The 56,959-nt window shown below is 60.3% G+C and carries 51 protein-coding genes, 1 tRNA gene and 1 pseudogene; 30 read left to right on the top strand and 23 right to left on the bottom strand.

The genetic code is table 11. From position 1 onward, the window contains the following. Positions 1 to 107: 107 nt before the first annotated feature. Complete coding sequence (gene typA, locus HMPREF3175_RS07020) at positions 108 to 2,006, top strand: translational GTPase TypA (protein ID WP_070491481.1); 1,899 nt, start codon at positions 108 to 110, stop codon at positions 2,004 to 2,006. 43 nt (positions 2,007 to 2,049) lie between these two features. After that, positions 2,050 to 2,505 (top strand): hypothetical protein, encoded by a 456-nt coding sequence (locus tag HMPREF3175_RS07015; protein ID WP_141739894.1) that lies wholly within the window; start codon positions 2,050 to 2,052, stop codon positions 2,503 to 2,505. Here the strand turns inward: HMPREF3175_RS07015 and HMPREF3175_RS10175 are convergent. Next, positions 2,450 to 2,797, bottom strand: a complete 348-nt coding sequence (locus HMPREF3175_RS10175; RefSeq protein ID WP_141739895.1) for a hypothetical protein — start codon at positions 2,795 to 2,797, stop codon at positions 2,450 to 2,452. The two genes, HMPREF3175_RS07015 and HMPREF3175_RS10175, sit on opposite strands and share 56 nt — an antisense overlap. 209 nt (positions 2,798 to 3,006) lie before the next feature. Between HMPREF3175_RS10175 and HMPREF3175_RS07005 the strand changes: the two genes are divergently transcribed. From HMPREF3175_RS07005 to HMPREF3175_RS06990, 4 genes are all read left to right on the top strand, one after another. Further along, complete coding sequence (locus HMPREF3175_RS07005; protein WP_070491502.1) at positions 3,007 to 4,080, top strand: DUF2332 domain-containing protein; 1,074 nt, start codon at positions 3,007 to 3,009, stop codon at positions 4,078 to 4,080. A 108-nt stretch (positions 4,081 to 4,188) separates the two neighbouring features. Next, complete coding sequence (gene fdxA, locus HMPREF3175_RS07000) at positions 4,189 to 4,512, top strand: ferredoxin (RefSeq protein ID WP_035755451.1); 324 nt, start codon at positions 4,189 to 4,191, stop codon at positions 4,510 to 4,512. A 21-nt stretch (positions 4,513 to 4,533) separates the two neighbouring features. Continuing rightward, complete coding sequence (gene dapC / locus HMPREF3175_RS06995; RefSeq protein WP_070491477.1) at positions 4,534 to 5,751, top strand: succinyldiaminopimelate transaminase; 1,218 nt, start codon at positions 4,534 to 4,536, stop codon at positions 5,749 to 5,751. Positions 5,752 to 5,993: 242 nt separating this feature from the next. Next, positions 5,994 to 7,271, top strand: a complete 1,278-nt coding sequence (locus HMPREF3175_RS06990; RefSeq protein ID WP_070491476.1) for a citrate synthase — start codon at positions 5,994 to 5,996, stop codon at positions 7,269 to 7,271. Positions 7,272 to 7,342: 71 nt separating this feature from the next. Here the strand turns inward: HMPREF3175_RS06990 and HMPREF3175_RS06985 are convergent, their stop codons facing one another. From HMPREF3175_RS06985 to HMPREF3175_RS06965, 5 genes are all read right to left on the bottom strand, one after another. Beyond that, on the bottom strand, positions 7,343 to 8,836 hold the full coding sequence (locus tag HMPREF3175_RS06985; RefSeq protein ID WP_370991845.1) for an MFS transporter: 1,494 nt from the start codon (positions 8,834 to 8,836) through the stop codon (positions 7,343 to 7,345). Between the two features lie 56 nt (positions 8,837 to 8,892). Further along, a complete protein-coding gene (locus HMPREF3175_RS06980) occupies positions 8,893 to 9,747 on the bottom strand; it encodes an amino acid ABC transporter permease (protein ID WP_052048345.1) in 855 nt (284 codons plus the stop codon). 2 nt (positions 9,748 to 9,749) lie between these two features. Then, on the bottom strand, positions 9,750 to 10,433 hold the full coding sequence (locus HMPREF3175_RS06975; protein WP_070491473.1) for an amino acid ABC transporter permease: 684 nt from the start codon (positions 10,431 to 10,433) through the stop codon (positions 9,750 to 9,752). A gap of 187 nt (positions 10,434 to 10,620) precedes the next feature. Beyond that, positions 10,621 to 11,526, bottom strand: a complete 906-nt coding sequence (locus HMPREF3175_RS06970) for a glutamate ABC transporter substrate-binding protein (protein ID WP_141742494.1) — start codon at positions 11,524 to 11,526, stop codon at positions 10,621 to 10,623. 33 nt (positions 11,527 to 11,559) lie between these two features. Continuing rightward, positions 11,560 to 12,321, bottom strand: coding sequence for an amino acid ABC transporter ATP-binding protein (locus HMPREF3175_RS06965; protein WP_035755444.1), 762 nt, complete (start codon positions 12,319 to 12,321; stop codon positions 11,560 to 11,562). Between the two features lie 103 nt (positions 12,322 to 12,424). On the opposite strand from HMPREF3175_RS06965, the gene HMPREF3175_RS06960 reads away from it, so the two are divergent. The 3 genes from HMPREF3175_RS06960 to HMPREF3175_RS06950 all read left to right on the top strand — a co-directional run bounded on the left by HMPREF3175_RS06960 (position 12,425) and on the right by HMPREF3175_RS06950 (position 14,060). Next, entirely contained in the window at positions 12,425 to 13,288 is an 864-nt protein-coding gene (locus tag HMPREF3175_RS06960) for an LOG family protein (protein WP_070491471.1), read from the top strand. Between the two features lie 107 nt (positions 13,289 to 13,395). Continuing rightward, positions 13,396 to 13,737 carry a hypothetical protein gene (locus tag HMPREF3175_RS06955; protein WP_052048344.1) on the top strand — a complete coding sequence of 114 codons (342 nt, stop codon included), beginning with the start codon at positions 13,396 to 13,398 and terminating at the stop codon, positions 13,735 to 13,737. Between the two features lie 155 nt (positions 13,738 to 13,892). Further along, positions 13,893 to 14,060, top strand: coding sequence for a DUF3117 domain-containing protein (locus HMPREF3175_RS06950; RefSeq protein ID WP_070491469.1), 168 nt, complete (start codon positions 13,893 to 13,895; stop codon positions 14,058 to 14,060). A 203-nt stretch (positions 14,061 to 14,263) separates the two neighbouring features. Here HMPREF3175_RS06950 and HMPREF3175_RS06945 read toward each other — a convergent pair whose 3' ends face one another. Beyond that, positions 14,264 to 14,899: an O-methyltransferase gene (locus HMPREF3175_RS06945; protein WP_035755433.1), complete on the bottom strand. Its 636-nt coding sequence runs from the start codon at positions 14,897 to 14,899 to the stop codon at positions 14,264 to 14,266. 236 nt (positions 14,900 to 15,135) lie between these two features. Here HMPREF3175_RS06945 and HMPREF3175_RS06940 point away from each other — a divergent pair, with 236 nt between their 5' ends. Beyond that, positions 15,136 to 15,828 carry a hypothetical protein gene (locus HMPREF3175_RS06940; protein ID WP_141742493.1) on the top strand — a complete coding sequence of 231 codons (693 nt, stop codon included), beginning with the start codon at positions 15,136 to 15,138 and terminating at the stop codon, positions 15,826 to 15,828. Positions 15,829 to 15,887: 59 nt separating this feature from the next. Beyond that, positions 15,888 to 16,286 (top strand): twin-arginine translocase TatA/TatE family subunit, encoded by a 399-nt coding sequence (locus HMPREF3175_RS06935; protein WP_070491465.1) that lies wholly within the window; start codon positions 15,888 to 15,890, stop codon positions 16,284 to 16,286. Positions 16,287 to 16,340: 54 nt separating this feature from the next. Here HMPREF3175_RS06935 and HMPREF3175_RS06930 read toward each other — a convergent pair whose 3' ends face one another. Then, a complete protein-coding gene (locus HMPREF3175_RS06930; RefSeq protein WP_070491463.1) occupies positions 16,341 to 17,495 on the bottom strand; it encodes a P-loop NTPase in 1,155 nt (384 codons plus the stop codon). Positions 17,496 to 17,549: 54 nt separating this feature from the next. Here HMPREF3175_RS06930 and HMPREF3175_RS06925 point away from each other — a divergent pair, with 54 nt between their 5' ends. Further along, a complete protein-coding gene (locus HMPREF3175_RS06925; protein WP_370991848.1) occupies positions 17,550 to 18,515 on the top strand; it encodes a YflT domain-containing protein in 966 nt (321 codons plus the stop codon). A gap of 109 nt (positions 18,516 to 18,624) precedes the next feature. Here HMPREF3175_RS06925 and HMPREF3175_RS06920 read toward each other — a convergent pair whose 3' ends face one another. Continuing rightward, the gene (locus tag HMPREF3175_RS06920; RefSeq protein WP_370991844.1) at positions 18,625 to 20,223 is read right to left on the bottom strand and encodes an aminopeptidase P family protein; all 1,599 of its coding nucleotides are present in this window, start codon (positions 20,221 to 20,223) and stop codon (positions 18,625 to 18,627) included. Between the two features lie 71 nt (positions 20,224 to 20,294). Here HMPREF3175_RS06920 and HMPREF3175_RS06915 point away from each other — a divergent pair, with 71 nt between their 5' ends. Further along, positions 20,295 to 21,176 carry a PHP domain-containing protein gene (locus HMPREF3175_RS06915; RefSeq protein ID WP_070491459.1) on the top strand — a complete coding sequence of 294 codons (882 nt, stop codon included), beginning with the start codon at positions 20,295 to 20,297 and terminating at the stop codon, positions 21,174 to 21,176. 22 nt (positions 21,177 to 21,198) lie between these two features. On the opposite strand, the gene HMPREF3175_RS06910 is transcribed toward HMPREF3175_RS06915, so the two are convergent. From HMPREF3175_RS06910 to HMPREF3175_RS06900, 3 genes are all read right to left on the bottom strand, one after another. Next, entirely contained in the window at positions 21,199 to 22,830 is a 1,632-nt protein-coding gene (locus HMPREF3175_RS06910) for a DEAD/DEAH box helicase (RefSeq protein WP_083289483.1), read from the bottom strand. A gap of 13 nt (positions 22,831 to 22,843) precedes the next feature. Beyond that, the gene (locus tag HMPREF3175_RS06905; protein WP_035755427.1) at positions 22,844 to 23,071 is read right to left on the bottom strand and encodes a DUF3107 domain-containing protein; all 228 of its coding nucleotides are present in this window, start codon (positions 23,069 to 23,071) and stop codon (positions 22,844 to 22,846) included. Between the two features lie 102 nt (positions 23,072 to 23,173). Further along, positions 23,174 to 23,791 (bottom strand): TetR/AcrR family transcriptional regulator, encoded by a 618-nt coding sequence (locus tag HMPREF3175_RS06900; protein ID WP_083289482.1) that lies wholly within the window; start codon positions 23,789 to 23,791, stop codon positions 23,174 to 23,176. A gap of 244 nt (positions 23,792 to 24,035) precedes the next feature. Between HMPREF3175_RS06900 and HMPREF3175_RS06895 the strand changes: the two genes are divergently transcribed. After that, the gene (locus tag HMPREF3175_RS06895) at positions 24,036 to 24,785 is read left to right on the top strand and encodes a hypothetical protein (RefSeq protein ID WP_070491457.1); all 750 of its coding nucleotides are present in this window, start codon (positions 24,036 to 24,038) and stop codon (positions 24,783 to 24,785) included. On the opposite strand, the gene HMPREF3175_RS06890 is transcribed toward HMPREF3175_RS06895, so the two are convergent. Beyond that, positions 24,743 to 25,489, bottom strand: a complete 747-nt coding sequence (locus HMPREF3175_RS06890; RefSeq protein WP_070491455.1) for a 3'-5' exonuclease — start codon at positions 25,487 to 25,489, stop codon at positions 24,743 to 24,745. The genes HMPREF3175_RS06895 and HMPREF3175_RS06890 overlap by 43 nt on opposite strands. Positions 25,490 to 25,642: 153 nt before the next feature. Between HMPREF3175_RS06890 and HMPREF3175_RS06885 the strand changes: the two genes are divergently transcribed. From HMPREF3175_RS06885 to HMPREF3175_RS06875, 3 genes are read left to right on the top strand one after another with little or no spacing between them, the layout of a single operon-like run. Further along, positions 25,643 to 26,155, top strand: a complete 513-nt coding sequence (locus tag HMPREF3175_RS06885) for an MGMT family protein (protein ID WP_070491454.1) — start codon at positions 25,643 to 25,645, stop codon at positions 26,153 to 26,155. Further along, positions 26,149 to 29,457: an ATP-dependent DNA helicase gene (locus HMPREF3175_RS06880; protein WP_070491452.1), complete on the top strand. Its 3,309-nt coding sequence runs from the start codon at positions 26,149 to 26,151 to the stop codon at positions 29,455 to 29,457. The genes HMPREF3175_RS06885 and HMPREF3175_RS06880 overlap by 7 nt, the downstream gene beginning before the upstream one ends. Then, the gene (locus HMPREF3175_RS06875) at positions 29,454 to 33,143 is read left to right on the top strand and encodes an ATP-dependent helicase (RefSeq protein WP_070491450.1); all 3,690 of its coding nucleotides are present in this window, start codon (positions 29,454 to 29,456) and stop codon (positions 33,141 to 33,143) included. The genes HMPREF3175_RS06880 and HMPREF3175_RS06875 overlap by 4 nt, the downstream gene beginning before the upstream one ends. A 37-nt stretch (positions 33,144 to 33,180) precedes the next feature. Here HMPREF3175_RS06875 and HMPREF3175_RS06870 read toward each other — a convergent pair whose 3' ends face one another. Further along, positions 33,181 to 34,374: a phosphotransferase gene (locus HMPREF3175_RS06870; RefSeq protein ID WP_176745144.1), complete on the bottom strand. Its 1,194-nt coding sequence runs from the start codon at positions 34,372 to 34,374 to the stop codon at positions 33,181 to 33,183. A 106-nt stretch (positions 34,375 to 34,480) separates the two neighbouring features. Between HMPREF3175_RS06870 and nudC the strand changes: the two genes are divergently transcribed. Further along, a complete protein-coding gene (nudC, locus tag HMPREF3175_RS06865; RefSeq protein ID WP_176745143.1) occupies positions 34,481 to 35,515 on the top strand; it encodes an NAD(+) diphosphatase in 1,035 nt (344 codons plus the stop codon). Continuing rightward, the gene (locus HMPREF3175_RS06860) at positions 35,508 to 37,616 is read left to right on the top strand and encodes an ATP-dependent DNA helicase UvrD2 (RefSeq protein ID WP_256276308.1); all 2,109 of its coding nucleotides are present in this window, start codon (positions 35,508 to 35,510) and stop codon (positions 37,614 to 37,616) included. The genes nudC and HMPREF3175_RS06860 overlap by 8 nt, the downstream gene beginning before the upstream one ends. A 29-nt stretch (positions 37,617 to 37,645) precedes the next feature. Here the strand turns inward: HMPREF3175_RS06860 and HMPREF3175_RS06855 are convergent, their stop codons facing one another. Continuing rightward, on the bottom strand, positions 37,646 to 38,647 hold the full coding sequence (locus tag HMPREF3175_RS06855; protein ID WP_035755415.1) for a hypothetical protein: 1,002 nt from the start codon (positions 38,645 to 38,647) through the stop codon (positions 37,646 to 37,648). A 163-nt stretch (positions 38,648 to 38,810) separates the two neighbouring features. Between HMPREF3175_RS06855 and HMPREF3175_RS06850 the strand changes: the two genes are divergently transcribed. Continuing rightward, positions 38,811 to 39,389 carry a M48 metallopeptidase family protein gene (locus HMPREF3175_RS06850; RefSeq protein WP_052048337.1) on the top strand — a complete coding sequence of 193 codons (579 nt, stop codon included), beginning with the start codon at positions 38,811 to 38,813 and terminating at the stop codon, positions 39,387 to 39,389. Between the two features lie 14 nt (positions 39,390 to 39,403). On the opposite strand, the gene HMPREF3175_RS06845 is transcribed toward HMPREF3175_RS06850, so the two are convergent. Beyond that, positions 39,404 to 41,068, bottom strand: coding sequence for a zinc-dependent metalloprotease (locus HMPREF3175_RS06845; RefSeq protein ID WP_141742491.1), 1,665 nt, complete (start codon positions 41,066 to 41,068; stop codon positions 39,404 to 39,406). Between the two features lie 136 nt (positions 41,069 to 41,204). Here HMPREF3175_RS06845 and HMPREF3175_RS06840 point away from each other — a divergent pair, with 136 nt between their 5' ends. From HMPREF3175_RS06840 to HMPREF3175_RS06830, 3 genes are all read left to right on the top strand, one after another. Further along, positions 41,205 to 42,440 (top strand): YlbL family protein, encoded by a 1,236-nt coding sequence (locus HMPREF3175_RS06840; protein WP_176745142.1) that lies wholly within the window; start codon positions 41,205 to 41,207, stop codon positions 42,438 to 42,440. A 127-nt stretch (positions 42,441 to 42,567) separates the two neighbouring features. Further along, positions 42,568 to 45,633 (top strand): UPF0182 family membrane protein, encoded by a 3,066-nt coding sequence (locus HMPREF3175_RS06835; RefSeq protein ID WP_083289476.1) that lies wholly within the window; start codon positions 42,568 to 42,570, stop codon positions 45,631 to 45,633. A gap of 209 nt (positions 45,634 to 45,842) precedes the next feature. After that, positions 45,843 to 45,916: transfer RNA gene (locus HMPREF3175_RS06830), tRNA-Met, on the top strand. A gap of 76 nt (positions 45,917 to 45,992) precedes the next feature. Here HMPREF3175_RS06830 and HMPREF3175_RS06825 read toward each other — a convergent pair. The 7 genes from HMPREF3175_RS06825 to HMPREF3175_RS06795 all read right to left on the bottom strand — a co-directional run bounded on the left by HMPREF3175_RS06825 (position 45,993) and on the right by HMPREF3175_RS06795 (position 51,729). Further along, positions 45,993 to 46,445 (bottom strand): trypsin-like serine peptidase, encoded by a 453-nt coding sequence (locus HMPREF3175_RS06825; RefSeq protein WP_141742490.1) that lies wholly within the window; start codon positions 46,443 to 46,445, stop codon positions 45,993 to 45,995. An 896-nt stretch (positions 46,446 to 47,341) separates the two neighbouring features. Further along, entirely contained in the window at positions 47,342 to 47,620 is a 279-nt protein-coding gene (locus HMPREF3175_RS06820) for a hypothetical protein (RefSeq protein WP_070491443.1), read from the bottom strand. Positions 47,621 to 47,690: 70 nt separating this feature from the next. Then, positions 47,691 to 48,044 carry a cupin domain-containing protein gene (locus HMPREF3175_RS06815; protein ID WP_070491441.1) on the bottom strand — a complete coding sequence of 118 codons (354 nt, stop codon included), beginning with the start codon at positions 48,042 to 48,044 and terminating at the stop codon, positions 47,691 to 47,693. Positions 48,045 to 48,101: 57 nt separating this feature from the next. After that, a complete protein-coding gene (locus tag HMPREF3175_RS06810) occupies positions 48,102 to 48,704 on the bottom strand; it encodes a response regulator transcription factor (protein ID WP_070491439.1) in 603 nt (200 codons plus the stop codon). A 128-nt stretch (positions 48,705 to 48,832) separates the two neighbouring features. Continuing rightward, a complete protein-coding gene (locus HMPREF3175_RS06805; protein WP_070491437.1) occupies positions 48,833 to 49,978 on the bottom strand; it encodes a sensor histidine kinase in 1,146 nt (381 codons plus the stop codon). Between the two features lie 15 nt (positions 49,979 to 49,993). Continuing rightward, positions 49,994 to 50,764, bottom strand: coding sequence for an ABC transporter permease (locus HMPREF3175_RS06800; RefSeq protein WP_070491435.1), 771 nt, complete (start codon positions 50,762 to 50,764; stop codon positions 49,994 to 49,996). A 17-nt stretch (positions 50,765 to 50,781) separates the two neighbouring features. Further along, on the bottom strand, positions 50,782 to 51,729 hold the full coding sequence (locus tag HMPREF3175_RS06795; RefSeq protein WP_070491433.1) for an ABC transporter ATP-binding protein: 948 nt from the start codon (positions 51,727 to 51,729) through the stop codon (positions 50,782 to 50,784). A gap of 231 nt (positions 51,730 to 51,960) precedes the next feature. On the opposite strand from HMPREF3175_RS06795, the gene HMPREF3175_RS10325 reads away from it, so the two are divergent. From HMPREF3175_RS10325 to HMPREF3175_RS06760, 7 genes and pseudogenes are all read left to right on the top strand, one after another. Next, positions 51,961 to 52,473 (top strand): type IIL restriction-modification enzyme MmeI, encoded by a 513-nt coding sequence (locus HMPREF3175_RS10325; protein ID WP_070491431.1) that lies wholly within the window; start codon positions 51,961 to 51,963, stop codon positions 52,471 to 52,473. 41 nt (positions 52,474 to 52,514) lie between these two features. Next, positions 52,515 to 52,742 (top strand): type IIL restriction-modification enzyme MmeI, encoded by a 228-nt coding sequence (locus HMPREF3175_RS10320; protein ID WP_070491429.1) that lies wholly within the window; start codon positions 52,515 to 52,517, stop codon positions 52,740 to 52,742. Between the two features lie 423 nt (positions 52,743 to 53,165). Further along, on the top strand, positions 53,166 to 53,351 hold the full coding sequence (locus HMPREF3175_RS06780) for a hypothetical protein (RefSeq protein WP_141739817.1): 186 nt from the start codon (positions 53,166 to 53,168) through the stop codon (positions 53,349 to 53,351). A gap of 65 nt (positions 53,352 to 53,416) precedes the next feature. Next, positions 53,417 to 53,983: pseudogene (locus HMPREF3175_RS06775) on the top strand (FAD-binding oxidoreductase); the annotation flags it as partial. A gap of 167 nt (positions 53,984 to 54,150) precedes the next feature. Then, positions 54,151 to 55,230, top strand: coding sequence for a 2,3-butanediol dehydrogenase (locus HMPREF3175_RS06770; RefSeq protein WP_070491423.1), 1,080 nt, complete (start codon positions 54,151 to 54,153; stop codon positions 55,228 to 55,230). A 271-nt stretch (positions 55,231 to 55,501) separates the two neighbouring features. After that, on the top strand, positions 55,502 to 55,930 hold the full coding sequence (locus HMPREF3175_RS06765) for an aminotransferase class III-fold pyridoxal phosphate-dependent enzyme (protein WP_070491421.1): 429 nt from the start codon (positions 55,502 to 55,504) through the stop codon (positions 55,928 to 55,930). Next, positions 55,899 to 56,948 (top strand): class I SAM-dependent DNA methyltransferase, encoded by a 1,050-nt coding sequence (locus HMPREF3175_RS06760; RefSeq protein WP_176745141.1) that lies wholly within the window; start codon positions 55,899 to 55,901, stop codon positions 56,946 to 56,948. The genes HMPREF3175_RS06765 and HMPREF3175_RS06760 overlap by 32 nt, the downstream gene beginning before the upstream one ends. Positions 56,949 to 56,959: the final 11 nt, after the last annotated feature.

Below are 56,959 nucleotides of genomic sequence, written 5' to 3'. Positions count from 1 at the left end.
GTATCCCGCACTTGATGCGCAACACCAGAGTAGACTTGCAAGCACGTTGACAATAGACGCTGGTTGCCGGAAGGCGGCCTCACTAACAAGCTGACAAGGAACCCCTTATGGCACGTGCCTCACGCGAGGACCTCCGCAACGTTGCGATCGTTGCACACGTTGATCACGGCAAAACCACCCTGGTTGATGCCATGCTCCGCACCACTGGAGCGTTCGCTTCACACGGCGAACAAGAAGACCGCGTGATGGACTCTGGTGAACTCGAACGTGAAAAGGGGATCACCATCCTCGCTAAGAACACCACGGTGTTCTATAACGGCCCGGCCTCGGATGGTCAGGACGTAACGATCAACGTGATCGATACCCCAGGCCACGCGGATTTTGGTGGGGAAGTGGAACGCGGCCTCTCAATGGTCGACGGCGTGGTTCTGCTCGTGGACTCCTCTGAAGGACCGCTTCCACAGACCCGCTTTGTGTTGCGCAAGACCCTTGAAGCTCGCAAACCAGTGATCCTGGTCGTCAACAAGACAGACCGCCCCGACGCCCGCATCGACGGCGTTGTTGCTGAAACGATGGACCTCTTGCTCGGCTTGGCCTCCGATATCTCCGAGGAGGTCCCTGACCTCGATATTGACGCGATCCTGGAGCTACCGGTCGTGTACGCGTCCGGTAAGGCCGGCCGCGCCTCGCTCGAACAGCCAGCAGACGGTGAACTTCCCAACAGCGAAGACCTCGAGCCGCTCTTCGAGACCATCATGAAGCACGTCCCGGCACCGTCCTATGAAGACGACGGCGTGCTCCAGGCGCACGTAACCAACCTTGACGCCTCCCCGTTCCTGGGACGTCTAGCACTTTTGCGCATTCACGGCGGAACCCTGAAGAAGGGGCAAAACGTCGCCTGGATCCATCAGGGCGAACAGCGTTCGGTCAAGATCACCGAACTGCTGGAGACCCGCGGGCTCGAACGCGTCCCAGCTCAAGAAGCCGGCCCGGGCGAGATCGTCGCTGTAGCCGGCATCGAGAACATCATGATCGGTGACACCATCACCGACCCCAACGATCCACGCCCGCTACCGGCGATCCACATCGACGATCCCGCGATCTCCATGACCATCGGTATCAACACCTCGCCGCTGGCAGGCCGCGTCAAGGGCGCGAAAGTCACAGCCCGCCAAGTCAAAGACCGCCTCGACCGTGAACTGATCGGTAACGTCTCGCTCAAGGTCCTACCCACCGAACGTCCGGATGCGTGGGAGGTCCAAGGCCGCGGCGAGCTCGCGCTTTCGATCCTCGTGGAGCAGATGCGCCGCGAAGGCTTCGAACTCACGGTCGGCAAGCCCCAGGTTCTGACCCGCGAGATCGACGGCAAGGTCCACGAACCGATGGAAGAAATCACGATCGACACCCCGGAGGACTACCTCGGTGGCGTAACACAGTTGCTTGCAGCCCGTAAGGGACGCATGCAGGAGATGACCAACCACGGCTCCGGCTGGGTCCGCATGGTTTTCACCGTGCCAGCCCGCGGGCTCATCGGCTTCCGCAGCACCTTCCTGACACTGACCCACGGCGCCGGCATCGCCAACACCATCTCCGCAGGCTACGAACCGTGGGCAGGGGACATCGAATACCGCAACACCGGCTCGATCATCTCCGACCGCGCAGGGGTCGCCACCCCGTATGCGATGATCAACCTTCAAGAACGCATGACGTTCTTCGTCCAACCAACCCAGGAAGTCTACGAAGGCATGGTTGTGGGGGAGAACTCCCGCAACGAAGACATGGAAGTCAACATCACTAAAGAGAAGAAGCAGACCAACATGCGCGCTGCTTCCGCTGACTCCTTCGAAGGCCTCACCCCGCCACGCATGCTCACGCTGGAAGAGTCCCTCGAATTCGCTGCCGAAGACGAATGTGTCGAGGTAACCCCGGAAGCGATCCGCATCCGCAAAGTGACCCTCAACTCCGCCGACCGTATGCGCGAGGCCCGCAGACGTGCAAAGAACTAACCACACGGACCGAGCGTCAACCCCAGCCGTGAAGGGCCCAACCGTGAAGGGACCGTCAACCATCGTGACTGTGGTCATGACGGTGCTGTTGGGGTTGATGTCCGGTATCTCCGCGGTACTGTGGCACACCCACTATTGGGCGGGCCTGGTGAACGAAACGCTCGTGGTGCTCCCATGGGGTTCCGTGCTCTCAGCGTTCGCAGTGTTCGCCGCGAGCCTGTGGTGGGGGAGCTTCGCCGGCCGCACCTGGGTACCCGGAGCTATCGGGGCAATATCGTTTGCGACCATCGGGGCGCTCTCGCTTTCGACAACCAACGTTGTGATCGCCCCGATCAACGAGTTCGCACGCCAAGCCGCACCCGGCGCCTACATCGCCGCACTGACACTCTTCATCGGCGTGATCTTGGCCACCGTGCTCGCCTCGCTTGCCGTGCTGAAAATCCTCAGCCGCCGTGCGCGCGAGGCCCGCGTCTTTGAGGTGGAGGCGGAACAGGCTTAGCGTGAGTGATGCGCGAGGTCGGCACCACCACATCGCCGCGCCGCGTACGCACCACAACAACCCTGCCCGCACCAGCGGGAGCGGACGCTTGTTTGCCAGTATCGAGGGCAGGCGCATCAGCGTGAGGGGTTTGTGCCTCTGCCGCGTCATGACGGTCGGCATCGGGCACATAGTCCTCGCCCGCCCCGATATAGACGATCTCACCCAGCGCATCCGTCAGCACGCCATCCGGCAAGCGATAGCGTGCAACAACACGCGCACCAACACCGAGGGCATCAAACAGATCAGCCATGCAGCGATCATCTCACAGCCGCGCTTTGCCTCATGCCGATGCTTCGGGGCGGTTCCGGTGCATCGCCGGTGCCGGTGAGTCAGGACGGTGTCGGTGCGTCGGCAGGGTGCGGCTGGTGGCGCACGATGCGCGGCGGGCAGATATTCCCAAAAGAACAAATATTGCACCCGGGTGGGTTCTAGACGGCTAGGGAACTTACCCTGGTGGGCATGCATGCCACAATTGCGGAAACCTACCGCCACTTTGCTGAGGCCGAGGCTCGGGGAATCTCCGCAACTTATGACCAATGGGCGCAGGGAGTAGCCCAGGACCCTGCTGTGTTGCAGTTGATCGCCCAGCTGCCAGGTTTGAAGACCCAACCGAACCTCGTCTTCGCATCCGCCCGGCTACTCGGTGCCCCGGTAGGGGACTACGAACAGTTCCGTACCTGGCTGTTGAAGAACTGGGAACAAGTCAAGCCTGAAGTTCTGCAGCGGGCAACGCAAACGAATGAGGCGAACCGATGCGCCGCGATGCTACCGATACTCTCGCGGCTCCACCGGCTGGATGCCCCAGCAACCGCGACCTCTGGAGCCAACACAGCCGCGGCCTCCGATGCGGGTTCCCGGCCCGCTGACGAGCAGGCGCCGCTCGCCCTGATCGAAGCCGGCGCGAGCGCCGGGTTGTGCCTCTACCCGGACCGCTACTCCTACGCCTACACGACCACTGCGGGGCAGACAGTCGAGCTCCACCCGGACGCTGGGCCATCCACTGTAACCCTGCCGTGCGCTATCGACGCGGACTGGGTTCCAGACCACATCCCGGAGGTTGCCTACCGCGCAGGGGCAGACCTCAACCCGCTCAACCTCGCACGCGAGGAGGAGCTCGCGTGGCTGGAAACCCTCATCTGGCCAGAACACCAGGAACGCAGGCGGCGTCTCCACGCCGCCGCCCAGATAGCGCTGGCCGAACCCGCCCGAATCATTGCCGGTGACCTCGTTGAAGCGATCCCGGATCTGATACGGCAAGCGCCACGCGAGGCCCGCATCGTGGTCTTCCACACCTGGGTTTTGTACTACCTCAGCCCAGACCGCCGGGAAGCCTTCCGCGCAGCACTGACCGAATTCCCAAACATCACCTGGATCTCGTCGGAACCCTACGGAGTTCTGCCGTGGGTTGATCAACGCCATAAAACCCCTTTCGACCACCGCATCACCCTGGCCGTCAACGGCAAGCCTGCGGCACTGGTCGGCACCCACGGGCAAAGTTTCCAAGCATTACGCCGGGTTGATCCTTTCCTCTGAGCGCACCTTAGCGCCGGGGAAACTTTAGGCATCAACGGCGCAGGCTACTAAACTGAGGCTCAACAGTTTCAACCGCTATCCCAGTCGTGGAAAGGTAAGGCGACCAGCGTGACCTACATCATTGCGCAGCCCTGTGTGGATTTGAAAGACAAGGCGTGCATTGACGAATGCCCAGTGGACTGCATCTATGAAGGCAACCGCATGCTCTACATCCACCCGGATGAGTGCGTTGACTGCGGCGCGTGCGAACCGGTCTGCCCCGTGGAAGCCATCTACTACGAAGACGATGTACCCGAAGAATGGGCGGAATACTACAAAGCCAACGTCGACTTCTTCGACGAGATCGGCTCCCCAGGCGGTGCGGCCCGTTCGGGTGCCTTCGATTTCGACCACCCGTTCATCGACGCGCTACCTCCGCAAAACCAAGACTGAACCGCTCAGGACAAGGAACACATGAGCACATCTGAGCGGTCAACAGCCCAGCCATCCGTATCGTTCGGGTTGCATCTTCCTGACTATCCGTGGGAGCTTCTAGCGCCGTATCGTGAGCGCGCGCACGCCCACCCCGACGGTGTGGTCGACGTTTCGATCGGCACCCCGGTGGACCCGACGCCCCAGATCCTGCAGGACGCGCTCGCCGAGGCCACGAATTCGCCGGGCTACCCAACAACGCAAGGCACGGCCGAGCTACGGGAGGCGATCGCGCAATGGTGGCGCCGCCGCCGCAACGCCACGGATGTGACCGCGGATATGGTGATGCCGGTGGTGGGCTCCAAGGAGTTCATCGCGTGGCTGCCCCTCATCTTGGGGTTGGGGTCTCACGGTCGCGAGGAAGCCGTCGCTGGCGCAGATGCCGCCGCTGGCGCAGATGCTGCCGCTGGTCATGGAAACACTGATGTGGTGGTGTGTCCCCGCGTTGCGTACCCGACGTACGCGGTGGGAGCCACGCTTGCTGGTGCTGAGGCGGTCTCAGCTGATTCTTTAGATGAGCTGGATGACGCGACACGTTCCCGCGTGAAGCTGATCTACCTGAATTCCCCGGGCAATCCGACCGGTTCGGTGCTCAGCCGTGGCGAGCTCGCCCGTTGGGTGCGTGATGCCCGCGAGATCGGCGCGGTCATCGCCTCGGATGAATGTTATGCCGAACTCGGCTGGGGCGAATGGGAAGACTCTGTTCCCTCGATCCTGGACACGGACGTCAATGGGGGAGACCTCACCGGGCTTCTGGGGATCTATTCGATGTCCAAGCAGTCCAACCTCGCCGGATATCGCGCTGCGTTCGTCACGGGTGCCCCGGAACTCATGTCCGATCTCATCAACACCCGCAAACACGCGGGCATGATGATCCCCGGCCCGGTCCAGCACGCGATGACGGTAGGTCTTGCCGACGATGCGCACGTTAAGCAGCAGAAGAACCTCTACCGTGCCCGCCGTGAGCTCTTGAAGAACGCGCTCGAGGCGGCCGGGTTCAGCATCGAGCATTCAGAAGCCGGCCTGTACTTATGGGCCACACGTGGTGAGGACTGTTGGGACACCATCGGCTGGCTCGCCGAGCGCGGGATCATCGCCGGCCCCGGCGCGTTCTATGGACCGCACGGAACCCAGCACGTTCGCATCGCGCTCACCGCACCAGATGAACGGATCCAAGCCGCGGTAGAGCGGCTAAAGTAACCTCGATGCAGGCGGGCAGTCTGAACCAACCTGGGCACCTCAAGAACTAACACGGGTACCTGCAGAATTGCGCTGGAGTGCTTAGCGTGCGGCAAAAGAGCGCTTAGCCTGTGGCAAAATTAGCGCGCTCAGCTCGCAGCCGTGGCGCGGACAGGATACGGTATAAGGGAGCCACCCGTGTGCCCGGAAGTGACCGGCGCTACACGCGGCACGTCAACTATCTCACTCAGGAGGCACTCCACATGACTGATGCGAATGCACAGTTGAGCTATGCCGGGAAGCAGCTTGACCTCGGCGTTGTGGAAGCGGCAGAAGGCAACGAAGGCCTGGCAATCGCTCCGCTGCGTAAAGAAACCGGCGCAGTCACGTATGACCCGGGGTACATGAACACGGCCTCGACGAAGTCGGCCATCACCTTTATCGACGGTGAGCAGGGGATCCTGCGTTACCGCGGCTACCCGATCGAGCAGCTCGCTGAGAAGTCGAACTTCCTGGAGACCTCCTACCTGTTGATCAAGGGCGAACTCCCGAACGCCGAGCAGTATAAAGAATGGGATCAGAGCATTCGCCGCCGCACCCTCCTGCACGAGGAGATGCGTAGCTTCTTCGACGGCTTCCCACGCGACGCCCACCCGATGCCGCTGCTGTCCTCGGCTGTTTCCGCGCTGTCTACGTGGTACCAGGATTCTCTGGACCCCTTCGATGAGGAACAGATCGAGCTGTCCACGATCCGCCTCATGGCTAAAGTCCCGGTCATCGCCGCATACGCTTTGAAGAAGTCGACCGGCCGAGCGTTGCTCTACCCGGATAACTCGCTGAGCCTTGTGGAGAACTTCATCCGCTTGTGCTTCGCTAACCCAGCTGAGCCATACGAGCTGGACCCGGAGACGGTGCGTGCACTCGACCAGTTGCTGATTCTGCACGCTGACCACGAACAGAACTGCTCGACCTCCACGGTCCGCATGGTTGGTTCCGCTGACGCGAACCTGTTCGCTTCCGTATCCGCTGGCATCAACGCTCTGTTCGGCCCGGCCCACGGTGGCGCGAACGAGGCGGTTCTGCACATGCTCAAGCAGATCCAGACCGAAGGCCTCGAACCGTCCGAGTTCATGGAGAAGGTCAAGAACAAGGAAGCCGGCATCCGCCTCATGGGCTTCGGTCACCGCGTCTACAAGTCGTATGATCCTCGCGCGAAGATCGTCAAGGAGACCGCACACCGCATCCTCAAGAAGCACGGCTCCAACGAGCTGCTCGACATCGCGATGACCCTGGAAGAGAAGGCGCTCAACGATGATTACTTCATCGAGCGTAAGCTCTACCCGAACGTGGACTTCTACACGGGCCTGATCTACAAGGCGATGGGCTTCCCAGAGAAGATGTTCACCGTCCTGTTCGCGATCGGCCGCTTGCCGGGCTGGATTGCTCAGTGGCGTGAAATGATGCAGGACCCAGAGCGTAAGATTGGCCGTCCGCGCCAGCTCTACACCGGCTACACACAGCGCGACTACCCGAACGCGTAAGCTAAAGCCTCAACGAGAGGGCGCCACCACGGTTTTCGTGGTGGCGCCTCTCTCGTTATGTGGAGAGCTAGTTATGCCCCGTAGCGGTTCCGGCGTTCTTTCCGGGACTGGTAGAGATCCAGCATGCTGAGCGCGGTAGCCAGTGAACCGATCACGAACACGGTTGCGAAACCGATCATTGTGGCGTGGTCCCAGTTGCCGGTTGCCGCCACACTCGCGAAAACGATACCCGTGACCAGCGCGAGCCCGATCGCGGTGCCGACGCGCTGGCCGGTCTGCATGACCCCGCCGGCGGAACCCGCGTACTGGACTGGCACATCGGCCAGTGTGAGGGTCTGGTTCGGGCTGATCACGGCACCTTGGGCGCCGCCGGTGAACGCGAGCGGCAGCATGAGCCACCACACTGAAATGTCCCAGGTTTCGATCATCCAGATCACCAGGATGCTCCCGAGCAGGCCACCGAGCACCACGAACTGCGCAGTCAGCACCAGGATGCGGCCTAAACGCACGATGTGCCGGCCAGCGATCGCGGACGTCACCGCGGAGATGATCGCAGCTGGCAAGCCGATTGAGCCGGCCGCGAGCGCGGATTCGCCGTGGCCGTTCTGCATATATACCGCAACCAACAACCAGATGGCCGGCATGCCGGTGAAATGTACGGAGATCAGCGCGGCGCCGTTGGCGAAAGAACGCGTTTTGAAGAGGTTGAGGTCCACCATGGGGGAGCGGCCGCGGCGTTCATAGGCGCGTTCCCAGAAAACCCAGACCACAAGCAACACGAGCCCTACAGGCAGCGCGGCCCAGAACCACGCGGAAGCGCGGGCCTCCATAAACGGCAACATGACCAGCAATACCGACAAACCGAACAGGGTGATACCCACCGGGTCGATGTCAGCTTTCGCGCGGCCACCTGAAACCTCCACGCCCTCACGCTGGATGCCTGCCGGTTGATCAGCTGCGGGAACAGGCTCCCAAGCGCCTGCCGGGAACCATTTCTTGGACATCAGGATCGCGAACGCCGCGATCGGGACGTTGATGAGGATCGAGGCGCGCCAACCCCATTCCGCGCCAAACACAGCAATCAGCACACCGCCCAGTACCGGGCCGATCGCCACGGAGACACCCACGACTGCGCCGAAGAGGCCGAACGCGCGCCCGCGTTTGCTTCCGCTAAAGAACTGTTGGATCAGCCCGATAATCTGCGGACCCAGTGCACCGGAGCCCAGTCCGGTTAGTGCGCGGGCAATGTTGAGCACCGCAGTGTTCGGGGCCAACCCCGCCAAGAGCGAACCCAGCCCGAACACGGCCAGGCCCGCCACGAACAGACGGCCGCGGCCGTACACATCGCCGGTCCGGCCAGCCGCAACCAGCAACACACCGAAGGCTAGCGCGTAACCGGAGACGACCCATTGAAGCTGGGAATCATCAGCTTCGAAGGTGTGCTTGATGGAAGGGAGAATGACGTTGACAATCGATACGCTCAGAAGCGTCATGAACATGGGGATTAACGTCACCACAAGCAAGTGGCGCTGAACGGTAGAGAATCCCTGATTGTCACTAGTCACGGACAAAGTATGTCACACAGCTCACATAAGAGCGCAGGCATAACGTCTGCATTCAGCTATGTGACTTGAACGTTCTCCATCTTCGCGCGAGCCTTCTTGGTGCCTGGCTGCTTGTTGATCCGGTATTCGGCGTAGCGGGCAACACCGGAGAGGATGAGGCACAAACCGATGTACATCACGGCGCCGACCATCGCCGCCGGGATCAACGGGTAGCCGAACGAGATCTGGTTGCCCACAAGCTTCACCTGATACAGCAGCTCCTGGTATGTGATCACGAAACCAAGTGCCGTGTCCTTGAGCGCCACCACGAGCTGGGAGATGATGACCGGCAGCATCGACTTCACGGCCTGCGGTAGCAAGATGAGCGTCATGACCTGATATTTACGCATACCGATCGCGTACGCGGCTTCCGCCTGACCCTTCGGTAGCGAAACAACGCCCGCGCGGATCGCCTCAGCCAGAACCGAGCCGTTGTAGGCGGTCAACGCGATCACGACAGCGGTGAACGGCGTCATCTTGATGTCCAACGTTGGTAGGCCGTAGTACAGCAACATCATGAGGATCAGCAGCGGGATGGCGCGGAACGTCTCAACGAGGAATGAGAAGATTGCGCGCACCCATGCGTGATCCGAGAGCCGCCCGACCGCAAGGATGAACCCGAGCGCGAGCGAAAGCACCGCCGCGAGCCCGAACGCGGTCAACGTATTCACAGCGCCTTGGATAAAGCCCTGCATGATGCGTGGTGACTGCAGGAACGCCCACTTTTGGGGCGCGAACTGCCCGGCCGCCGCGAACTGGCTGATGATGAACCACACGATCCCTGCAACCACAACGATGGTGGCCACCGCCAGGATGCGGTTGCGGACTTTGGCGCGCGGGCCAGGCTGATCGTAGAGAACTGAAGCCGCCATGGTTATGCCACCTTCCACTTACGTTCGAAGTACCGCTGCACTACGGAGAGAATCATCACGAGCGCCACGAAGATGATGGCAACCCAGATGAGGCCCTGCAGCTGCGGTTCGGAGCGTTCGGAGAGATACTGGCGGATCGTACCGGCCTCGACCACACCGAAAGCCGCTGCAACCGTCGTGTTCTTCAGCAATGCGATGAACACCGAGAACATCGGTGGAACGGTTGCCCGGAACGCTTGCGGCAAAATGATTTGGGTCATGGATTGGCCGAACGTGAGCCCGACGGCGCGGGCGGCTTCCGCTTGCCCCAACGGCACAGTGTTGATGCCGGAACGCAACGCTTCAGCAACATAGGTTGCGGTGTAGAGCGTCAAGCCGACGATCGCGAGCTGAACGAAATCCAACTTAGGCAGAATCGAGCTATCGCTGGATGCGAGCTTGGGGTAACCAAGCGCGAAAAACATGAGGATCAACGTCAACGGCGTGTTACGGACCGCGTTGACATAGAACGCACCCACCGCCCGCATCACAGGCACAGGGGAGACCCGCATCGCACCAACAATGGTGCCGAGGATGAGGGAACCGGCGCCCGAGACCACAAAAAGCCAGAGGGTCATCTGGAAGCCGCGGATATATATGTCGCTATTTTCGGTGAGTACTCGCCAGAACTCGGCTAGCGCATCCATCTAAGCGCTCCTTGTCTGCAAGGTAGGAGGGGTCTGCAAGGTGGGAAAGGTCTACAAGGTGGGGGAGAGTCCGTGTGAGCCCACGGCGTAGCGGTGTCCATAGGAAAGGCGGCTCGAGTTTTCAGCGCCCGAGCCGCCTTCCTTATGAGTCACGCACGACTAGCCGCAGGGAGTTAGTCGCACAGTGTTAGTCGCACTTGGCTGGGGTCGGCTGTTCAACCTTGGTGCCGGACTTGCCAAGCGTTGCGTCATAGACCTCGGTCCAGTGCTTCTTGCCGTCCTCGGAGGTCATCGCATCGGAGAGGGCCGTGCACAGCGCGGTGTCACCCTTAGGGATACCGACGCCGTAGAGCTCCTCAGTGAAAGGTTCGCCAACAACCTTGAGGTTGTCAGGATCGTTGGATGCGTAACCCAAAAGGATCGCCTGGTCGGTCGTGACAGCGTCAACGTTGCCGTCCATGAGGGCAGAGACACATGCCGAGTACTTGTCCATACCCACGGCCTTGGTGTCCTTGAAGTTCTCTTCGATGTTCTGCAGCGGGGTCGAGCCGGTTGCCGAGCAGACCTTCTTACCCTTCAAATCCTTCTCAGACTTGATGCTGTCATCGTCCTTCTTCACCAAGAGACCCTGGCCGGTCTCGAAGTACGGGCCAACGAAGCCGACCTGCTGCTTACGCTTATCGGTGATCGAGTAGGTGCCGACGTAGAGGTCAACGTCGCCGTTGGAGAGCGCCTGCTCGCGGTTTGCGGAGTCAACCACCTTGTATTCGATCTTGTCGGCCTCAACGCCGAGTTCAGCTGCCATCCAGCGCGCGATTTCGATGTCGAAGCCGGAGCGCTCGCCGGTTGCCGCATCGAGGTAGCCAAGACCTGGCTGGTCTTCCTTCACACCGATGACGACCTTGCCGTCCTTGGAGATCTTGTCGAAGGTCTTGGAGCCTTCGATCTTGACGTCCTTCTTAGCGTCGACGTCCACGTGCTCAGCCTGGCTGTCGCCGCCACCGCACGCGGTGAGGGCCAGCGATGCTGCAGCCAGGGTTGCGAAAACGGCGCTGGCACGCTTGGTGCTACGGCGTTTGAACATGAGAGCCATAATGGTTCCTTTCTGGGCCCCAGGGTGGGGTGGTTAATGGGTGATGAGCTTAGAGAGGAAGTCTTTAGCCCGGTCGGTTTGCGGGTTGGTAAAGAACTCTTCCGGTGTTGCTTCTTCAACGATCTCGCCATCTGCCATGAACACGATGCGGTCAGCGGCTTTGCGGGCAAACCCCATCTCGTGCGTCACCACGATCATGGTCATACCGGATTTAGCGAGCTGAACCATGATGTCGAGGACTTCGGTGATCATCTCCGGATCGAGAGCAGAGGTTGGTTCGTCGAAGAGCATGACCTCAGGTTTCATAGCGAGTGCGCGTGCGATAGCGACGCGCTGCTGCTGGCCACCTGAGAGCTGGGAGGGCATCTTGTTGGCCTGGTTGCCCACGCCCACTCGGTTGAGTAGTTCGAGGGCCTGCTTCTTAGCCTCTGCCGGCTTGACGCCACGAACCTTGATGGGACCAAGGGTCACGTTGTCCTGAATGGTTTTGTTGGCGAAGAGGTTGAAGGACTGGAAGACCATTCCGACGTCCGCACGTAGCTTGGCGAGTGCCTTGCCTTCCTCTGGCAGCTTCTTGCCGTTGATGAGGATCTCACCGTTGTCGATGGTTTCGAGGCGGTTGATAGTCCGGCACATGGTGGACTTACCGGAACCCGAGGGGCCAAGAACAACAACCACTTCGCCACGGTGAACGTCGAGGTTGATGTCACGCAGAACGTGCAGTGGGCCATAGTGCTTATTGACCCCTTTGAGGGAGACAACGGGTGTGGTGTCCGTCTCAACTGTTGATGTCATGAAAATAAAATAGCAGTTTTTGTGTGACCTATATCAACTCAGATGGAAGTTGAATTTTTTGTGTCAGCGTGCCAGTTGCGTGCGTACTGGATAGTGTTGAGACATGGACAGCTCTGACCGTTCGCCGCATCAACAGCCACAGCCTGGGGCTCAGCCGCAGCCCGGTACCCAGCCGCATCGCGAGTCTCAAGTGCACCGTGGGGCTCCATCCCACCGCGATGTTCCGTTGCCCGGCCGCAGGCAAGCCGACCACTTTGACCGAGATATGCTCAAGCGTTCTTCGCCGATCGATCGCGGCCGCGAAGCGTGGCGAGTTCTGCGGATGCAGTCCGAATTCGTGACCGCCTATGATTCGCTGAATGAGCTGGGCGGGGCGATCGCCGTGTTCGGTTCAGCTCGGCTCGGCGAAGGCACCCCGGAGTATGCGGCCGCCCGCGAGGTCGGGCGGCAGCTGGTCGAGGCAGGTTTCGCGGTGGTGACCGGCGGCGGTCCGGGAACCATGGAGGGCGTTAACCGTGGAGCTGCAGAGGCCGGTGGGCGTTCGGTGGGGCTGGGTATTAACCTGCCGTTCGAGACGGGCTTCAACGAGTGGGTGGACACCCCGGTTCTTTTCCATTATTTCTTTAGCCGCAAGGTCACGTTCGTGAAGTACACGGACGGCTGCATCGTGATGCCTGGTGGGGTAGGAACGCTTGATGAGCTCTTCGAGATCATGACCTTGTGCCAGACCCAGAAGATTAGCGGCTACCCGATCGCGTTGGTTGGTAAGGATTTCTGGAGCCCGCTACTTGAATGGATGCAACAGGTGCTTCTGGGACGAGGAACCATCAGTGAATCAGATATTCAGCGCCCGCTGATCACCGACGATGTTGCAGAAGCCGTTGAGTTCGTGACTGCGCACGCCCGCGGCCCAGCCGGGAAGCCACATGGCGATGCGGGTGGCAGCAACGACAACGCCGCATCGTAGCAACCGCATATCCTAGAGATAGCGGGCCCGACGCGAGCGGGCGCGGCAGACAAATGTTTTGAGTGTAAGTCGAGGCAGCGCACGCTGCGTTCTGTGAGGTTGATCTGATGCCGCTCTTTGTGGTGTTCATTGCGGTGGCGGCTGCGGCGGCGATCGCTATAGCCGTGTATCCGCGGCCGTCCCAGAAAACCGAACCGTTGGATGACACGCCTCCGATGTTTGGCCTGCCTGAACCTGACCCGGTGCTCCCGCCTGTTGTGCTTCCCGAAAGCCCGCAGGGTGCAGACGTTGAGGCTTTGCGTTTGCCGATCGGCTTCCGTGGATACCGCTGTGATGTGACCGATAAGGTGCTCGATGAGCTCGCGGCACGGATCGATGAGCTCGAGGTTGAGAACGCTCGCCTGCGTTCCCAGGCTTCTAAATCTGGCCGAAGCAGCTCAACGCACTAGAGGCTAAAAGTTACCAAGAGGTATCTAGGGCGTGGTCTGATTATCCTTCAATTGGTTGTGACACAGGTTATCTGGGATAATGAAGGTAACCCTTTAGGGGCTCGTACTTCGACGGGGTGAGCGATACCCCAATGGAACCTGAGGAGCGCACGAAAATGGCTGCGATGAAACCGCGTACGGGTGACGGCCCGTTGGAAGTTGTCAAAGAGGGTCGGAGCTTGATTATGCGGGTTCCGATCGAAGGCGGCGGCCGCTTGGTCCTTGAGATCAACGACGATGAGGCCGTGGCGATGCGTGATGCGCTCGTTGGAGTAACAGGCTAAGCCTTCACGTCACTAGTTTTGCAATGCTGGATGCGTCCACCACACCGGTGGGCGCATCCAGTGCTTAAACATTCAGCCTCCGCTAGGTGACATGCGGGTAGGCTAACCGTCAGATCCAGCGGGTGCGGAGGCTAACGGGCAACGCGGCGCTAGCAGCCAACGCAAGGCTAGTGGCCAACGCGGCCTTAGCAGTTAACGCGGTGCTAGCGTTGCTTGACGGCTAGCAGGACCCCGGAACCAGACGGAATGGTCACGGAGAACACGTCCTCGTGATCGCGCAGCCACCGTTGAGCCTTACGGGCCGCGATCGTTGAAGGCTTGCGTACGGCAGGTGCCAACACGCGGTCTGAATCCAGCGCATCGTTGATGATCAAAAGCCCACCCGGTTCAAGCAGCCGTAGCGCCTCCACAGCTTCTTTCGCGACCCGGTTAGGGTCACCATCGAGCAGTACGAGCTGATACGAGGAATCCGCGAGCCGAGGGAGGACCTCCTGGCTGCGGCCATTGATGGTGCGCACGCGGCGGCTGGGGATGTTCTCTTCCTTGAAGGCGTAGCGGGCGGCTTCGAGGTGATCGTAATCCTTATCGATCGTGGTGAGCACTCCGCTAGGAGCCATTCCACGCAGAATCGCGAGCGAACTGATCCCCACGCCCGTTCCGACCTCAACCGCGGCCTCCACTGCAGCGCTCGCGGAGAGTACTGTGATCAGTTGAGCCACGGCCGGGGTCACTGACTCCACGCCGAGTTCCAAGCCCCGGGCCCGCGCGGCGGTCAGCGCAGCGTCCTCGAGGGGAAGAGCCTCGGTATAAGACCAGCTGCTGTGCTTGGAAACTGACACGGAATCCCTCCGAGGATTGAAACGGGGCAGTGAAGGAAACAGGCGCGGAACTGCAAGGGCGTCTAAGACATCTTATGTCCAAGCGGTCAGCGGGGCCTCAACCTTAAAGGGGAGTGGCGTGCAACAACACCCAAGAGGGGGCAGTTCCTCTTGAGTTCTTTATCAGGTTTCGCTCAGGTGAACAAGGCAAAATGAGGGAGGATCCGGATCCAATTTAGAGCGGAGGTGGCACAGAGGTGACGAGCGAATCTAGCCACGAAGCCGCCTTCAACGCCACTTCCCGCGATGCGCAGGCGGGAACGGTAAGGGGATATTCGTCGGCTAGGCGTTGGGTTCCGCTCATGGGGGCGCTTGTAACGTTCTCTCTGTTGCTGGGAATGTTGGTTGCGGCATGGGCTGCTGGGGGAGTCCGGGAACCGCAACCGGTGACGTCGTCAGCGGCGCATTTCACGTCGCGTGGCGAGGCTCTAGGCGCCGAGCAGGTGACGAACTTACGTCACGCCGGCTGGCTGTGCACCGACTTACGCACTATCGGTTTCACGTGGGAGAGCGCATCGGGCCGCCACATCGGCAACACATACGAGTTGCAACAGACCTACTCCTCACCCGCGGGTACTGTGGTGATCGTTGAATCCCGCGACGCCCACGGCTCGGCAGTTCAAAGCCGTACACAATCGGAAGACGCAGACGCAAGCAACCAAGCGATCCACAGGTTGCGTGATGGACGAGGGCCGCTGTGGCAAGCCGAACTGAGCACCGACAGTGCCCGTTTCGTCATCGCGGCTGACCTGCCTTCGATCCACGAGAAGATCCTCGTGCACCAAGTCCGCACGCAAGCCACGGACAAGATCCGAGACCTCGAAGCCTCCAGAGCTGGCGGGCTGGAGCGGCTCACCCGTGGATTCGCTCGGCTCATGGAGCCGCGGTAAGGCTCGCTTAGAATACGTGTCAGATTCGTAAGCATCGCGTGAACAGGTAAGCTTCGGGCGTGGAGTTTTTTGGAATTAATGGTGCAGAGTTCCTGGTTCTGGGGATTCTTGCCGTTGTGATCCTCGGGCCAGACAAGCTGCCCGAGTACACCCGAAAACTCGCCGAATTCATCAAAGGGATCCGCAACTACGCGAGCACCGCTAAAGAACGCTTCCGCGAGGAAATGGGCGATGAAGTCAAGGACGTTGACTGGCGCAAACTCGACCCGCGGCAATACGATCCACGCAAAATCATCCGCGACGCCCTCTTCGAAGACGACGCTCCCGCTAACGCAACGACGAGCACCAACACAGAACCAGCCTCGGCACAATGGAAACCTCAAGCCCTACCGAATGTTGCAGGCCAGGATCGGCTGCCGGCGGACCAGCCGGCACCGTTCGATGACGAAGCAACCTAGGCTGTCCTGCTAGCGGTCTCACGCCGTGGCGTGGCTAGCGGTGCGGCGGCGTGGCTACCGCGGTGTGACGCCGAGCGATCTACCGGCAAGCCCGCGCGGGGCCGAGGCGAGCTCCTGCGCCAGCGCCCGGAGCGCATCGGCCGCCTCAGAAGCCTCAGGGTTCAAGACCACCGGGACACCCTCATCGGACCCGATCCGCAAACGCTCCTCGAGCGGGATCTGCGCGCGTACAGCAACCGGGTAGCCCACCTGCTCGCTCAGATGCTCAGCCACAAGCTGACCACCACCGGAACCGAAGATGTGGGACACGCTGCCGTCCGGCATCCGCATGAAAGACATGTTCTCCACCACGCCAAGCACCGTCTGGCCCACCTCATGCGCCATCGCCCCGGCACGCTCCGCGACCTCAGCGGCCGCGGCTTGAGGCGTAGTCACCACCAGAACACCGGCATGCGGCAACAACTGGCCCACAGAAATCGCGACATCGCCGGTGCCAGGAGGCAAATCCAGGAGCAAGAAATCGAGGTCACCAAAATGCACCTCGTTCACGAACTGCTCCAAAGCCCGGTGCAGCATCGGGCCACGCCACATGACAGGCCGGTTGCTGTCTAAGAACATGCCGATCGACATCACCTTCACACCGTGAGCCACCGGCGGCAAAATGAGGTCATCAACCCGGGTCGGTTTGTCCGTGACCCCCATCAAACCGGGGACCGAGAAACCCAAAACATCCGCGTCGATCACGCCGACCTTATAGCCTTCAGCCGCCAACGCGGCAGCAAGGTTCACCGTGACCGCGGACTTACCAACACCACCCGTACCCGAAGCCACAGCGATAATGCGGGTCAACGTATCCGGCCTCGTCAACGGTGAGCCCGTGCGTTTGAGCGAGCCCACCAACTCGGCGCGCTCTTGAGGCGACATGACATCCAAGACCACATCAACATCGGACACCCCAGCAACACCGCGCGCAGCTGCTTCGACGTCATCGGTGATCCGCGCCTTCATAGGGCAGCCAGCAACCGTGAGCTTGACTGTAACGCTCACCCGGCCGTCATCGGTGACCGTGACGTCACGCAACATTCCTAGATCAACCAGCGGGCGGCGCAACTCGGGATCCTGCACTGACGCGAGCGCTTCCCGAACCCGGTCAGAAAGATGGCCCCGGTCAGAATGGTTGCCTCGGTCAGAAAAGTCAGCTGTTGGCATACTTCCCAGGATAACTAAGGCCACGCACACACAAGGAGCGGTAAATTGGTGATCATGACAGCTACACCGCAGAGCTTCGGCAACATGTTCATGAGTATCCCGCGCGGGCCGGTCTTGGGACGTTTCAGCGACTACCAGGACGCCCAGAAGGTGGTTGACTTCCTCGCGGATAACGACTTCCCGGTCAACAACGTCTCCATCATCGGTAACGACCTCAAACTTGTTGAACGGGTCTCCGGCAAGCTGACCTACCCGAAAGTCGCGTTGCAAGGCGCGATGCAGGGCGCGATGATGGGCCTGTTCTTTGGGCTGATCATGATGCTGTTCTCGCCGCAAGGTGCCAACGTGGCGACGTTGATGTTCGCGGCCGTGCTGATCGGTGCGGTGATGTGGATGCTCTTTGGCATCATCCAGTACGCTCTACGCCGCGGCAAACGCGACTTCGCATCCACCCGGCAGGTGCTCCCGGCGAGCTGGGACGTGATCGTGAATCCACAAGTCGCAGGGCAAGCCCAGGCACTACTGCGGAAGCTTCAAGACCGCCCGGCGTCCCTCCCGATCAGCGACGGCCCGAACTACAGCCAGGGTGGCTTTGGGCGGAGTGGCTATGGTCAGGGCGGCTTTGGACAGAACGGGGCCGGGCAAGGCGGTTACGGCCCGGGAACCAATGGTCAAGGAAGCAATGGTCAGGGCGCCGCGGGAGGCTACGGAGCGGGCCAGGGTCCATCGTGGCAAGGCTCTGCGGGCCAGGGCTCTTTTGGCCAAAATACGGATGGCCAGGGTTTCGGTGCTTCAGGCCAGCAGGGGAGCTCCGCTAGCGGTGAGCAAAGCGCTGAACAGTCTGCGGCATCGACGGCTCCGAGCGATCCGTTCTACGCCGACCTCGAAGACGGGCGTCCACGGTTCGGGGTCCGCCGCGAAGACCTCGCCGCGCAGAAACCAGTCGACGCTGACTCGAATGAGCCAGCGTCGACGGATTCCGAAGCCTCAGAGAAGCCTGAGGAAGAGCAACAGAAGTAGCTCTGCCGCGCCATCTTCACGGAGCGACTTCAAGGGGCGACTTCACAGATCAACTTCACAGAGCGACATGGACGGCGGGGCCTAGCTACGTTGGCCCAGCTACGTCGGCCTAGCTGCGTTTGAGCCAGGCTTCGACCTCGTCCACGGTACGTGGGATGTCTTTGGTGAGGGATTCCGCGCCGTCGGCGGTGACGAGGATGTCGTCCTCGATGCGTACGCCGATGCCGCGGTATTCCTCAGGTACAGCGAGGTCCTCAGCCTTGAAGTAGAGGCCCGGCTCGATCGTGAAGACCATCCCTTCGGCCACGATGCCGTCCTGGTACAGCTCCTGGCGGGCCTGCGCGCAGTCGTGGACGTCGAGGCCGAGGTGGTGGCTCACACCGTGCGGCATCCAACGGCGATGCTGCTGGCCGCTCGGCTTGGTCGCTTCCTCAGCGCTCACCGGCAACAGGCCCCACGCATCGAGGTGTTCAGCCAGGACAGCGGCGGCTTTATCGTGGATCATCCGGAACGTGATGCCGGGCTTGACGATCGCGAACGCCTGATCAGCGGCATCCAGGACCGCCTCATAGATCTTGCGTTGGACCGGGGTGAACGTGCCATCCACCGGAACAGTGCGGGTCACATCGGCGGTGTAGAGCGAATCAACCTCAACACCAGCATCGACCAGTAGAAGCTCACCAGAGTTCACCTGGCCGTCGTTGCGGATCCAGTGCAGTGTGGTCGCGTTGTTGCCTGAGGCCGCGATCGTGTCATAGCCGAGGTCATTACCTTCCTCGCGAGCCCGAGCAAAGAACGAGGTCTCCACAACGCGTTCGCCACGCTTATGATCCACGGCGCGGGCAAGGTTGGCGATGATGTTTTCGAAACCGGAAGCCGTCGCGGCAACAGCCTCACGCATCTGCTCGATTTCCCACTCGTCCTTGATCAAACGCAGCTCAGAGAGCGCCTCGGTGAGCTTGGCGTCCTTCTTATCCTCAGCTTCAAGATCGGTGATGCCAGTGTTGATGCGGGAGGTGTCCACGAGCGCATCCACGGTGGGGTCCACGTCACGGACCACACGCACACTCAAACCGCCGAAGGCTGGGTGTCCAGCGTTCTCGGTGATCGCATCCTCAAGTTTCAGGTCCATGTGCTCGGTCGGCAAACCGGTCTGGGTCGCCATCGTTTCGAGCGTGTGGCGCGCACCGATCCAGAACTCGCCGGTGCGTGCGTTGGAATAGAACTCCTTGGAGTCCCGGCCAGCCATCGGGCGGAAATACAGTGTGGAAACGTGCTGGGAGCCGTCATCGCCGGTGCCTTCTTCAACAGGCTCCATGACCAAGACAGCGTCCGGTTCTTGGTCCGTGCCTAGACCGGTCATATGAGCGAAACCGGAATGTGGACGGAAACGGTAATCGGTGTCATTCGAACGCACCTTGAGCGGGCCGGCTGGCAAAACCAGACGCTCACCCGGGAACATCGCGGACAAAGCGGCGCGACGCTTCGCGGCGTAATCGGCTGAGGCCGCGCGGGTCACGCTGTGATCCGACTCTGCCCAGCTCGATGCCATGAACTCACGGAAAGCTTCAGAATTAGGTCGCATGGAACGGTTGTTAACCCTTTCCTCAATAGGCTGCTCAGAAATAGGCTGCTCAGAGCCCGCGCCGGCAGCAGCTGCGGCGGGTGGCTGGGCAGGGGACTGCGATTCAGAGATCTCGTTACTCACACCTCTATCGTGTCACTCGCCACTGACAGTTTCATCCTGAAACATGCGTGCTCTGCCGTAAGCTGAGGATCATGCGCATCGACATTCACACTCATTCGTGGGTTTCAGACGGAACCGAATCGCCTGCCGACGTCATCAAACAAGGCCACGCGGCCGGCCTTGACGTGATCTCCCTGACTGATCACGATGCGGTCGAGGGCTGGGATGCCGCCCGCTCGGCCGCCCTTGAAATGGAGATCGGTTGGCTCGGCGGCATCGAGGTCAGCTGCCGTGTCCCGGATACCGGCGTCACGGTGCACATGCTCGCCTACATGCCGGACCCGGAAGACGCGGCACTGGTTGCCGCGATGGAGGAACAACGGAATTCGCGTATGGCAAGGGCGCGCATGATCGTTGAGAAGCTCGCTGAGGATTTCCCGATCACGTGGGAGGACGTGCTCGCACAAACGAGTGATGGCGCCACGATTGGCCGCCCCCACATCGCCGATGCGCTCGTTGCCGCCAACATCATCCCGGACCGCAGCTCAGCATTCAGTGACCTGCTCTCAAGCAAGAGCCGCTACTACGTTGATCAACCCGCCCCGAGCCCGGTCCGCGCGGTAGAGATGATCCGCGCCGCCGGGGGAGTGCCCGTGATGGCTCATCCCGCAGCCCCCGCGCGCGGCCGGGTGATCCGTGCCGCCGACCTTGAAGAATGTGTTGACGCCGGGCTCGCCGGAGTTGAGATCCACCACCGAGATAACAACCAAGCCGGGCGGGAATGGCTCCACAAGGTAGCCCGCGAACGCAACCTCATTGTCACCGGGTCCTCCGACTATCACGGCACCGGAAAACCGAACCGGCTCGGTGAAAACCTCACCGAGCCGGAACAGCTACAAAAAATCCTTAACCAGGCCGCACCCGCCAATCGGAGCGCATACACCGCGGGTCTACCTGCAGAATGGGTGCGCTGAGCTCACGCCGCAGGTTTAGGCGCTACTCGGCGCCTTCGCCCGAACGCGTGCGGCGGCGCTGACGGCCACCTGAGCGGCGCCGCGAACGGCTCCCGCCACGCGAACGCTGCGATCCAGAATCACCCTGCGCGCCTGCGTCTGAGCCCTGCGCTGAGTTCTGTCGCGTTGACTCGGCGCCTTCGCCCGAACGGGTACGACGGCGCTGACGGCCACCGGAACGGCCGCTACGGCCACCCTCACCACGACCAGAACGCTCGCCGCGCTCGCTACGGCCACGTTCGCCACGGCCACGGCCGGAACGAGCCGAGCGACGGGAACCGGAGCGCCCCGAGCCAGAGCGGCCACCGCGGGACTTGCGGGAATCCGGGCCACCCAAATCCTCAACGTGCTCGGCATCCAAGCCAGCCAGAACACGCTTATCCCGAGGCAAGCGGCCTTTTGTGCCCTTCGGGATGTTCAAATCCTCAAACAGGTGCTCCGAAGAGGAATAGGTTTCGCGAGGCTCCTCAAAATCAAGGCCTAACGCCTTGTTGATCAGGCCCCAACGGGGAACATCCTCCCAATCCACAAACGTGACAGCCGTACCTTTGTGGCCGGCGCGGCCCGTACGGCCCACACGGTGCAGATACGTCTTCTCATCATCCGGGCAGTACAGGTTGATCACGTGCGTGACGTCCTCAACGTCAATACCGCGAGCGGCAACGTCCGTAGCAACTAGCACATCGACCTTATTGTTGCGGAACGCACGCAACGCCTGCTCGCGCGCACCCTGCCCTAAATCGCCGTGTAAAGCACCCGCCGCGAACCCACGGTCCTTGAGCTCCTCAGCCATCCGGTCAGCCTGGCGCTTGGTTCGCGTGAAAATAATCGTGCGGCCACGGCCTTCAGCCTGCAGCACGCGCGCAACAACCTCATCCTTATCCAACTGATGCGCGCGGTACACCAGCTGCCGGATGTCCTTCTTCGTGATATTCGCAGACTCATCGGGCGCGGACGCCCGGATATGCGTCGGCTTCGACATGTAGCGGCGCGCCATCGAAATAACAGGCCCAGGCATCGTCGCAGAGAACAACATCGTCTGCCGAACTTCAGGCACAGCAGCAATCAGACGCTCAACATCCGGGAGGAACCCCAGATCCAGCATCTCGTCAGCCTCATCCAAAACAACAATCCGCACAGCAGACAAATTCAGGTGACGCTGCCGGTTCAAATCAATCAAACGCCCAGGCGTACCGACCACCACATCGACACCCTTAGCCAACTGCTCAATCTGCGGCGAATACGCACGCCCACCATAAATCGTGGCGATCCGCACCGAACGTTTCGACGCTGCCAACGTCAAGTCATCCGCAACCTGAACCGCCAACTCACGAGTCGGCGCCACAATCAAAGCCTGCGGAGCCCCCGGATGCGGCAAATCCTCATAACCATCCTCACCCGGAGCAACAACACGCTGCAGAGCAGGGATACCAAAACCGAGGGTCTTACCCGTACCGGTCTGAGCCTGGCCAATGATGTCGTGGCCGCCCAAAGCAACCGGCAACGTCATCGCCTGAATAGGGAACGGGTGCTCAATCCCCTTGGAAGCTAAAGCCTCAACAATGCGAGCATCCACATCGAAATCAGCGAAAGTCTGCTGAGTGGTTTCAGTCATTCAATACTCTCTATTACGCCTGATGGGCGAAACCGACCGGGCCGGGACGGCGGCCATCGAAATCAACATAAGCGATCGAATCGCCAGGCACAGCGATCTTACGGCCCTTGACACCGCTCAACTGCAGCAGCGAACCGTTCTTGACGGCCTCTTCAATCTGAGCAACCACATCGTCATAGCTGGCATCAGTTTCAATACCAACCTCGCGGGCCACGTGTTTCACGCCGATACGAATTTCCATGTGAAGAACCTTTCGCCTCTGACTCACAGCCGCGAAAGCGACTGTCATTATCATCGATGTCCACCACGCGTGTGGTAGGAGGCACCGTGCTTATTCCCTACGTTACGGCATCTGCGTGGTTGAGTGTTCGAGGTAGCCATCAATTCCGCGCCAAGCTAAGCGCCACACAAGCTCGCTTGCGCACTCCCGGGTCATCTCATCCGAAGTCTGCTGCCACAAACCAGCGGCACGCTCCGCAGCCGCCGTGACAGCAAGCCCTAAATATGTGGCCTCAAACTGATCCAAAGACGTGAATGTAGCGAGCTTCTGGCCAATCTCAAGCCCGATCGTGTCGCGGAACTGACGCAAACGACGAGCAATTGTGGCCTCATGCGAAAGATCAGACTCAAAAACTAGCTCGTGCGCGGAACCTTCCCGCGCCACGAAATCGAAATACGCCTCCACCGTGGAACGCACCGTAGTGAACGGATCATCAGACGCGTTCAACGCTTCACGGACAGCGAGAACCAAACTATCGAGCTCATGTTCAAGCAACGCCACATACAGGTCCAGCTTGCTGGAGAAATGCTGATACAAAACCGGTTTAGAAACCCCAGCGTTCTCGGCGATCAGATCCATCGACGCCGCGAAGTAACCGTGCTGAGAGAAAGTACGTTGCGCAACACCCATCAGTTGTGCGCGGCGTTCATCACGAGGCATTCGCCTGGCTGCTTGAGTCATGTCGATGTGTCCTTCCGCCTCAGACCGATGCGAACGGTTCGCAACCCAATGTACCGAATCTACCGGAGGAACCAATGGAGCGATGGGGCCGATGCAGTGGGGCCGATGGGGCGGTGGGGGCGAGGCGGCGGAGGGCTCGGCCTGCGGGGGAGGGATCGGCCTGCGGTGCGCAGCACGTGGTTTCGCGGAACCTCGTGCTGCGCACGTGCGGATGAGGTTAACGTGTACGTGGGATCATGGCCGCATGGAGAATCTAGCTAGTCCAGACCCTACGGCTTCTGGCCAAACAAGCTCGGGACTCGATGCGCGCGAGGCGCTCGTCTGGCTGGGCGCGGAAGCCGAGTTCACGAGTTCAGCAGCGACGAGCATCGACGGCCTTGCCACCGGTGTCCGTATCCTCACGACAACGCGGTTGCGGCAAGCCCAGCTGATGATAGCCCGGCCGGATGCCCGCGTGGTCTTGTGCGCGCCGGAGGCCGGTGAAAGCGAATGTGAAGCGCTGATGCGCGTGGGTGCCGAGCAGGGAACGCAGTGGGCTGTCATGGGCCTGCAGGCCGCAGTCGATGCCGGAGCCGAGAAGCGGGTCGCTGAAGCGATCGACGTAGGCGTGTTGATGCCCGCCCCGCTCCAGGCGGCACCGGAAGGCTGGAGCCTTGATGCGGCACGCCAACGCGAGAAAGACAGTCAACTGACAACCCAGGATGTTGCGCTGGCATGCGAAGCCGCCGTCGCGAACTACCTGGACGGACACATCCACGCACCGCTCGCATGCCTGGCAACCGCAACTGCGGGCACGAACGGAGCTCGCGTGAGCGCAACCGCGGCCGGGGCGGGACCCGTGCGAGCTGCAGTCAACGCGGTAGTGACCAACGGAAGCCGCACACTGCGGCAACGAGCCGCAGGCCGCGTCGAAACGTTGGCTCAAGCTGAACAGCTCGGGGAACGCGCCGCTCAAGCACTCCTGGACGCAGGCGCCGAGGCGGCTCCGCCGTAGGTCAGCGGCCAGCTCCCATCTACGCGGGCCGAAGGGTTCTTGCGGCGCAAGAAGTCCTGGAAGTTCGCGGCCCACTCCTGATGCCACTGAACCTGCTGCGAATGCAGTAGCAACGGGACGATCTGAACTTCGGCAGGGTAGCGGCGGGCAATCTCATCGGCCACACCAACAGCGGCTAGGGCATCCGCATCGGCGGTGTGGGCTTTATTCAACGGGACGTTATAGAACTCGCTCATCACGCTCAACGTGCGTTTACCGCGGCGGAACCGGTCCAATTTACGGTCCAAAACGAGCGGGTCGATGACCGGGCTCGCATCAATGGTTTCAACGCCATGACGCTGAGCTTCCGAACGCAACACGGTGAAGTCATACGGGGCGTTGAACGCGATGACCGGCATGGTCTGGAAGAGTTGCGATAACAGCTCAGACATCTCGCGTACAGCCTCAACCGGATCGCGGCCGTCAGCTTGAACATCGGCGTCAGAAATCCCATGGATCTTCGTGGTTTCTGGCGGGATGGGAACCCCAGGGTTCACAAGCCAGTTGTGCGACTGCATCAGTTCAGCCTTGCCGTTGATGATGCTGATGTTCGCTGAGACGATGCGGGCCTCGTGTGGGTTCGGAGACGTCGTCTCCAGATCGAACGCGGCACGCGGAAGCTCATGCCAAGGATGTGGTGCACTGTGAGCGGAAGATGAGGTCATGCATCTAACCTACCTGGGCTGTTGCGCGGCCAGGGCGGGCGGTTTGCGTGCTGTGGTTTTCTCTTAGGCTGTGCGGCGCGGGAGTTTCAAACTGTCAGACCCCTGTGATGCAGTGTGAGTGGAACCAAAGCTGGGCGTTTAGAGGAGGCTGCGATGAGTAACGTTCCTGGCGGCCGGGCACGGCCAGAAAGTGCTGCTCGGGGTGGGGCGCTTCTGTCTGGGGAGGGCAGGCGCGACCCCGAGGTGGTGGACGAGGCCGTGTTTCGGGTCCTGGAAGCGTGCCCCGCCGGCAGGGTGGTGGCATACGGAACCGTTGCGGCGTGGCTGGGGCTTTCCAACGCTCGGAGGGCAGCTGCGGCAATGCGCCGTGCCCCGGAAGGCATCCCGTGGTGGCGGCATGTGCGTACCGATGGCGGGCTGATCCCTGAACTTCTGGGGCGTGCTCGGCGGCACTGGGAAGATGAAGGCACGCCCTATGGCGAGCGTGGAGTGCGTGAGGCGGCGTTCTGGCATCCGGACAGCCTCGAATGGAGCACGTTGAGAGACCGGATTGCGCAGCTTGAAGCTATCGACGCGGGCGAAATGGGTGCGGATGAAACAGACGCGGGCGAAACCGCCAGCAACGTAACCGCCGCGAGTGAAGCAACGGAGGAACCACGATGCTGAAAGAAGCTCCGCCTGAGGTGCCGGAATGGTGCGAATTGCCGGAGTACGTGAAGAACCCTGGCTGCGGTCCCCGCGTGATTCTCGGCGAACCAGGAACAGGTAAAACCGAGCTCGCTTTGAGCCTCATGGTCCACCGGATACGTGCCGGGATGGACACAACCGCGGGCATCATCTTGGTGCCTGACCGTGCCGCCGCGAACCGTCTGCGTGACCAGCTGGCACTGCGCAGCAACATCACGTTCTCTTCCCCCGTCGTGCGCACGTTCGCAGGCTTCGCATATGACGTTCTATCCCAAGCGTGGGAATCCGGGGCGCTCGCCGGGGTACCAACCGCGCCCCGCCTTCTCAGCGGTGCCGAGCAAGACACCCTCATCGAGGAGCTTCTGGCCGGTCACCAAGAAAAAGGTGGCGGGCCAGCTTGGCCGGATTCCCTCGGCGACGCCCCACGCACTCGCGGTTTCCGTAGCGAGCTACGCGAATTCATGGACCGCTCCGACGAATTCAGCGCAAGTCCCGAAGAAATCCAGGCGGCAGGCAGGCGGCTCGGGATCCCAGAATGGGAAGCGACAGCCCAGTTCCTTCAAGAGTTCCGTGACGTAGCAAGCCTCCAACACCCAGAAGCCTTCGCCCCCGCAGAACTCATGATGCAAGCGATCGTAGCGCTGGAAGCCAACACGGAGTTCGCGGCACGGTTCCTCGCGGAACTTGAGCTAGTCGTCATTGACGATGCTCAAGAAGCGACCCCGTCACAAAACCGGCTCATCAGCCTACTGATGAACACGCCAAGCCGCGCCGGAGCCCGCGACGTCATCGCGCTTGCATGCCCCGACACCGTAGTTCAAGGCTTCCGCGGCGCACGAGCAGACCTAGTCGATGATCTCATTTCAATAGCGAAACAACGCACCGGGGAGAACGCGGTGACCGTGCTGGAAACCTCGACCCAGATGAGCACCACCCGGATGAGCCCAGGCATTCACAGCATGTACCGCGCCATCGTGAACCGGCTGCCCGCCATCGGAGCGGATGCGCTACGGCGACCCTATGAAGCACAGTTCGACGCCAGCGCTGAGGTTTCACTGGTTTCCAGCGTGGCTGATGAACACCGGCTTGTGGCCCGGCACGTCATCGACTCACATATCCGCAGGTCCGTTCCATACGAAGAGATCGCGGTTATCGCGCGCAACCAAGAACAAGTATCCCGGCTCGCCCGCGCCCTGGAACTAAACGGAATCGCGACCGAACTACCACCAGCATCACGGCCGTTGAAAGAAGAAGCCGCGGTAGCGCCGCTACTTGACATGGCGCGCATCGCGCTGCGGCCAACGGAACTCGGGCCACGGAACGGAACCCACGAAGCCAACAAGACCAACGCGGCGCGCGCCGCGGCGGTGGAACGCCTCCTGCTGGGCCGCTACGGAGACGTCACGAGCATCGACATCCGCCGTATTCGGCAAGACCTACTCGGCTACGACCGTCTAAGGAACGCCCACCTCTACAACGAGGAGGACGGCCCAGGCATCAAACCGCCCACGAGCGACGAACTCCTCGGAAACCTCCTGGACGCCGACTACACACAAGAGGACTATCAAAGCTGGGGTGCCGCCGGCCACGCCGCGCTACGCCTCAAAGGAATGATCACGGCAACACGAGAACACCTCACCGGACCCACAACGCCGGCAACCGTGCTGTGGTCACTGTGGGAGAACGCCCGAATGGGGGAAGCCTGGCGCAGCACGGCACTGAAAGACAACGGCCTGCGCTCCAGCCGAGCACACCGCGACCTCGACGCCGTGATGGCACTGTTCCAAGCCGCCGAACGTTTCGCGGAACAAAACCCGAAAGGGTCCGTGATCCGTTTCATTGAAAGCCTCGAAGACCATGACGTCCCCACGGACTCACTTGCCCAACGAGGCTCCTCAAGCGGGCGAGTCAAAGTCCTCACCCCAGCGGCAGCCGCCGGAACCGAATACAACACCGTGATCATCGCAGGGCTGCAAGAAGGCGTTTGGCCATCCACCGGGCTACGCGGGCAACTCTTGCGTTCGCAAGACCTTGCGGCAGTGCTCGAACACGGGCCGGAAACACTGCACAGCACCACCGTGGCAGACAAGCTCAAAGCCGTACGTGCAGACGAGCTACGCCAGCTCGCCTCAGCGGTTTCCCGAGCCAGAGAACAGCTCTACGTCACCGCCGTCATGGACGAGGACATCACACCATCCACGTTCCTCGATACGATGCGCGGGCCACACGCCAGCAAACTCACACCCATCCAAGTGCCGCGGCCAGCCACACTTGCGTCCCTTGTTGCGATGTTGCGCCGCACCGCAGAAGCAGGGGAGAGCGCGGACGTGATCGAGGACGCCGCGACCGTCCTGGGATACCTCAGCGCAACAGGAGAGCGGGGTGAAGAGCCAGCGGACAACACAGCGTCAGTGCGGGGTGCGGCACCGGAAGAGTGGTGGGGTTTGGCGCCACTGAGCTCACATGATCCGGTGATCGCACCCGGAAACGAGATCAAAGTCTCCGGCTCGAAGGTAGAAGACGCGATCGAACGCCCGCAAACCTGGTTCATGCGGGCCGCCGGAGGAGTGAAACCCACAGACTTCGCGAGATCCCTCGGAACGCTGATCCACCGGATCGCGGAACGCTTCCCAGAAGCCAACATGGATTCGATGCTGAGAGAACTCAGCAGCAGCTGGGAAGAGCTCTCTTTCGACTCCGACTGGGAGAGCAAACGAGAATACGAATACGCGCGGGAAATCCTCGAGAAATTCGCAGCCTACGTTGGCTCACCACCGAGGGAATCAGCGAAAGAGGAACACGGATTCAAGGTAGCGCTGCCGCCAGCTGAAGGCGACCAGCACCCGATCTCCATCAGCGGCTCAATCGACCGCATCGACTTAGACGACAACGGCCGCCCCACCATCACCGACCTCAAAACAGGTAAGAACCTCCCCACCCAAGAGGCAGTCAAAACCCACGACCAGTTACGCACCTACCAGTTAGCGGTCATCCACGGGGCACTCAAGGAGCTCACCCAGATCCCCGAGGAACACCGCAACAGACCAGCGGGAGGGCGCATCGTCGGCTTGGGAGGAGCAGCTAAGGGCCCTGCGCTGCGTGAACAGGAAAGCATCGTGGAAACAAAGCAAGTCCAGGACGCTGAACAGCGCGTGCGCGAAGCCGCAGCGATCATGTCTGCCGCAGATTTCTTGGCCCGGCACCTGCCCGGTGGATTCCCCTGCGCAAACCCCGGAACATGCCCACTGTGCTCTTCAGGAAGGCAGGTAACACACCCATGAGCGCCGAAAACTACACGCCAAGCCAACTTGCCGAAACCCTCGGAGCACACGAACCAACCAGCGAACAAGCCGCGGTCATCTCGGCCGGGATGGAGCCGTTGCTCGTCGTCGCCGGAGCCGGTTCCGGGAAAACCGCCACTATGACAGACCGAGTGCTCTGGCTTGTCGCAAACCAAAAAGTACAACCCGAAGGGATCCTCGGCCTCACCTTTACACGCAAAGCCGCAGGCGAACTCGCCGAACGCGTGAGAGGACGCATCGAAGACCTCCGTCGCCGCACAGGCGAAGAAATCGAAGGCCTCCAGAGCGGGCTAGGCCCCGAAATCTCGACCTACCACTCATTCGCGCAAGCACTCGTACGCGACCACGGGATGCGCATCGGGATCGAACCCGACGCCACACTCATCGACGAAGCACACCAGTGGATGCTGATGACCCGGATCGCCAACAGCTACGACGGCAACCTCGATGGCGTCGCCTACGCTAAAGCGACACTCATTGAAGCAGCCCTGAACTATTCCGGCCAGGCCGCCGAACACCTCGTTGAACCAGCTGAAACAGTCGACTGGCTCCACGAACACGCCGACCGTATCGCGGAACTTCCACCAGGAGCCACAGCCCGGACGAAAAACCCAAGCCCACTGATCGGCAAGCTGCGTAGCAAAGCCGTCATCGCGGACCTAGCCGGCCGCTACCAAACACTCAAACGGGAACGGTCCCTGCTCGATTTCGGCGACCTCATCAAACACGCCGTAACCCTTGCCAGGATCCCGGAGATCAGTGCAGCTTACAGGGAACGCTTCCCCGTGGTGCTCCTGGACGAATTCCAAGACACCTCGCATGCCCAAATGGAGCTCTTCCATCGGCTTTTCGGGCACAGCAATCGCGGTCACAGTAAACACTGCATCACCGCGGTCGGGGACCCCAACCAGGCCATCTACTCCTTCCGAGGCGCATCAGCCGGCCAGCTTGAATCCTTCAAACACCGCTTCGGCACTACCGAAGAAGACGGCACGCACACACCCGCGCCACAGATGGAACTGACCATCGCATGGCGCAACGGCCACAGCATCCTCGATGCCGCCAACCGCATCTCCGAACCGTTACGCGGCGGAGACCATGGCAGTGATCACGAGGCTGAAGCTGTCCTGGAGACGACAGCCGATGCGAGCGGGGGAGCTGCAGGGCCCATTGCCCGTCGCGAGCGTGAGATCACGTTGCCGAGCCGAGGCAGCCTCCACGTCTCACCACTTCGGGCGCACGCGCACGCCGAGACCGCCGAAGTGCGACTAGCGTCCTACCTGCTTGAGCGAGATGAAGCAGAAGGGCTTGCTGACGCGATCCAGACGGAACGTGAAACGCATTACGCAAGCCACGGGACCTGGCCGAGTGTTGCGATGCTGACTCGTGTGCGCTCCAACCAAGAAACCTACGCCGAAGCACTACGCGAACGTGGAATACCGGTCGAGGTCGTAGGGCTCAAGGGGCTCACGGAAACCCCCGAGGTCCAAGACATCATCGCGACCCTCACCGTGATCAATGACCCGGGCCGTTCAGACTCCCTCATGCGTCTGCTCGCAGGCGCCCGCTGGAGGATCGGTCCCGCCGACCTCATGGCGCTCAACGATTACGCCGAATACAGGGCCAAGCGGCGATCCTACGCAATCCAACACCAGCTCCCCGCCGACTTCGAATCCGAAGACGGATCCAAAGAAAGCGACCGCGGATTCGCATCCGACACCGGCGAAATCGTTGAAAGCGCAAGCCTCATCGAAGCGCTCCACAACCTTCCTCAACCCGGGTGGGTCTCCAAAGCGGGACGCACGCTGAGTGAGGCCGCGCATCGTCGTTTGACCCGCCTCAAAGAAGAACTCACTTACCTGCGTTCGCTCGCCAACGAAGATCTACCGACCGTCGTCACAGAAATCGAGCGGGTCCTCGGCCTCGACATCGAACTGCTTGCCCGGCCATACGCTCATGAAGCGAGTGCGCGGCGCCACGTCGATGCGTTCATGGACCTCGTCGTGACATTCGATGCGGCACAAGAAACCCCAGACCTCACCGCGTTCCTCGAATGGCTCAGCATCGCAAGCGATCACGGAGGCGGCATCGAACAAGCCCCCGAACCCGCGACCGACGGAACCGTGCAGATCCTCACGGTTCACGGATCAAAGGGCCTCGAATGGGACGTCGTCGCACTCCCAGGCATGCGCGAAGGAGACTTCCCAAGCGACAGGGCAACAAACTGGGTTACAGACGTCAGCGAGTTCCCGTGGCCGTTGCGCGGCGACCGCGATGGGCTGTCTCAGTTCACGGCGTTAGAAGACCCTCAACAATGGGTGGACAATCAACGCGACCTCACAGACCTGAACTTCCTACCTAGTAGCAGTAAGAAGAAAAAAGAGGGCGCCCCGGAATACAAGACCGCCGTAGCCGAGCATGCAGTCAATGAGGAACGACGCCTCGCATACGTTGGTGTGACGCGTGCCCGCAGTCTCGTGCTGTGCAGCTCAAGTCGGTTCAAAGGCACCAACAAGAAACCGAGCGAGTCCTCGCAATTCTTCACCGAACTCACGAACATGGCCAACAGCGAGGGGGCAGGCTCGAACGTCCAGATCGCGCGAGGCCTCACGGCGGAAGAGGGGCAGGCCGCTGAAAACCCGGAAGCCGCCACCATCGTGGAGGCTGCGTGGCCTTACGATCCACTCGAAGGCCCAACCATCCGCCACGTTCAGCCCGCATCCCTCGACGAAGACCTCGTATCACAAGCGCAAGCCGCACAGAGTTCAGAGCCACGCGGCCCCGTGCCCCACAATCTAGTGCAACGCGTTATTGCGGCGCCTGCCGCGGGACGCCGCGCCGCAGTGGAAGCCGCCGCGGATCACGTGCGTAGCGCCGCTCGAGGTCTTCAAAACAGCGGTGTGAACGGTGAAACACTCGCTGAACACATGAGAACCGAGGCTGGCAGAGAATGGGCCGAAGAAGCACACCTGTTGCTGCTGGAGCGCGCCGCGTCTGAACAGCAACACACATGGAAGCCAAGCCACGTGCGTGCCTCGCTGTTAGTCGAAACGGAACAGAACCCAGACAGCGCTTTCCGCAACCTCGTCCGGCCTGTTCCTCATCGGCCTGGCATCGCCGCCCAGCAGGGAACAGAGTTCCACGAATGGGTCGAAGAGCACTTCAACAAAGCATCAGGTTTCGGGCTTGATGACCAACTCATCCCCGATCTGGACGTGTATGCCGATGCGGAAGATTCAGCGACGCTGGATGCCCTCAAAGAAGGTTTCCTCGCCTCGGAATGGGCCGGCCGGATCCCGCATCAAGTCGAAGCTCCCGTGGAAACCGCGATCGCCGGTGTCAGTGTCCGCGGGTTCATCGACGCAGTCTATAAAGAGGACGACGGCTGGCTGCTGGTCGACTGGAAGACTGGCCGCGTTCCCTCGAAAAAAGAACTGCCAGCCAAAGCTAGACAGCTTGCTGTCTATCGGCTTGCCTGGTCGCGTCTCACCGGTACACCCATCGAGAAGATCAAGACCGCGTTCTACTATGTGGGGCACGGCACCACCGTGTGGCCGGAAGAAGAACAACTCGCAACAGAAGCCGAACTCGAAGCCGCACTACAACGCATCCTGAACCCGGAAACGAGCGGGGGAGCAGGGCCAAGCGCGGGGCCTGAAAGTTAGCAAGGCGGGGCCGAGGGCCGGTCCTCACGTCAGTTGATCAAGGCTTCTCGTGCGTGTCCGTGGTCTCCCCGGTGCGCGTGGGTGGAGTGTCGCGTTCATCCGCGGAAGGGTCCGCGGACGCATCAACAACGGGGATCGCGGTGGTATCCAGATCTTCAGCCGCTGCCAGCTGTTCTTCCTCCAGGCGGCGCTGTTCTTCTGCGCGGCGCCGTTCCTCTTCTTGGCGTTGCCGCTCTTCTGCCTGGCGTTTTTCTTCTTCGATGCGGCGGCGTTCGGCTTCTTCCGCGGCACGTTGAAGCTCAGCTTCATAGCGTTGAACCGCCAGAATGTTTTCGTTCAGCTGGTTCAGCGAGGCTTCGGCCTGGTCGATTTGGGCCTGGTCAGCGTGGGTGAGTGCCCCGGAAAGCCAGGAAGCTAACGCGAATTCGGCCGCAAGTGTTGCACGGTTACGTAGGTCGTCATCGCCCAGCTGTCCACGGGCTTGCCCATACGCTTCGAAGATCGCATCCACCGTGTCAGGGTTATCGATGCCTAAGACCCACGCCAAGTCAGTAGCCGGGTCACCAACGCGTAACGCAGACCAGCCGGTGACCGCCTGCAAGCGCCCTTCGTGAATGAACAAACGTTCCTCATGAAGGTCGCCGTGGATCACGGTGGGGTTGAACCTCCACCAGGCAACGTTTTCCATCATCTCTTCCCAACGGCGCAACAGTTCGGGAGGGACCTTGCCTGATTCTGCGACGTGGTCCAGCTGAGACAGCAAGCCGCGGCGCAATTCTTCAGCTTCAAACACCGGAAGCCTGGAAGCCTCAACCAGTTCGTGTTTGAGCCCGTGAATCGCGGCGATCGCCTGGCCGACGCCTTGTGCGAGCTGGCGCCCGCCATCGGCTTCGAGCTCTTGCAAATCCAGTACGTGCCCCAGTAAGTGGTGGTAAACGAAGGTACGCAGTTGCCCCTGGACTACGGTGCCTGCGATTGTCGGCACAGAGAACGGCAGGGTTGCTCGCGCGGCCGCGGTGAGCGTGTCGAGCGCGCTTTGCTCCGTTTCAAGTTTCATGCTCGCGTCCGCGTGGCGGGGGCTCGTCACGCGCCACCGTTTCCCTTGAGAGTCCACGATGAGCGCAGAATCGAAATCAGCAGAGTCTTCCGGTAAACGGCCCGCTTGGACGGCTGAAAGCCCGGGGACTGCGGCTGTGGCGATGGCGGCGAGGTCGAGCGTACTGCGTTTCACCCTCATAACGTTACGTTGTTATGAGGCTCTTTGCTTGACTGGAGACACCCTGAAGGGACACCTATTTTTTGCTGGGCGCATCGGGTGTACCGGCTACGGTATGTGTATGTCTTTTCTGTCAGTTCCGTTCTCGGGGTTCGCGTGGGATCGCGGTGGTATGGACCGCCGTGAGCACGCCTGGCTTGAGGCTGCAGTGACTGATCCTGCGACCCGGGTTGTGGTGGTAGAACGCAACAGTGTCTTAGTGGATAACAGTGTCTTGGCAGCAAACAGCGTCTTAGTGGACAGCGATGTCTTGGCGGACAGTCCCGCGCAGGGTGACGGGGTGCGTCTTGCTCAGCTGACGGTTGGTGACCTGCACTCGCCGGATGTCCTGCAAACGGCGGGTGTTGCATCTGCCGCCGATGCGCCGGTTGCCTGGCCTGAAGCCGTGTGGCTTGGCCACGTGGAAGGCCAGGATTGGGTTGCGGTTCCGGCCGCATCCGGCCTTGAGACCACGGTGCCTGCGGGTGTGGCGTGGGCGGATGTGCGTCGGGTTGCGGCTCAGTTGTCGGGGCAGGATTCGGCGTTGGCGGCAACGTCGGTGGCGATTCTGGCGTGGAGTGCCGCGAATCGGTTCTGTTCCCGGTGTGGTGAGTCGATGCGTGCAATCGACGCCGGTTGGGTCCGGGTGTGTGGTGCGGGGCATGAGGAGTTCCCGCGGCTTGACCCTGCGGTGATTGTGCGGATCACTGATGATGCTGACCGGGTTTTGTTGGGGCATAACGCGGCCTGGGAGGCTGGACGGTTCTCGATTTTCGCTGGGTTCGTTGAGCCGGGGGAATCCTTTGAGGACGCGGTGCGTCGGGAGATGCGTGAGGAGGTCGGGCTGGAACTGACCGAGATCACGTATAGGGGTTCGCAACCGTGGCCTTTTCCTCGTTCGCTCATGGTTGGGTTCACGGCACGGGCCGCATCGTGTGGTGTTGTGACCCAGCCTGATGAGATTGATGAGGCCCGGTGGTTCAGTCGTGATGAGTTGCGTGAAGCGGTGGCTGGTGGTGTGATGCGTTTGCCGGGGTCGTCTTCGATCTCGTATGCGTTGTTGGCGGACTGGTATGGGGAAGCGTTGCCTGAGAGGGAGGCTGGTGGGCGTGCATAGTCCGAGCCCTGAAGAGATTTTGGATGGCTTGGATGCCGAGCAGCACGAGGTTGCTTCCAATATTCATGGGCCGATGGCGGTGATCGCTGGCGCGGGGACGGGTAAGACTCGTGCTATTACGCATCGGATTGCGTATGGGGTGGCAACGGGTGCGTATGTTCCGAATCAGGTGATGGCGGTGACGTTCACGGCGCGCGCGGCTGCGGAGATGCGGGCTCGTCTGCGTGCTTTGGGTGCTCACGGGGTGCAGGCGCATACGTTTCACGCGGCGGCGTTGCGGCAGTTGCAGTATTTTTGGCCGCAAGCTGTGGGCGGGCAGCTTCCGGCGTTGATTGACCATAAGGCTCCGTTGGTGATGGAAGCGGCCCGCCGGTTGCGGGTTTCGGCTGATCGTGCGGCGGTGCGCGATATTGCTGGTGAGCTTGAGTGGGCGAAGGTTTCGATGTTGACGCCGGAGGCTTATGCGTCGCCTGCGTTGAACCGTCCGTCGGTTGGGAATGTTGATCATCAGGCTTTGGCGCGTTTGTATGCCTTGTATGAGGAGGTTAAAACGGACCGCGGGATGATCGATTTTGAGGATGTTTTGTTGTTGACGGTGGGCATCCTTGAAGATGATGAGCGGATTGCCGCGCAGGTGCGCAGCCAGTATCGGCATTTCACGGTGGATGAGTATCAGGATGTTTCCCCGCTTCAGCAGCGGCTTTTGGACGCCTGGTTGGGTACCCGTAACGACGTGTGTGTTGTGGGGGATCCGTCGCAGACGATTTATTCGTTCACGGGAGCTACACCGCGGTTCTTGCTGGATTTTCGTTCTAAGCATCCGGATGCCCGTGAGGTGCGTTTGGTGCGGGATTATCGTTCGACTCCGCAGGTGGTTTCGGTCGCTAACCGTCTGCTCGCACACCGTAGGGTTGAGCGCGGCTTGGATCAGCGGGGCGCGGTGTGGGCTGAACCGCTTGAGTTGATTGCTCAACGTGATGCGGGCCCACAGCCTGAGTTTCACGAGGCCGCAGATGACGATGCGGAAGCGGAGTTCATTGCCCAGCGGATCAGCCAGTTGCACGAGACCGATGGTGTCGCGCTGAAAGACATCGCTGTTTTGTTCCGCACGAATGGGCAATCGGAAGCGTTTGAGCGTGCGTTGAACGCTCACGGGATTAGCTTCCAGTTGCGCGGCGCTGAGCGTTTCTTTAAGCGTTCTGAGGTTCTGCAGGCGATGGCGCAGATTCGCACGGCGGCACGGCAGGCCCCGGATCACCCGGCGCCGCAACTGGTGCGGGATTTGTTGGGGTCGATGGGCTGGTCGGCTAAGGCCCCGCAGGCTACAGGTGCGGTCCGCGACCGCTGGGAATCGTTGTCCGCACTGGTCTCGCTGGCTGAGAGCATGGGTGCCTCGTTGGGTGAGGGCGAACAGATCACGATGAAGCAGTTCGCTGATGAGCTGATGGAACGCGCCCAGACAGCACACGTTCCGCAACTTGAAGGTGTCACGTTGGCGTCCCTGCACTCTTCGAAGGGTCTTGAATGGGACACCGTGTTCCTCGCGGGCATGACTGAAGGACTCATGCCGATCTCTTTCGCTGAAGACCAAGCGGGCGTGGATGAGGAACGCCGCCTCATGTATGTGGGTGTAACGCGTGCCCAGCGCCGGCTTATCATTTCCTGGGCTCGCTCCCGCACCACTGGTGGCCGTGGCCGCCGCCGGCGCACACGCTTCCTCGACGGGATCGCGCCAACACCACAAGGCGGCACCTCCGCTAGGCCAACAAGGCAGGCCCATCGCAAACCCACGAGTGTTCTGCGCTGCCGGGAATGCGACGGCATCCTCACCAGCGCAACCGAACGTAAACTGCGCCGCTGCGATAACTGCGCGCCAGAAATCAACCAGGAACTCTACGAATCGCTGCGTGAATGGCGCACCGCAACCGCTCGTGAGATCGGGATGCCTGCCTTCGTTGTGCTCACTGACGCATCGCTTCTGGCGCTCGCCGAGATCATGCCGGACGGGCCTGAGGAGCTTTTGAAGGTCCCAGGTATTGGGGCTGCAAAGATGCGGCGTCATGGCGAAAGTATTTTGTCGCTGCTCTCGGACTACCGCTGATAGCCTCACGGCGCGTGCCGCTGACACCTTCACGGCGCGTGCCGTTGACGTGGGCAGTTGCATGAGGCCGGCTGGTAGGTTATCGCGGAGGTTTTAGCGTCGATGCTGATGCTGTGGTTGGTGCTCGGTGGGGGTATGCGCTCATCCAGGATGTGGAGGGCGTGCTGAACGCCGATGGCCGCCACGACGTTGGTTTGCGCTGTTTCTGGGGCGCTGAGGTGTGGGCTGCTCAGTTCGGTGCGTTCTTCTCGTAGCGGCCACGTGTTGGTTACGCATTCGGCACATAAGAGCGGGGAAGCGCTATCACCGGCGTGTGGGGTGCGGATGAGAGGCCCAATGCGTGCGTGATCGTGCAGCAAGACGATGGGCAACACGGGGATGTTGAGGCTTGCTAGCTGGCTCAATTCGTCTGTTGTGAGGCCGTCGTTGCGTATATAGATGACCGCATCGAGGCAGTGGGCTACGTGGCTGAGTTCGAGTGCACCGATCACGGTGGTGTGCGGATGTATCCGAGCCAGCTGCCGTTGAAGGGCTGTTGCGCGGCTGAGCCCGAGTTCGGTGAGCCGTAGTGGTGTGGTTCCAAGGTCCCAGGATTGCACGCGTTGGGTGTCGCCGCTGAGGATCCGGCCTACCCCGGCGGCAGCGAGCCCGAACGCGACGCTCATCCCGCATCGGTCGAGGCCGTCAATCCACACGCTGCGGCGTTGGCGTTGATAGGCGCCCGGTAGTTCTTCTGCGTCAGCTTTTTCTTGGCGGCCTGCTGTGCGGTGCTGAACAGGTGCTTTGTGGAGGTAGCGGGCGTCGTTGATGAGCCGCTCCCCAAGTAGCCCTGGGGCAGGAAGTTTAGGTTTGGGCAGCGCCGTAAGCAGCTGTTTGAGGGATGCCAGTTCCTCGGCGCTGACGCCGGTGATCTGTGTGGTTTCTGGTCCGTCGCCGAGAGTGATCCGGCCGTCCGGGTAGGCGAAAACCCGGGTATGAGGCGCTGGGGCGTGGTCTAGCTCGGGGGCTTTCGCTGTAGGCAACGCTGTCATGGGTCTGTCCTTCGCATTGAGGGAGCTGGTGTGGTTATCGTGCCAGTTTCGCGCAGCAGGCCAGCGAGTCATCCACAGGTTCGGATGTCCACAACCGAACGTGGGGAGGATCAACGACAATGGATGTACTTTCCCCGATGCCTTGCGGATTTGGAGTTGTGTAGTGAGAACCGAGCACCACATCACCGTGGATGAACTACCTGTCTTGGTGCGTCGTTCATCGCGCCGCCACAAAACCGTGAGCGCGCGGTGGGAGAACGGGATCCTGTGTCTTGCGGTCCCTGCAACGATGAGCCCTACCGCTGTTGAGACGTGGGCGCGTACGATGCGGGAACGGCTTAGCTCCCGTGCCTCACCGGCCGCTCGCACGGATGAGGAGTTGATGCGGCGCGCTGAAAAGATCGCCCACAGCGTGTTCGATGGGCGGGGCATCCCGACCTCGATCCGGTGGGTTACGAATCAGCGGATGCGGTGGGGCTCTGCGACGCTCTCAACGGGAGCCATCCGGATTTCACACATGCTTGAGCACATGCCGCCGTGGGTTATCGACTACGTGATTGGCCACGAGATGGCGCACCTGATAGTGCCGTATGACGGGCACGGGGCCCAGTTCAAAGCGCTCGAGCATCAGCTTCCGCGAGTAGCGGAGGCTAAGGCTTTCCTCGATGGCGTCGTGTGGGCGCGCAGGCTCGGCGACGGCGGCGCCCCTGATGTCGCCGGAGGGAAAGCTGAGGAGTCCTAGCCGCTATTTAGCGGTTACTTCTCGGAATCGTCCTCGCCCTGGTCGTTGTCGCTAGCGCCACCATCGGAAGAGTCGCCACCATTGGAGGAATCGCCGCCACCAGCAGAGGTGCCGTCGAGCCAAGCGCTCACGGCGGCGTCGAAGTCTTCGTCTGAGGCATCGAGCAGCGCGCGGCGTTCGAAATAGCCGGTCGGGTCGTCGAGGTCTTCAGCGGTAGGGAGGCTCGCCATATCGGCCCACGCTTCGTCGCGGGCCTCGTTACCGCGTTCCTGGGCGATGAACTCCCACACAGCGGAGGCGTCGCGGGCGCGGCGGGGGCGCATCTCCAAACCGACCAGCCCCGCGAAAGCCAGCTCTTTAGGGCCCCCGGTTGCCCTGCGGCGGCGGATCATCTCCCGTAGCGCGGGAGCGGACGGCAAACGGTGAGCCGCTTGCGTCACTACCGAATCAACCCAACCTTCAATCAGGGCCAGCGTGGTCTCTAGCCGTGCCAGCGCTGCTTCTTGCTGAGGGGTCTTGGTTGGCTCCAGCATCCCGGACTGCAGGACTTCTTGGAACGCGGACGGGTTGAACGGGTCGATCTCGTCGAGTTGTTCGTGGATCGCTGAGGTATTCATGCTGATGCCTTCAGCGAAGTCGGTAACGAGTGCCACCACGTGGTCTTCGAGCCACTCGACCGAATTGAACAGGCGCACGGTAGCGGCTTCACGCATCGCTAGATACAACAGGACTTCAAGATAAGGCTCGGCGAGCCCTTCACCGAAGGCTTTCGCGTTCGCCGGGACGAGGGCGAAACCGCGGCCGGCCATCGGAAGACCAACGTCCGTTCCACCGAAAGTTTCAGACGCCATCGAACCCACGGCTTGGCCCAGCTGGGCGCCGAACATGGTTGAGCCGAGCGAGGTCAGGAACGATCCCGCTTGCCCGAGTAGCGCGCGGGCTTCCTCCGGCATCTGATCGTTGAGTGAGTGGCTTACGGCTTCGGATGCGCGGCGAGCTACAGGTTCGGTGAGGCGCTGCCAACCAGGCAGTGTCTTTTTGATCCATTCGGAACGGCGCAGAATCTGGGGTTGAGCAGCTGGTGCCTCGAAAGAAGTGACTTCGTTGAGCCACATGCCAGCCAAGTGGGCGGCCTCTTCAACATCGTGGCGTTCCTCGTCCGTGACCTTCGGGTCATCGCTACCGAGGACCTGCTCAGCGGATTCCGTCGCGATATTCCAGTTGACGGGCCCACCCGAATTGCCTTGGGCTAGGGCCCCGAAGATGTGCTGGAGCTGCCCGAAGATCGCATTGAAATCGGGTTGCTGACGGGGGTCATCGTCACCTGAGCCGCTACCCATGCCTGCCCCCATTCCGGGACCCATATGCATCGAGAAGCCCAGCGGTGTGGCCCCACCGAAGAGCTGGTTGAACATCTGGCTCAGCGGATCGCTCGGGCCGTTGGCATCACTGTTGCCGTTGCTACCCGCATCGTTAGCACCTGCGCCGCCCGCGCCACCAGAGCTACCTGCGCCGCCCGCGCCACCAGAGCTACCAGCGCCGCCCGTGCCAGACTGAGAACCGTCAGCGCCGTTTTGACCGGTACGGTCTGGGTGCTCGCGGTTGTTGTCGCGGTCATCGCGGCGTTCGCGGTCCTCGTTGTTCTCGCGGTCGTCGTGTGAGCGTGGATCGTCAGCCATACTCCTACGCTACCTGGCTATGGGCGTGAGCACCGGGTGGTTTCGCTTGTGGCTCAGCGCGCCACAGACTCGTGTAGGCCCGCGTTGGCGGTCGTGTCAATCCTTGCTGTGTAGTCTTTCAGTTATGAGCAGTGGCATGGCTGAAGATTTCCCGGGCGAGAAGGGCACAGGCCGCCCGGGCTTGCAGGGAATAGACTCCCCGCGTGAGCAGAAAACACAGGGCGCGCAGGAGACACAGCGTACGCAGGAAACACAGGGGCTCCTGCACGGCGCTGGTTCGGGCCAGCCGCGGCCTCCGATGCGCCGGCAGCGTAAGGAACGGTATGGTTCGCGTGTTCAGTGGCTTGCCGGGTTGGCTGCGATGGTTTTGTTGACGGTGCCTTTGTCTTTGCCTACGGCGTTCATGATTGAGAAGCCAGGCCCGGTGGTGGACACGGTAGGTGAGATCGAGGGTGTCGACATCATTTCGATCGATGGGCGTAAGACGTATTCGACGGATTCTTCGCTTGCATTGACCACGGTGTCTGTCGCGGGTGGTCCGGGCCGGCAACCTACCGGCTTTGAGGCTGTTGCCGCGTGGTTTGATCCGGTGACGGATATGCAGCCGCAGGAGTTCTATTACCCTTTGGGTGTCACGTTTGAGCAGCGCAGCCAGCAGAGCGAGTTGCAGATGACGAGCTCGCAGGTCACCGCTGAGGTTGCCGCTGTTAAGCATCTGGGTATCGATTTTTCGATGGAGACTCGGATTGTTGGTTTCGCTGAACCCTTTAATGAGGGCACGTTGATGGCCAACGATGCGGTGGTTGCGGTGAACGGGAAGTCGGTTTCGAGCGTCACACAGGTTCAGAAAGCGATCCAGGCTTCGAAAGTTGGGGCTGATGGCGGTTCGGTTGAGTTGGGCATCATCCGTGAGGGCAAGAAGATGACGGTTCAAGCGCAGACCAAGGTTTCTGCGGAGACGGGTAAGCCTTCGTTGGGTGTGTTTATTTCTCCGCATCCGCGTTTCCCGTTCGAGGTTTCTTATGCGATTGAGAACATCGGCGGTTCATCTGCGGGCACGATGATGGCGCTGGGCATTATCGACAAGATGACGCCTGGTTCGTTGGCGGGGGATACGAAGGTTGCTGGCACCGGGACAATCGATATCGATGGCAAGGTCGGCCCGATCGCAGGTGTCGCTCAGAAGATTGTGGGCGCCCGGAAGGCGGGAGCGGAGGTGTTTTTGACTCCGGAACAGAATTGCGCGCAGCTGAAGGGCAGGGTTCCGGAGGGGATCAAGGCGTATTCGATGAAGACGTTGGATGACGCCGTGAAAATCCTTGAATCGGTGGCGCAGGGGAAGGAGCCCGAGGCGCCACGTTGCGGGGCTTAGCTGCCCCGTCATCTACCCTGCGGCGTGTGGGCCCTGGCACTGTTTGGCAGAATGGTAATGGATGTGTCTGATCCCGAGTTTGGTTTGGGCATCTGATCAGCTGTTCGTATTCGATTGAAGGATTGTCGTGACCTCAGGCCCCGCGTTCCCTTTCCCATCCCGTGATTCTGGCGGGGATGGTAAGAATGATTCCGGTTCACGGAACCAGAATGAGAGCCCTAAGATCCCTGCGTTGTTGCCTGCACTGATTATTGTTGCAGCGCTGGTGGGGTTGTTTATTCTTTTCGCCCATTTCTATACGGACGTGCTGTGGTTTAACCAGCTCGGTTTCGCGGACGTGTTTTGGACACGGACTCTGACGCAGGCCGCGTTGTTCGTGATTGGTGCGTTGATTACGGGTGGGGCTGTGTGGCTTCACTTGAATAATGCGTGGCGTAAGCGTCCTAAACAGTCGGGTTCGGCTGCTGGCCAGACGGTGAAGATGCTGGAAGAGACCCCGATGTTCCGCCGTTTGGGGCTGATCTTGGTTCCGGCTCTGTTAGGTGTTTTCTCGGGCATCACGTTGACCTCGGGTTGGCAGATTGTTCAGTTGTGGCTGAACCGGACTCCGTTTGGCGCCAAGGACCCTGAGTTCGGCTTGGATATCTCTTTCTTTGTGATGTCTTTGCCGTTCTTTGAGATGGTGGTTGCGTTCCTGATTTCGGTGACGCTGATCAGCGGTATCGCTGGCGTGGTGGCGCATTATTTGACAGGTGGGATTTCGTTCTCGGATTCGGGGAAGATTTCGGTGACCCGTGCGGCGGGCCTGCAGTTGGGTATTGCGGGTGCGCTGGTGCTGGTCGCATTTGGTCTGCGTTTCTGGCTTGAGTCTTACAGCACGGTTTTGAACCAGTTGGGCCGTGTCCCGGGCGCGTTGTATTCGGATGTCCACGCAGTGATCCCCACTAAGTTCATTCTTGCTGGGGCCGCGTTGATTGCTGCGGCGTTGTTCGTTGTGGCTGGTTTGCGCGGTAAGTGGCGTCTGCCGTTGATCGCGACTGCGATGTTGGCTGTTGTGGCGCTCGTTGCGGGTTTCGCTTTCCCTGCCGCACTCGAGCAGTTCAAGGTCAAGCCTTCGCAGAAGTCGATGGAGCGTCCTTATATTCAGCGCAATATTGATGCCACACGTGCAGCCTATGGCTTGGAGGACGTCAAGCTTGAGAGCTATGACGCGAAGACTCAGCCGGAGAAGAACGCGTTGACTCGCGATGTGGCGACGACTACGAATATTCGTTTGTTGGATCCGAATATTGTCTCTCCTACGTTCGCGCAGTTGCAGCAGCAGCGTGGCTATTACACGTTCCCTAACACTCTTGCGGTGGATCGTTATGAGATCGATGGTGAGCGTCAGGACACTGTGATTGCGGCGCGTGAGTTGGCTGTGAATTCGCAGACGGTGACGAACTCGTGGGTCAACCAGCACATCACGTACACGCACGGTTATGGTGTGGTTGCGGCTTATGGCAATAAGGTGTCGCAGACTGGTGACCCGCAGTTCATGTTGGAGAACATCCCGTCTGAGGGTGTTTTGGGTGATGACTCGACGTATGAGCCTCGTATTTACTTCGGTAAGTCTTCGCCGAAGTATTCGATTGTGGGTGGCCCTGAGGATTGGGAGCCTCGTGAGCTGGACCGTCCGGCGGGCTCGGATGGTCAGGGCGAGCGTCGTAACACCTTCTCGGGTGATGGTGGCCCGAACGTTGGTTCGTTCTTGAATAAGTTGTCGTATGCGATCAAGTTCGGGTCGATGGACATCATGCTTTCGGGGGATGTGAACTCGGAGTCGCAGATTCTTTATGATCGTCATCCGCAGGAGCGTGTGAAGAAGGTCGCTCCGTTCCTCACGGTTGATACCTCCGCCTACCCGGCGATCATCGATGGCCGGGTGAAGTGGATCGTGGATGCGTACACGACCACGAATAACTACCCGTATTCGACCTCGCAACAGTTGGGTGATGCGGTGCGGGACACTCTCACGCGTGGCCAGGGTGCTGGCGCGGACCAGTTCGCTGACAACGTGAACTACATCCGTAACTCGGTCAAGGCCACGGTCGATGCGTATGACGGCTCGGTTGAGTTGTATGCGTGGGAGCCGGATGAGCCGTTGTTGAAGGCTTGGTCGGGTGTGTTCCCGAACGCGATTAAGCCGATGAGCGAGATGTCTCCGAAGCTCATGGAGCATGTGCGTTATCCGGAGGACATGTTCAAGGTTCAGCGTGAGCTGCTGGGTAAGTACCACGTCCAGAAGGCTGATGACTTCTATGAGGGTAACGATGCTTGGCAGGTCCCGAATGATCCGACTGCTGGAGCGGAGAACCCACCTAAGCAGCCGCCGTACTACATGTCGTTGCGTCTGCCGGGGGAGAAAGAGGATTCGTTCTCGTTGACTTCGAGCTTCATTCCGGAGCAGTCGGCTGGTTCGAGGAACCAACGCAACGTGATGTATGGCTTCTTGGCTGCGAACGGTGATGCTGGTTCTACGCCGGGTAAGGTCAATGCTGATTACGGCAAGATCACGTTGTTGAAGTTGCCGACCCAGACTACTGTTCCTGGCCCTGGTCAGGCTCAGCAGAACTTCAACTCGAACCCGTTGATCTCTAAGGATCTGAACTTGCTTTCGGGGACGGGTGGCTCGACGAAGGTTATCAAGGGTAACTTGCTGTCCCTGCCTGTTGGTGGCGGTATTCTCTACGTCCAGCCTGTGTATGTTCAGTCCACGGGTGAGACGTCGTATCCGTCGCTGCGTAAGGTTCTGGTTTCTTACGGTAATTCGGTGGGTTACGCAGATTCGTTGTCTGAAGCCTTGGATCAGGTGTTCGGTGGCGATTCTGGTGCCCAAACCGGGGAGTCCGGCCCGATCAAGGGTGAAGACTCCGAAGGTGGCAAGGACGGTGAAGGGTCCGGCTCTGCACCGGTTGATGCCAACGCGAAACTTTCGGATGCTTTGAAGCGCGCGAATAAGGCCATCAAGGATGGCGAGGATGCGCTCGGTAAGCAGGACTTCGCGGCTTACGGTAAGGCCCAGGATGAGCTGCAGAAGGCTCTTGAAGACGCGACCGCGGCTGATGAGGAGCTGAATGGGACTGCCAACGATGCCGCTGATGCTGAGCCGGAAGGTGAGGAGCAGGGCGATGGTCAGCAAGGAGATGAGTAGCAGGATCAACAGCAGGGCGATCAGTAGTCTTGTGAAGGCTCAGCTGGCTGCCTGGGTGCACGATGCTGAGGCGTCGTTGATCTGATGCGTGGGTGGGAACTCGTGTTGAGTTCCCACCCACCGCTCGTTAGGAGTGATGAACGGCACTCGTGGATTGTTCACTTCTGATTTGCTTACACATGGTGGCTCCCCTATAGTGGAAAGCACGCCGCGGGGTGGAGCAGTTCGGTAGCTCGCCGGGCTCATAACCCGGAGGTCAGAGGTTCAAATCCTCTCCCCGCAACGAGAAAGAAGGCCCTGGACCTAATACTTAGGTCCAGGGCCTTCAGCTTTCCTGTCAGGTATTCCTGCGGCTTAGCCTATTTGCCAATGTCGTTGAGCAGGTTTCGTACCGAGTTGTTGAACGGTGTTGACAAAACGTAGCGTGGCCCAGAAATACTTGCGCGTGAGGTCACCCCGAAAACGTATCCGAGGTCTTTGGAGGTGCGCTTGCTAAGCCATGGCCCGCCGCTAGCGCCACCGCTCATCGCGCACGAGGACATTCTCATATCGTTGAGAAGCCGGTGGCGTTTGAAGGTGTTTCCATCGCAGTAGTGGGCGCGTTCCCCGTAGAACGGCTTCTCACCTGGCCAGCCCCAGATGCGGACCCCGTTCCGCCGGTGGCCCAAGTTGTAGGAGATGCCGTTTCCGCCGACGGCCTGCACTAGGGTTTTACCCCTCAGTTTGTGGACGGTGAAGAAAGCCTGGTCACGTGACGGGTCAGAGTGTTGCCTCCAGCCCTGGAAAGTGGTGGCTCGTTTCCAGTTCCACAAGCCACGCGGTGCCTTGCCGTTCCTGTAGGCCGGAGCGAACGCGATGTTGGAATGCCATCCCTTTCCTTTACCGCCGTGTACGCAGTGCCCTGCTGTAGAGACAACACTCTTGTTGGCAGTGTTAATAACTGATCCTGAGCAGGCGTAGTCTTTTCCCTTATATGTGAAAAATACTTTGCCTGCGGTAGAAGGCACTGGCGCTGAAGAAGCTCGCGCGGAATTCATCTCTGTCGAGCTAGAGTTGCTAGGCGATACCGGGTGGGAATAGTGCTCCTCTTTATTGTTTCCGGAAGCCTGCAGGTCGTCGCTAGCTGGCGCCCTCAACGGCACACTGCTTTGAGGGGCAAGGGCTGCGTTAGCGGAGGAAAAACGGTCAGCTGGAATCGCAGACCGCATCTTTTCTTCAGTCCAGTACCCAGCCGGGTCAGTCGTGGTAGCCGATGACTGAGTGCTGGCAGATGACTGAGTGTTGGCAGACGACTGAGTGCGGAGGGATGACTCAGCGTTGGCGTTGCGGTGATCCGGTGCTGTGATGGATACAGCTTGGTCGTTCTCGTTATCTAGCTGCCGTGGTGCCGCTTGAGCGGTGGCTGTTAGCGACGTTGAGAAAACGGCGGTACATAACGCGTAAATGCCTACCCGTACAAAGGGTTTTCTGTTAAACATGTTTTCCTATCCTGTGTACTGCATTCGGACAGTCTCAGAATAGCTATGAATTGTCTGTTAGAAAACTTTGAATGTACTTTGGGCGTGGCTTGAGGGTGATGATTTGAGATGATAAACCTCTGCCCGGGGCGGTGCCCCGGGCAGAAGCGGCTATGAGACCTCTCTATCAGTCCTCCGTTAGGAAACGTTCGGCGAACCTAGGCCCCGGGTTCACGAAGACCGTGCCCGGTTCAGGAGCTCGGTTCAGGCTCACTGTTGGTGTTCGCGACTGCCGTGGAGAATTCGAGCCACCGGTGCAGGGTTTCTTGCCAGTCCTGCTGCGGGAGGCGTTGCATCTCGTCAGCCAAGTTGTCCATCGATACTGAGCCGCCAGTCTCGAATTCGAGGATGTGGCCTTCTTCGGTAGTAAGTGGTGTAGCGGTGATACCGCGCGTTCCGAGCTGCTGGATCAGGAACCCGGCGGCTGTGTTGAGGATGTACTCCCTACTGATTTCTGGCTGTTCACTCATACTGTGTTCTCTCGCTTGTCTTGTGGTGTGTCTTGTGAGGGGCGCTGTGTCGTTTCGTTGGTGCCTTGTTCTATTCTGCTGGTGGGCGGTTCAACATGTAAAGCACCATTTTCGCTTTGGTTAGCGCTTTAACGGCGTGCGGTAGGCGTGTGGTGAAATGCACCATGCCGCCCGGGTGCAGGGTTACCGTTTGGTTGTCTGCAGTGATTTCTAGTTCACCTTCGAGGGCCTGCACAATCACAGGCATCGCGGCTGTGTGTTCGGATAGTTCTTCTCCTTCATCGAACGCGAACAACACCACGTTCACTCCTTCGGAGCGCATGAGCTTCGCCGAGGCAGTTGAGTTCGGAGAATACTCAATGTGCTGTGCAAGGTTGTCGATGTACCCGAGTGCAGCGGTCTGTGAAGGTGTGGATTCACTCATGGTTGGGTTCCTCTCGTGTGATGCTGACGGGCTTTCCTAGACGGGCAGGGTGAGCCGTTAGCCGATCCATCCGTGGCGGCGAGCGATCTCAGCTGCTTCGTGCTTGGATCTGGCGCCTAGCTTGATTTGAATGTTGGACAGATAGTTGCGCACGGTCCCGTCTGCGAGGTTGGCACGCACGGCGATGTCGTGGACGGGTAATCCGAGCGCGGCGAGTTCCAGAACGTCTGATTCGCGGGCAGTTAACGGTGAATCGCCTGCGGCGATCGTGTCCGCGGCAAGGGTAGGGTCGATCGCGCGCTTACCTGCGTGGATGTCGGTAATAGCGCGGACCAGATCGTCAGCCTGCGCGTTCTTCGGTAGGAATCCACGCACGCCTGCTTCGAGCGCTTTCTTGAGGTAACCGGGGCGGGCATGTGAAGTGAGGATCATCGTCGCGCCAGCAGCCCCACGAGCTATGAGCTCTTTGGCGGTCTCGATGCCGTTGATCCCACCCAGCTGGAGGTCGAGGATCGCCACATCGACCCCGTCCATGGCCTCGATGGCTTCCTCCCCGGAGGAATACTCGGCTACAACGGTGAGCTCCTCATTGAGGGAAAGTAGCGAGGCCAAAGCCGAGCGGACGAGGTCTTCGTCATCAACGAGCGCAATACGCAACATGGTCTTCTCGCCTCTGTCTCCGCCTCATCGTGGTTCGCATTAAGCATCGGTCAGTGCCCTGGCCTACTTGCCTAGGCCTACTTACCCGGGCTTATTTGAGTGGCCATGCCTCTTTCTGACGCATATGCCTATTTCCACTGTGCCGAGAGAATGAACGTATCGTCCACTGTTTTAGCTGAGAGCGTGGTGGGGGAGAGGCGGCGTTGCAAGGCAGCAAGCCCAGTCCAGCCCTGCCCAGTCCAGGCCTGCCCCGGCCTCCCTCGACGCGACTTGTTGTGCGGCATCCCGTTATTGGTGATCCTCATGCCGGCCCCGTCCACCTCGACGGTGACCTTAGTGGCGTTGGATTGTTTGAGGATGTTGGTGGTGGCTTCGCGGATGATGTACGCGGCCTCGGTCTCCTTGGATGCAGGGGGTTTCCCGTTCACGGTGACTCTGGCGCCGCTTGCTTTAAGCAAGGAGACAGCGCCGGGTAGTTCGCTAGGCCATTCGGGTTTCTGGTAGGTGGAAACCATCGCCCTCATGTCGGTCGTAGATCTGTTGGTCAGGTCCACGATGGCATCCAGCGGAGCTGAGGGGTCGGAGCCTCGTTGAACCAACTGCTTGGCCGTTTGGGCTTGCAACGAGATCGCTGCGAGGCGCTGGCCCATGACGTCGTGCAGATCGGCGGCGAACCGGAGGCGTTCCTCGGCCAGCCGCATCGTGGTTTGGGCCCGGGCTGATTCCTCCATGGTGCGCAGGATGTCTAGGTACCAGACGGAGGATTTGAAAGTGACCCACAGGGCTAACGCGTAGATGATGTAGCTGAAGTACAACGGGTTGGGGACATCGGTGATGACGGTGTAGGCGATCGCGGTGCCTACGGGGACGATTCCCGCCCACAGTGGGCCGATTGAGGTGATGAGCGACGCCGCGGTGAGGAATGAGGCTAACAGTCCGGCAGGGATCGCTTCGGGAGTGTTCGTCCATGTGAAGGCGATCGGCGCGAGCGCTATGGGTGCCAGAAGGGCAACGGCCTGGCTCCATGAGGAGCGCAGGTCGATGCCCTTCATGATCCAGGCGCAGTAGATGATGCCCGTAATCGTGGTTTGGATGCCGATGGCTGCATAGGCCGGGGCTTTCGTGACTGCTTCGGGGTGTTGCGGATAAACAAACACCCACCAGGACAAGACGGTGAGGATGGGTGCCGAGATGACGAGAGTCCACTGGAATGACCGGTAGGCGCGCCGGCTCCGGCTAACCTCGAAGGACTCAACTGGTCGAAATCGCCACATTTGCCCTCTCCTGATTTACCCTCTCCTGGACCAACGGAACTTTGTGGCCACGATCATAGCGGTTAATACTATCCAACCGACAAGGATAGCCATCGGTTTGCCGGCATCTGCGAGGTCGCCGCCGAACCAAGCGATAGACATGACGTCGGCCATCGCGGTGGTCGGGATGAACTCGGTGACCGTGGTCAGGGTGTCATTCAAGATGTTGCGCATCGGGATGAGGCCGGGCCCGAGGGTGAGCAGCATAATGACGGGCATGGAGGTGATCTGTGCGGACTCTGCGGTTCGGGTGAAGATCGTTGTTGCTAGCCCCGCTAGCAGGAACAGCACCACGGTTGCGGTGACGCACGCGGCAAGCAGAGGGATGTTGGTGGGGATGGGTAGATCGAGCACCGCGATAGAGACGGCGAACATGCCCACTGACATGATGAGGCCGAGGAAGAAACCTGGGCTGACAAGGGAAGCGAGGATGGTGCCGTCCCCGACTTCACCGGCCCTCAACCGGGTCAGCACTTGTTCTTCGCGTCGGTTCACGGCGGCTGAAAGCGTGTTGTAGTAGGACACGAATGTGAGCCCGATGGCGAGGATCAGGGCGACGAACATCCCGAGGAACTCGCCCATGCCCTCACGCTTAGCCATTTGCGTGAACATGAGAGGCACGGCGAGCGGCAGCGCGATCGCGTACATGACTTGCATGGTGTTGCGTCGTAACAGGGTGAACTCTGCCTTAGTGAGGCTGGTCCATTGGGAGAACGCGGATACGGTACGGGTTTCGGTCGTAGTCATCGTGGTCTCCGTTTCTGTTAGGCGCCCCGTGGGGCGGTTGGGTTGGTCTGTGTAGCAGCTGAATCAGCTTGTGCGGCTGAGTAGCTCGCTGGGTCGTCGGCAATGCTGAGGAATACGGATTCCAGCGAGGCGTGACGTACGTCGATGTCGGTGAGGGTGACGTCGTTGTGGCGGGCCCACACGAGCAGCTCGGTCAGATCGTGTTGCAGGTTCATGGTGCGGATCTCGGTGACGCCATCGTGGGTGGACATGTCTTCGAACCGGGGCAGGTCAGGGCGGGCGCCTACCCGGATGGTTGAATGGTGGCCGGCAACCACGTCCGAGAGTGTGCCGGAGGTTGCGATGCGTCCGCGGTGCATGATCGCGAGCCGATCGCATAGCTGCTCTGCTTCTTCTAGGTAGTGGGTCGTGATGACGATGGTGGTGCCGTTCTCGTTGACCTTACGTAGCAGGTTCCAGGCGAGCCGGCGGGACTCCGGGTCGAGGCCGGTGGTTGGTTCGTCGAGGAAGAGTAGGTGCGGCTGGCCGACGAGCGCGCAAGCAAGGTCGAGGCGGCGCCGTTCGCCGCCGGAGAGCGCCGAGACGCGGACGCCGGCGCGGTCGGTCATGTCCACCATCGCGAGCACATCGTCCACGGGGAGGGGAGTGGACAGCGTCCCGGCCCACATTGTCAGTGTCTCTTTGGTGGTGAGGTCCGGCGGGAATCCGCCTTCTTGAAGCATCACGGCCTGGTAGGGGCGGATCTTCTTGCGGTCCTTGATGGGGTCTTTACCGTAGACCCGCACCTGGCCTTGGGTGGGTTTGGCTAGCCCTTCGAGGATTTCGAGGGTCGAGGTCTTCCCCGCACCGTTGGTGCCGAGGAGCCCGAAGACTTCACCAGGGACAACATCGAGGTCAATGCCGTCCACGGCGGTGAAGTCTCCGTAGCGCCGGACGAGGTTTCTTACTTCGATGATTGAACTCATGTTTCAACCCTATGGAGGCATGCTGGCCCGCCGGTAGGGCATGCGCACACGAGAAAATATGAAGATGTGTGGGGTAGGGGATGACAAATGTCACCGGTGGCGGTGTGGTTGTTCGATACGATCAAGCTCTAGGCAGGATGTCCACGACGCGTCCGATGGCTCGCTACCGGGTGCCTCATCTGCCTGTTGTGTATGTGAAGGCTGACTAGAGGCCGGCAGAGAGTGCAGGCCATGGTTGGGGACGTGAATTACGCCGCTGAGCAGCGCGAGCGGATGCAACGGGTACAGAGGGCTAAGAATTACGCTGATTCTCTGCGCAATTCGGAACGGCCAGACACGATCATCGTGTGTGACTTTGACCGTTTCCGTATTCACGATCTAGACTCCGATGATCCGGAGAGCGGCTACGAAGAGTTCCGTTTGGAGGAACTGCCGGAGCAGTTGTATCTGCTCGATTTTCTGGTGGATCCAGAGCTGGAGCGTCGCCGGCGTGAAGAGAAGGTATCTCTTGATGCTGGCGAGCTGATCGGCAGGGTCTATGACCTTTTGCGGGCCCAATACATTGATCCGGATTCGGAAGATTCCAAGCATTCGCTCAACGTGTTGTGTGTTCGTCTGGTTTTCTTGCTTTTCGCTGAAGACGCAGGGCTTTTCGCGAAGGATGCTTTCTATAACTACCTCAAACCGATTCCTGCGGACCGTATTCGGCCGGCGTTGAAAGAGCAGAGCTTATTGCTTACCTGAGAACTAAGCCGGAGGAGCGGGATCCTTACGCTTCTGACGCGTTGAAGGCTTTCCCGTACGTGAATGGCGGGCTGTTCGAGGCGGATGTCGAGGTTCCGCAGTTCACTCAGCAGATCGTCGATGTGCTTCTGGAGGAAGTCAGTGATGGCACGGACTGGTCGCAGATCAGCCCGACTGTTTTCGGCGGTGTTTTCGAGTCCACGCTGAACCGGAAACCCGACGTTCCGGTGGGATGCATTACACGTCGCCGCAGAACATCCATAAGTTGATCGGCCCGTTGTTTTGGATGAGCTCAAGGCCGAGCTGGACGGGATTCTCACGGCACAGGGTGTGGGGGACCGTAAGCGACGTAACGATCTAAACCGGTTCCACGACAAGATCGCGTCTTTGTCGTTTTTTGAAACTTTCATTCCACGACGGATACAAATGCGCTCACCGGTCCAATCGCGGCCTTCAACGAGATCATCGGATGCACCATCGACGACCCAAAGGTCTCTCAGATAGCAAGTGATGTCGGCGCGCCTTACACAGTCTGGGAAGACGAAGAACTCCCCGACATCCACTGGATTTTCGAGGGCGAGGGCCTGGAATTTTGCTTCGATGATGAGATCCTTACAGCCATCTTCTTCCAATTCATCGCGGAAGATGTCTGGAATGTGGGCTCCTGGTCGGGGTCGCTCATTGACGGATTTGTGGCACCAGATATCACCCCAGAACAAGCCGATGCCACCTTCGGGGAACCTGAAGCTATCGGTTGCGGGAGTCCTACGTGGCGGCGCTACGAGATCGGCGACCACTTCATCCACTTCGATTTTGGTGAAGAGGGCCTACACAAGATCACCCTCCTCCTGGAAACCCCCGAAGTCCAGAAAAACTAAGCACGCGCCGTACCTGTTTCGGCTAGTCGGCCTGAGCGGCCTCCGCAGGAAGCCCCGCCAGCCAGGGGAATGTGTATCTGCTCATTCAAACCGATGGCAGCCAAACCGATGGCAGCGATGCCGAGCGTGAGGCGCAACTGGTGCTCGAAGTGGTCGAGCGGGCCGGTGGGCGGGCCGTGCTCACCACCGACCCCGAGGTAGCCGCATCACTGGTGGATGTGCGCGGGCAGGGTTTCCCGGCGCTGGATGCAATGGGTGCGGTGCTCGTTGAAGATGTTGCCGTGCCGCGCTCAAAAATGGTGGCGATGTTCGCCGAAATTGATCGCATCGCCGCGAAATATAATGTGTTTATTGCTTGCCCGTCTCATGTGGGAGATGGGAATCTGCATCCCACCTTCGTATTTGAGGGAACAGTGGATGAAGTTCCCGAATATGTTTGGGAGGCGGCAAGTGAAATGTTTCAGGCGGCACTTGCACTCGGCGGCACGCTCTCGGGCGAGCACGGCATCGGCCTGCTCAAACGCCGCTGGCTCGGCGACGAGCTGGGCGATCGGCAATATGAGTTGCAGCGGCAGATCAAGCGCGTCTTTGATCCGAAAAACATTCTCAATAGGGGGCAAGGTATTTGCTGAATAGTGACTATTGAGTGCATTTGTGAATTGTTGATGGTGCCGACTCGTTAATTTCTCATCGAACCTGAAGATAGCGAGGTAGCTGCGGGAGTACACTGAGCTTGGGCGTTATCGTCGCCGATCGGCGCGTGATCCGTGCCGACCCATCTTCCAATTAGGAGGTCGTAATGAAGGCCGCACGCTACTACGGAAATCACGACATTCGCATCGAAGACATTCCCGAGCCGAAGGTCACCCCTGGCACAGTCGGTATTGACGTTGCCTGGTGCGGTATCTGCGGCACCGACCTGCACGAATACCTCGACGGCCCCATTTTCTGCCCGCCCGCGGGGCACCCACACCCCATCTCGGGTGAAGAGTCGCCCATCACGCTCGGGCACGAAATGTCGGGCGTTGTCTACGAGGTGGGCGAGGGCGTTGAAGGACTCGAAGTTGGTGACCACGTTGTCGTGGAACCCTACATCATCGCTGACGGCGTCGACACTGGCCCCGACAGCAACGACTACCACCTGTCAAAAGACATGAACTTCATTGGCCTGGCCGGTCGCGGCGGTGGCCTGTCAGAAAAAATCGCGGTCGAGCGCCGTTGGGTGCACAAGATTTCGAAGGATATTCCCCTCGACCAGGCCGCGCTCATCGAGCCGTTCTCGGTAGCCGTGCACGCGGTTGAGCGCTCGGGTGCCAAAGCCGGCGACGTCGCTATCGTCGGCGGTGCCGGGCCGATCGGTGTGCTCTGCGGTGCTGCGCTCAAGGCCATCGGAGCCACCGTCGTGGTGTCTGAGCTGAGCGAACTGCGCCGCCAAAAGGCACTCGACTCGGGTGCCGCCGACTACGCCTTCGACCCGCGCGAGGTCGACGTGGTCGAGAAGGTGCGCGAACTCACCGACGGTAAGGGCGCGAATGTCGCCATCGAGGCCACCAGCGTGCAGGTCGTGCTTGACACTCTGATGGATGCACTGCGTCCCACCGGTGTGCTGCTGATCGTCTCGATCTGGGGCCACAAGGCCGACTTCGACATGCACAAGCTGGTCATGAAGGAGATCGACATGCGCGGTTCGATCGCGTACGTCAACACGCATCCCAAGACCATCAAGATGGTTGAGGAAGGCAAGGTCGACCTGAAGCCATTTATCACCGGCAAGATCGGCCTCGACGACCTCATCGACAAGGGCTTCGACACCCTCATCAACCGCAACGAAACCGCGGTAAAAATTTTGGTGTCGCCCTCGGGTGAGGGTCTCGAATAGTCCCAACGAAGTGCGTGCATCCTGATGCGCACGCTGAACGCCCCGCAGTTTTGCTGCTGCGGGGCGTTCGCTTTGGGTCCGGGTGGGCTGCTGGGGCTGTTTTGTGACACTAGGCTTGGAGCATGTCTGAACTGTCTTCGCGCGCATCCGCAGAAATTTAACTCGTAAACGAACACGGCACCAATAACTACGGCCCGCTGCCGGTGGTGCTCGCTGAAGGCAAGGGGCCTGGGTCACCGATGTAGACGGTAAGCGCCACCTCGACGCCGTCATGGCATACTCGGCCGCAAACTTCGGCCACTCGAACGACAAGTTCATCGATATCGCCTGCGCCCAGATGCGCAAGCTCGACGTCACGTCGCGAGCGTTCTACGCCACCGGCTTTGGCGAGTTCGCCGAGGCGATCACGAAGCTGTCAGGCCTCGACCGCGTGCTAATGATGAACACCGGCGCCGAAGCCAACGAAACCGCGATCAAAGCCGCCCGCAAGTGGGGCTACAAGGTGAAAGGCGTGGCCGCCGACCAGGCCAAAATCATTGTGATGCACGGCAACTTCCACGGCCGTACCACGACCATCATGTCGTTCAGCGATGACGAAAACGTGCGGGATGGATTCGGTCCGTTCACACCGGGATTCGTGAGCGGAAACCTATATTCAGCTGCGGAAGATGGAGAACAAGATTCTTTCCGAGCTGCATAACGATCAAACGTTGCTCGGGTTATCTGAACAGCATTCGCCGTTGAAGGTTTCCCTGAAGCAGTTTCACGGGATTGAAATTAATGATTTCGCAGTGAACGTGGCTAAGACTGCGATGTGGATCGCTGAGCTGCAGGCTAATGCTGAGGCCGAGACGGTGGTTTATAGCCAGATCGAGGACCTACCGCTACAAGACTCGGCGCACGTGGTGCACGGCAATGCGTTGCAGATCGACTGGGCTGAGGTGCTCGACCCGTGCGAGTGCAGCTGCATCATCGGCAACCCGCCGTTTGTTGGTGCGCGCTATCAGTCCAAAGAGCAGAAAGCTGATGTGCTCCGTGTATTCGGGGGAGCCCGCAACGCGGGAAACGTTCACTTCGTGGCGGCCTGGTTTATGCTCGCTGCCCGCTACATGGGAGATCATCCTGTGCGGGCAGCGTTCGTATCGACGGATTCGATCTGCCAAGGCGAGCAGGTAGCGAATGTGTGGTCGCCGATCTATGACCTGGGTGTACGTATCGACTTCGCCCACGACACGCTCCGTTGGACGACCGAATCCTCCGGTGCTGCGGCGGTGTTCGTCGTCATCGTGGGTTTCTCCAAACGCGGTGGCGCAAAGCGTCTTTACCACTATTCGACGGTGGATGCGGAGCCCGTGCTGGAACATCCGGACCAGCTGAACGCCTACCTCAAAGATGCCCCGGATGTCTTTGTATGGAGCCGTAACAAACCGCTCTCGGACGTACCGGTGGCGGGTATCGGTTCGCAACCGATCGATAACGGAAACTATCTCTTCACCGCAGGCGAGAAAAAAGCGTTCCTGGCAGCAGAGCCGAAAGCCGAGCGTTTCTTCCACCGATGGTTCGGTTCCCAAGAGTTCATTAAAGGTATCGAACGTTGGGTCATGTGGCTAGGTGAAGCCACACCAGAGGAACTCACTGCTATGCCGCGCGCTATGGAACGAGTTCAAGCGGTCCGGGAATATCGTTTGGCATCTTCGCGCGAAGCGTCCTGGGTTTAGTTCCTACCTCA

Origin of the sequence: Arthrobacter sp. HMSC08H08 (assembly GCF_001807575.1) — a bacterium.
Lineage (GTDB): Bacteria > Actinomycetota > Actinomycetes > Actinomycetales > Micrococcaceae > Pseudoglutamicibacter > Pseudoglutamicibacter albus.
Note: the sequence above shows the minus strand (reverse complement) of the source record. Positions and strands in the feature narration are given on the sequence as shown.

Coding starts and splice junctions, on each gene's coding strand:
- HMPREF3175_RS06905 (WP_035755427.1), bottom strand. CDS start 23,071: ATGGAAATTCGTATCGGCGTGAAACACGTGGCCCGCGAGGTTGGTATT.
- HMPREF3175_RS06770 (WP_070491423.1), top strand. CDS start 54,151: ATGAAGGCCGCACGCTACTACGGAAATCACGACATTCGCATCGAAGAC.
- HMPREF3175_RS06765 (WP_070491421.1), top strand. CDS start 55,502: ATGGCATACTCGGCCGCAAACTTCGGCCACTCGAACGACAAGTTCATC.
- HMPREF3175_RS06950 (WP_070491469.1), top strand. CDS start 13,893: ATGGCTGCGATGAAACCGCGTACGGGTGACGGCCCGTTGGAAGTTGTC.
- HMPREF3175_RS06990 (WP_070491476.1), top strand. CDS start 5,994: ATGACTGATGCGAATGCACAGTTGAGCTATGCCGGGAAGCAGCTTGAC.
- HMPREF3175_RS06885 (WP_070491454.1), top strand. CDS start 25,643: ATGAGTAACGTTCCTGGCGGCCGGGCACGGCCAGAAAGTGCTGCTCGG.
- HMPREF3175_RS06795 (WP_070491433.1), bottom strand. CDS start 51,729: ATGAGTTCAATCATCGAAGTAAGAAACCTCGTCCGGCGCTACGGAGAC.
- HMPREF3175_RS10325 (WP_070491431.1), top strand. CDS start 51,961: ATGGTTGGGGACGTGAATTACGCCGCTGAGCAGCGCGAGCGGATGCAA.
- HMPREF3175_RS06760 (WP_176745141.1), top strand. CDS start 55,899: ATGGAGAACAAGATTCTTTCCGAGCTGCATAACGATCAAACGTTGCTC.
- HMPREF3175_RS06925 (WP_370991848.1), top strand. CDS start 17,550: ATGACAGCTACACCGCAGAGCTTCGGCAACATGTTCATGAGTATCCCG.
- HMPREF3175_RS06855 (WP_035755415.1), bottom strand. CDS start 38,647: ATGACAGCGTTGCCTACAGCGAAAGCCCCCGAGCTAGACCACGCCCCA.
- HMPREF3175_RS06810 (WP_070491439.1), bottom strand. CDS start 48,704: ATGTTGCGTATTGCGCTCGTTGATGACGAAGACCTCGTCCGCTCGGCT.
- HMPREF3175_RS06900 (WP_083289482.1), bottom strand. CDS start 23,791: ATGACTCAAGCAGCCAGGCGAATGCCTCGTGATGAACGCCGCGCACAA.
- HMPREF3175_RS06960 (WP_070491471.1), top strand. CDS start 12,425: ATGGACAGCTCTGACCGTTCGCCGCATCAACAGCCACAGCCTGGGGCT.
- HMPREF3175_RS10175 (WP_141739895.1), bottom strand. CDS start 2,797: ATGGCTGATCTGTTTGATGCCCTCGGTGTTGGTGCGCGTGTTGTTGCA.
- HMPREF3175_RS06970 (WP_141742494.1), bottom strand. CDS start 11,526: ATGGCTCTCATGTTCAAACGCCGTAGCACCAAGCGTGCCAGCGCCGTT.
- HMPREF3175_RS07005 (WP_070491502.1), top strand. CDS start 3,007: ATGCATGCCACAATTGCGGAAACCTACCGCCACTTTGCTGAGGCCGAG.
- HMPREF3175_RS06875 (WP_070491450.1), top strand. CDS start 29,454: ATGAGCGCCGAAAACTACACGCCAAGCCAACTTGCCGAAACCCTCGGA.
- HMPREF3175_RS06955 (WP_052048344.1), top strand. CDS start 13,396: ATGCCGCTCTTTGTGGTGTTCATTGCGGTGGCGGCTGCGGCGGCGATC.
- dapC (WP_070491477.1), top strand. CDS start 4,534: ATGAGCACATCTGAGCGGTCAACAGCCCAGCCATCCGTATCGTTCGGG.
- HMPREF3175_RS06880 (WP_070491452.1), top strand. CDS start 26,149: ATGCTGAAAGAAGCTCCGCCTGAGGTGCCGGAATGGTGCGAATTGCCG.
- typA (WP_070491481.1), top strand. CDS start 108: ATGGCACGTGCCTCACGCGAGGACCTCCGCAACGTTGCGATCGTTGCA.
- HMPREF3175_RS06840 (WP_176745142.1), top strand. CDS start 41,205: ATGGCTGAAGATTTCCCGGGCGAGAAGGGCACAGGCCGCCCGGGCTTG.
- HMPREF3175_RS06895 (WP_070491457.1), top strand. CDS start 24,036: ATGGAGAATCTAGCTAGTCCAGACCCTACGGCTTCTGGCCAAACAAGC.
- HMPREF3175_RS06800 (WP_070491435.1), bottom strand. CDS start 50,764: ATGACTACGACCGAAACCCGTACCGTATCCGCGTTCTCCCAATGGACC.
- HMPREF3175_RS06845 (WP_141742491.1), bottom strand. CDS start 41,068: ATGGCTGACGATCCACGCTCACACGACGACCGCGAGAACAACGAGGAC.
- HMPREF3175_RS06930 (WP_070491463.1), bottom strand. CDS start 17,495: ATGCCAACAGCTGACTTTTCTGACCGAGGCAACCATTCTGACCGGGGC.
- HMPREF3175_RS06980 (WP_052048345.1), bottom strand. CDS start 9,747: ATGGCGGCTTCAGTTCTCTACGATCAGCCTGGCCCGCGCGCCAAAGTC.
- HMPREF3175_RS06890 (WP_070491455.1), bottom strand. CDS start 25,489: ATGACCTCATCTTCCGCTCACAGTGCACCACATCCTTGGCATGAGCTT.
- HMPREF3175_RS06915 (WP_070491459.1), top strand. CDS start 20,295: ATGCGCATCGACATTCACACTCATTCGTGGGTTTCAGACGGAACCGAA.
- HMPREF3175_RS06815 (WP_070491441.1), bottom strand. CDS start 48,044: ATGAGTGAATCCACACCTTCACAGACCGCTGCACTCGGGTACATCGAC.
- HMPREF3175_RS06975 (WP_070491473.1), bottom strand. CDS start 10,433: ATGGATGCGCTAGCCGAGTTCTGGCGAGTACTCACCGAAAATAGCGAC.
- HMPREF3175_RS06820 (WP_070491443.1), bottom strand. CDS start 47,620: ATGAGTGAACAGCCAGAAATCAGTAGGGAGTACATCCTCAACACAGCC.
- HMPREF3175_RS06910 (WP_083289483.1), bottom strand. CDS start 22,830: ATGACTGAAACCACTCAGCAGACTTTCGCTGATTTCGATGTGGATGCT.
- nudC (WP_176745143.1), top strand. CDS start 34,481: ATGTCTTTTCTGTCAGTTCCGTTCTCGGGGTTCGCGTGGGATCGCGGT.
- HMPREF3175_RS06965 (WP_035755444.1), bottom strand. CDS start 12,321: ATGACATCAACAGTTGAGACGGACACCACACCCGTTGTCTCCCTCAAA.
- HMPREF3175_RS06805 (WP_070491437.1), bottom strand. CDS start 49,978: ATGTGGCGATTTCGACCAGTTGAGTCCTTCGAGGTTAGCCGGAGCCGG.